54 protein-coding genes are annotated in these 56214 nt (G+C 71.3%); 23 read left to right on the top strand and 31 right to left on the bottom strand.

All coding sequences use genetic code 11. The features are described from left to right. Nucleotides 1–86: 86 nt before the first annotated feature. The 4 genes from ACRX5W_RS09175 to fabG form a co-directional block, all read right to left on the bottom strand. Nucleotides 87–2405 (bottom strand): MMPL family transporter, encoded by a 2319-nt coding sequence (locus tag ACRX5W_RS09175; RefSeq protein WP_436787457.1) that lies wholly within the window; start codon nucleotides 2403–2405, stop codon nucleotides 87–89. Nucleotides 2406–3260: 855 nt separating this feature from the next. Then, nucleotides 3261–3575: a hypothetical protein gene (locus ACRX5W_RS09170; RefSeq protein ID WP_436787456.1), complete on the bottom strand. Its 315-nt coding sequence runs from the start codon at nucleotides 3573–3575 to the stop codon at nucleotides 3261–3263. Nucleotides 3576–3839: 264 nt separating this feature from the next. Further along, the gene (gene fabI, locus ACRX5W_RS09165) at nucleotides 3840–4613 is read right to left on the bottom strand and encodes an enoyl-ACP reductase FabI (protein ID WP_436787455.1); all 774 of its coding nucleotides are present in this window, start codon (nucleotides 4611–4613) and stop codon (nucleotides 3840–3842) included. 3 nt (nucleotides 4614–4616) lie between these two features. Beyond that, nucleotides 4617–5321: a 3-oxoacyl-[acyl-carrier-protein] reductase gene (gene fabG, locus ACRX5W_RS09160; RefSeq protein WP_436787454.1), complete on the bottom strand. Its 705-nt coding sequence runs from the start codon at nucleotides 5319–5321 to the stop codon at nucleotides 4617–4619. A 332-nt stretch (nucleotides 5322–5653) separates the two neighbouring features. Here fabG and ACRX5W_RS09155 point away from each other — a divergent pair, with 332 nt between their 5' ends. From ACRX5W_RS09155 to ACRX5W_RS09135, 5 genes are all read left to right on the top strand, one after another. Continuing rightward, nucleotides 5654–7171, top strand: a complete 1518-nt coding sequence (locus tag ACRX5W_RS09155) for a TldD/PmbA family protein (RefSeq protein WP_436787453.1) — start codon at nucleotides 5654–5656, stop codon at nucleotides 7169–7171. Continuing rightward, on the top strand, nucleotides 7168–8571 hold the full coding sequence (locus ACRX5W_RS09150; protein WP_436787452.1) for a metallopeptidase TldD-related protein: 1404 nt from the start codon (nucleotides 7168–7170) through the stop codon (nucleotides 8569–8571). The genes ACRX5W_RS09155 and ACRX5W_RS09150 overlap by 4 nt, the downstream gene beginning before the upstream one ends. Nucleotides 8572–8630: 59 nt before the next feature. Beyond that, on the top strand, nucleotides 8631–9179 hold the full coding sequence (locus ACRX5W_RS09145) for an RNA 2'-phosphotransferase (protein WP_436787451.1): 549 nt from the start codon (nucleotides 8631–8633) through the stop codon (nucleotides 9177–9179). 252 nt (nucleotides 9180–9431) lie between these two features. Further along, nucleotides 9432–9938, top strand: a complete 507-nt coding sequence (locus ACRX5W_RS09140) for a DUF3099 domain-containing protein (protein WP_436787450.1) — start codon at nucleotides 9432–9434, stop codon at nucleotides 9936–9938. A 320-nt stretch (nucleotides 9939–10258) separates the two neighbouring features. Beyond that, nucleotides 10259–10543, top strand: coding sequence for a hypothetical protein (locus ACRX5W_RS09135; protein WP_436787449.1), 285 nt, complete (start codon nucleotides 10259–10261; stop codon nucleotides 10541–10543). Nucleotides 10544–10856: 313 nt separating this feature from the next. On the opposite strand, the gene moaA is transcribed toward ACRX5W_RS09135, so the two are convergent. Beyond that, the gene (moaA, locus tag ACRX5W_RS09130) at nucleotides 10857–11897 is read right to left on the bottom strand and encodes a GTP 3',8-cyclase MoaA (protein WP_436787448.1); all 1041 of its coding nucleotides are present in this window, start codon (nucleotides 11895–11897) and stop codon (nucleotides 10857–10859) included. A 237-nt stretch (nucleotides 11898–12134) separates the two neighbouring features. On the opposite strand from moaA, the gene ACRX5W_RS09125 reads away from it, so the two are divergent. After that, a complete protein-coding gene (locus tag ACRX5W_RS09125; RefSeq protein ID WP_436787447.1) occupies nucleotides 12135–13364 on the top strand; it encodes a D-alanyl-D-alanine carboxypeptidase family protein in 1230 nt (409 codons plus the stop codon). A gap of 71 nt (nucleotides 13365–13435) precedes the next feature. Here ACRX5W_RS09125 and ACRX5W_RS09120 read toward each other — a convergent pair whose 3' ends face one another. Together ACRX5W_RS09120 and ACRX5W_RS09115 are read right to left on the bottom strand one after the other, a co-directional pair. Further along, nucleotides 13436–14815, bottom strand: coding sequence for an ABC transporter substrate-binding protein (locus tag ACRX5W_RS09120; RefSeq protein ID WP_436787446.1), 1380 nt, complete (start codon nucleotides 14813–14815; stop codon nucleotides 13436–13438). A gap of 315 nt (nucleotides 14816–15130) precedes the next feature. Further along, nucleotides 15131–15697: a hypothetical protein gene (locus ACRX5W_RS09115; protein ID WP_436787445.1), complete on the bottom strand. Its 567-nt coding sequence runs from the start codon at nucleotides 15695–15697 to the stop codon at nucleotides 15131–15133. A 387-nt stretch (nucleotides 15698–16084) separates the two neighbouring features. Between ACRX5W_RS09115 and ACRX5W_RS09110 the strand changes: the two genes are divergently transcribed. The 4 genes from ACRX5W_RS09110 to ACRX5W_RS09095 all read left to right on the top strand — a co-directional run bounded on the left by ACRX5W_RS09110 (nucleotide 16085) and on the right by ACRX5W_RS09095 (nucleotide 20140). Further along, complete coding sequence (locus ACRX5W_RS09110; RefSeq protein WP_436787444.1) at nucleotides 16085–16627, top strand: hypothetical protein; 543 nt, start codon at nucleotides 16085–16087, stop codon at nucleotides 16625–16627. Nucleotides 16628–16704: 77 nt separating this feature from the next. Further along, entirely contained in the window at nucleotides 16705–18657 is a 1953-nt protein-coding gene (locus tag ACRX5W_RS09105) for an ABC transporter permease (protein ID WP_436787443.1), read from the top strand. Then, complete coding sequence (locus ACRX5W_RS09100; RefSeq protein ID WP_436787442.1) at nucleotides 18654–19460, top strand: ABC transporter ATP-binding protein; 807 nt, start codon at nucleotides 18654–18656, stop codon at nucleotides 19458–19460. Before ACRX5W_RS09105 ends, ACRX5W_RS09100 begins: the two co-directional genes overlap by 4 nt. Beyond that, a complete protein-coding gene (locus ACRX5W_RS09095; protein WP_436787441.1) occupies nucleotides 19460–20140 on the top strand; it encodes an ABC transporter ATP-binding protein in 681 nt (226 codons plus the stop codon). Before ACRX5W_RS09100 ends, ACRX5W_RS09095 begins: the two co-directional genes overlap by 1 nt. A 9-nt stretch (nucleotides 20141–20149) precedes the next feature. Here ACRX5W_RS09095 and ACRX5W_RS09090 read toward each other — a convergent pair whose 3' ends face one another. Both ACRX5W_RS09090 and ACRX5W_RS09085 read right to left on the bottom strand, forming a co-directional pair. Then, nucleotides 20150–21268, bottom strand: a complete 1119-nt coding sequence (locus tag ACRX5W_RS09090) for an amidohydrolase family protein (protein ID WP_436787440.1) — start codon at nucleotides 21266–21268, stop codon at nucleotides 20150–20152. Next, a complete protein-coding gene (locus ACRX5W_RS09085) occupies nucleotides 21265–22131 on the bottom strand; it encodes an exonuclease domain-containing protein (RefSeq protein ID WP_436787439.1) in 867 nt (288 codons plus the stop codon). Before ACRX5W_RS09085 ends, ACRX5W_RS09090 begins: the two co-directional genes overlap by 4 nt. A 311-nt stretch (nucleotides 22132–22442) precedes the next feature. Between ACRX5W_RS09085 and ACRX5W_RS09080 the strand changes: the two genes are divergently transcribed. The 3 genes from ACRX5W_RS09080 (at nucleotide 22443) to ACRX5W_RS09070 (ending at nucleotide 25808) form a co-directional block, all read left to right on the top strand. Then, nucleotides 22443–23642 carry a hypothetical protein gene (locus tag ACRX5W_RS09080; protein WP_436787438.1) on the top strand — a complete coding sequence of 400 codons (1200 nt, stop codon included), beginning with the start codon at nucleotides 22443–22445 and terminating at the stop codon, nucleotides 23640–23642. A 356-nt stretch (nucleotides 23643–23998) separates the two neighbouring features. Beyond that, entirely contained in the window at nucleotides 23999–25318 is a 1320-nt protein-coding gene (locus ACRX5W_RS09075; protein ID WP_436787437.1) for an MFS transporter, read from the top strand. A 49-nt stretch (nucleotides 25319–25367) separates the two neighbouring features. Next, nucleotides 25368–25808 carry a nuclear transport factor 2 family protein gene (locus tag ACRX5W_RS09070; protein WP_436787534.1) on the top strand — a complete coding sequence of 147 codons (441 nt, stop codon included), beginning with the start codon at nucleotides 25368–25370 and terminating at the stop codon, nucleotides 25806–25808. A 27-nt stretch (nucleotides 25809–25835) separates the two neighbouring features. Here the strand turns inward: ACRX5W_RS09070 and ACRX5W_RS09065 are convergent, their stop codons facing one another. The 6 genes from ACRX5W_RS09065 to ACRX5W_RS09040 all read right to left on the bottom strand — a co-directional run bounded on the left by ACRX5W_RS09065 (nucleotide 25836) and on the right by ACRX5W_RS09040 (nucleotide 31980). Further along, on the bottom strand, nucleotides 25836–26762 hold the full coding sequence (locus ACRX5W_RS09065) for a carbohydrate kinase family protein (protein WP_436787436.1): 927 nt from the start codon (nucleotides 26760–26762) through the stop codon (nucleotides 25836–25838). Nucleotides 26763–26830: 68 nt separating this feature from the next. Beyond that, nucleotides 26831–27409, bottom strand: coding sequence for a hypothetical protein (locus ACRX5W_RS09060; protein ID WP_436787435.1), 579 nt, complete (start codon nucleotides 27407–27409; stop codon nucleotides 26831–26833). A 198-nt stretch (nucleotides 27410–27607) separates the two neighbouring features. Next, nucleotides 27608–28891: an amidohydrolase family protein gene (locus ACRX5W_RS09055; RefSeq protein WP_436787434.1), complete on the bottom strand. Its 1284-nt coding sequence runs from the start codon at nucleotides 28889–28891 to the stop codon at nucleotides 27608–27610. A 5-nt stretch (nucleotides 28892–28896) separates the two neighbouring features. Next, nucleotides 28897–30207 carry an amidohydrolase family protein gene (locus tag ACRX5W_RS09050; RefSeq protein WP_436787433.1) on the bottom strand — a complete coding sequence of 437 codons (1311 nt, stop codon included), beginning with the start codon at nucleotides 30205–30207 and terminating at the stop codon, nucleotides 28897–28899. Between the two features lie 8 nt (nucleotides 30208–30215). After that, entirely contained in the window at nucleotides 30216–31115 is a 900-nt protein-coding gene (locus tag ACRX5W_RS09045; protein WP_436787432.1) for an SDR family NAD(P)-dependent oxidoreductase, read from the bottom strand. Between the two features lie 61 nt (nucleotides 31116–31176). Further along, on the bottom strand, nucleotides 31177–31980 hold the full coding sequence (locus tag ACRX5W_RS09040) for an acetoacetate decarboxylase family protein (protein WP_436787431.1): 804 nt from the start codon (nucleotides 31978–31980) through the stop codon (nucleotides 31177–31179). A 145-nt stretch (nucleotides 31981–32125) separates the two neighbouring features. On the opposite strand from ACRX5W_RS09040, the gene ACRX5W_RS09035 reads away from it, so the two are divergent. Beyond that, nucleotides 32126–32854, top strand: coding sequence for a TetR/AcrR family transcriptional regulator (locus tag ACRX5W_RS09035; protein ID WP_436787430.1), 729 nt, complete (start codon nucleotides 32126–32128; stop codon nucleotides 32852–32854). A gap of 96 nt (nucleotides 32855–32950) precedes the next feature. Here the strand turns inward: ACRX5W_RS09035 and ACRX5W_RS09030 are convergent, their stop codons facing one another. Then, nucleotides 32951–33865 (bottom strand): PRC and DUF2382 domain-containing protein, encoded by a 915-nt coding sequence (locus tag ACRX5W_RS09030; RefSeq protein WP_436787429.1) that lies wholly within the window; start codon nucleotides 33863–33865, stop codon nucleotides 32951–32953. Between the two features lie 340 nt (nucleotides 33866–34205). Between ACRX5W_RS09030 and ACRX5W_RS09025 the strand changes: the two genes are divergently transcribed. The 3 genes from ACRX5W_RS09025 to ACRX5W_RS09015 all read left to right on the top strand — a co-directional run bounded on the left by ACRX5W_RS09025 (nucleotide 34206) and on the right by ACRX5W_RS09015 (nucleotide 36488). Beyond that, nucleotides 34206–34457 carry a hypothetical protein gene (locus ACRX5W_RS09025; protein ID WP_436787533.1) on the top strand — a complete coding sequence of 84 codons (252 nt, stop codon included), beginning with the start codon at nucleotides 34206–34208 and terminating at the stop codon, nucleotides 34455–34457. A 172-nt stretch (nucleotides 34458–34629) separates the two neighbouring features. Beyond that, nucleotides 34630–35583, top strand: a complete 954-nt coding sequence (locus ACRX5W_RS09020) for a metallophosphoesterase family protein (protein WP_436787428.1) — start codon at nucleotides 34630–34632, stop codon at nucleotides 35581–35583. A gap of 62 nt (nucleotides 35584–35645) precedes the next feature. Next, nucleotides 35646–36488, top strand: a complete 843-nt coding sequence (locus tag ACRX5W_RS09015) for an SURF1 family cytochrome oxidase biogenesis protein (protein ID WP_436787427.1) — start codon at nucleotides 35646–35648, stop codon at nucleotides 36486–36488. Here ACRX5W_RS09015 and ACRX5W_RS09010 read toward each other — a convergent pair. Then, entirely contained in the window at nucleotides 36472–37230 is a 759-nt protein-coding gene (locus ACRX5W_RS09010; RefSeq protein WP_436787426.1) for an SIR2 family NAD-dependent protein deacylase, read from the bottom strand. The two genes, ACRX5W_RS09015 and ACRX5W_RS09010, sit on opposite strands and share 17 nt — an antisense overlap. Nucleotides 37231–37288: 58 nt before the next feature. On the opposite strand from ACRX5W_RS09010, the gene ACRX5W_RS09005 reads away from it, so the two are divergent. Together ACRX5W_RS09005 and ACRX5W_RS09000 are read left to right on the top strand one after the other, a co-directional pair. Continuing rightward, nucleotides 37289–38374: a Zn-dependent alcohol dehydrogenase gene (locus tag ACRX5W_RS09005; protein WP_436787425.1), complete on the top strand. Its 1086-nt coding sequence runs from the start codon at nucleotides 37289–37291 to the stop codon at nucleotides 38372–38374. A 102-nt stretch (nucleotides 38375–38476) separates the two neighbouring features. Continuing rightward, on the top strand, nucleotides 38477–39262 hold the full coding sequence (locus tag ACRX5W_RS09000; protein WP_436787424.1) for an SDR family oxidoreductase: 786 nt from the start codon (nucleotides 38477–38479) through the stop codon (nucleotides 39260–39262). 65 nt (nucleotides 39263–39327) lie between these two features. On the opposite strand, the gene ACRX5W_RS08995 is transcribed toward ACRX5W_RS09000, so the two are convergent. The 6 genes from ACRX5W_RS08995 to ACRX5W_RS08970 all read right to left on the bottom strand — a co-directional run bounded on the left by ACRX5W_RS08995 (nucleotide 39328) and on the right by ACRX5W_RS08970 (nucleotide 42035). Next, a complete protein-coding gene (locus ACRX5W_RS08995) occupies nucleotides 39328–39972 on the bottom strand; it encodes a hypothetical protein (protein ID WP_436787423.1) in 645 nt (214 codons plus the stop codon). Nucleotides 39973–39979: 7 nt separating this feature from the next. After that, the gene (locus ACRX5W_RS08990; protein WP_436787422.1) at nucleotides 39980–40594 is read right to left on the bottom strand and encodes a DUF6286 domain-containing protein; all 615 of its coding nucleotides are present in this window, start codon (nucleotides 40592–40594) and stop codon (nucleotides 39980–39982) included. Then, a complete protein-coding gene (locus tag ACRX5W_RS08985; protein WP_436787421.1) occupies nucleotides 40591–40971 on the bottom strand; it encodes an Asp23/Gls24 family envelope stress response protein in 381 nt (126 codons plus the stop codon). Before ACRX5W_RS08985 ends, ACRX5W_RS08990 begins: the two co-directional genes overlap by 4 nt. Beyond that, on the bottom strand, nucleotides 40971–41153 hold the full coding sequence (locus tag ACRX5W_RS08980; RefSeq protein WP_436787420.1) for a DUF2273 domain-containing protein: 183 nt from the start codon (nucleotides 41151–41153) through the stop codon (nucleotides 40971–40973). Before ACRX5W_RS08980 ends, ACRX5W_RS08985 begins: the two co-directional genes overlap by 1 nt. A gap of 74 nt (nucleotides 41154–41227) precedes the next feature. Continuing rightward, a complete protein-coding gene (locus ACRX5W_RS08975) occupies nucleotides 41228–41512 on the bottom strand; it encodes a hypothetical protein (RefSeq protein WP_436787419.1) in 285 nt (94 codons plus the stop codon). A 16-nt stretch (nucleotides 41513–41528) separates the two neighbouring features. Continuing rightward, nucleotides 41529–42035 (bottom strand): Asp23/Gls24 family envelope stress response protein, encoded by a 507-nt coding sequence (locus ACRX5W_RS08970; protein WP_436787418.1) that lies wholly within the window; start codon nucleotides 42033–42035, stop codon nucleotides 41529–41531. 195 nt (nucleotides 42036–42230) lie between these two features. Between ACRX5W_RS08970 and ACRX5W_RS08965 the strand changes: the two genes are divergently transcribed. Next, nucleotides 42231–42659, top strand: coding sequence for a hypothetical protein (locus ACRX5W_RS08965; protein WP_436787417.1), 429 nt, complete (start codon nucleotides 42231–42233; stop codon nucleotides 42657–42659). Between the two features lie 581 nt (nucleotides 42660–43240). On the opposite strand, the gene ACRX5W_RS08960 is transcribed toward ACRX5W_RS08965, so the two are convergent. From ACRX5W_RS08960 to ACRX5W_RS08945, 4 genes are all read right to left on the bottom strand, one after another. Continuing rightward, on the bottom strand, nucleotides 43241–44011 hold the full coding sequence (locus ACRX5W_RS08960) for an enoyl-CoA hydratase/isomerase family protein (RefSeq protein ID WP_436787416.1): 771 nt from the start codon (nucleotides 44009–44011) through the stop codon (nucleotides 43241–43243). Nucleotides 44012–44278: 267 nt separating this feature from the next. Next, nucleotides 44279–44503: a helix-turn-helix domain-containing protein gene (locus tag ACRX5W_RS08955; protein ID WP_436787415.1), complete on the bottom strand. Its 225-nt coding sequence runs from the start codon at nucleotides 44501–44503 to the stop codon at nucleotides 44279–44281. Between the two features lie 380 nt (nucleotides 44504–44883). Further along, nucleotides 44884–46482, bottom strand: a complete 1599-nt coding sequence (locus ACRX5W_RS08950; protein ID WP_436787414.1) for an ABC-F family ATP-binding cassette domain-containing protein — start codon at nucleotides 46480–46482, stop codon at nucleotides 44884–44886. Between the two features lie 619 nt (nucleotides 46483–47101). Then, a complete protein-coding gene (locus ACRX5W_RS08945) occupies nucleotides 47102–47557 on the bottom strand; it encodes an ATP-binding protein (protein ID WP_436787413.1) in 456 nt (151 codons plus the stop codon). Between the two features lie 439 nt (nucleotides 47558–47996). Between ACRX5W_RS08945 and ACRX5W_RS08940 the strand changes: the two genes are divergently transcribed. The 3 genes from ACRX5W_RS08940 (at nucleotide 47997) to ACRX5W_RS08930 (ending at nucleotide 52280) form a co-directional block, all read left to right on the top strand. Continuing rightward, on the top strand, nucleotides 47997–48236 hold the full coding sequence (locus ACRX5W_RS08940; RefSeq protein WP_436787412.1) for a DUF6191 domain-containing protein: 240 nt from the start codon (nucleotides 47997–47999) through the stop codon (nucleotides 48234–48236). 207 nt (nucleotides 48237–48443) lie between these two features. Then, nucleotides 48444–51596: a hypothetical protein gene (locus ACRX5W_RS08935; RefSeq protein WP_436787411.1), complete on the top strand. Its 3153-nt coding sequence runs from the start codon at nucleotides 48444–48446 to the stop codon at nucleotides 51594–51596. A gap of 132 nt (nucleotides 51597–51728) precedes the next feature. Continuing rightward, on the top strand, nucleotides 51729–52280 hold the full coding sequence (locus ACRX5W_RS08930) for an LppU/SCO3897 family protein (RefSeq protein WP_436787410.1): 552 nt from the start codon (nucleotides 51729–51731) through the stop codon (nucleotides 52278–52280). A 64-nt stretch (nucleotides 52281–52344) separates the two neighbouring features. Here ACRX5W_RS08930 and pgl read toward each other — a convergent pair whose 3' ends face one another. From pgl to ACRX5W_RS08910, 4 genes are read right to left on the bottom strand one after another with little or no spacing between them, the layout of a single operon-like run. Continuing rightward, a complete protein-coding gene (pgl, locus tag ACRX5W_RS08925; RefSeq protein WP_436787409.1) occupies nucleotides 52345–53145 on the bottom strand; it encodes a 6-phosphogluconolactonase in 801 nt (266 codons plus the stop codon). Then, nucleotides 53142–54356 carry a glucose-6-phosphate dehydrogenase assembly protein OpcA gene (gene opcA, locus ACRX5W_RS08920; RefSeq protein WP_436787408.1) on the bottom strand — a complete coding sequence of 405 codons (1215 nt, stop codon included), beginning with the start codon at nucleotides 54354–54356 and terminating at the stop codon, nucleotides 53142–53144. The genes pgl and opcA overlap by 4 nt, the downstream gene beginning before the upstream one ends. Then, on the bottom strand, nucleotides 54353–55897 hold the full coding sequence (gene zwf / locus ACRX5W_RS08915; protein WP_436787407.1) for a glucose-6-phosphate dehydrogenase: 1545 nt from the start codon (nucleotides 55895–55897) through the stop codon (nucleotides 54353–54355). Before zwf ends, opcA begins: the two co-directional genes overlap by 4 nt. Further along, the gene (locus ACRX5W_RS08910) at nucleotides 55894–56115 is read right to left on the bottom strand and encodes a hypothetical protein (protein WP_436787406.1); all 222 of its coding nucleotides are present in this window, start codon (nucleotides 56113–56115) and stop codon (nucleotides 55894–55896) included. The genes zwf and ACRX5W_RS08910 overlap by 4 nt, the downstream gene beginning before the upstream one ends. Between the last annotated feature and the right edge of the window lie 99 nt (nucleotides 56116–56214).

Here is a 56214-nt window from a genome sequence, read left to right as displayed (position 1 = left end):
CATTGGCGACCGGGACCCGCTGGGTTGCGTCATGTGTTCGATTGTCGGTCGGCCGGGGCTACTCCGCTCCGGCCGACCGGTCCGCGTCAGCCGACGGGCGGCCTCGGGATGCGGCCCGAGCCGGACACGTCCCCGTCGCCGTAGCCGGGTCCGCCGTATGGCGCCGTGTGCTGTCCGGCCATCACCGGCTCGCGGGCCGGGGCATCGGTCCGGTCGCCTTCGACGGCCTCGGCCCCGTGGTCCATCTGCGGCAGCCAACCAAGCCACTTCGGCAGGTACCAGTTGCGCTCGTCGAGCAGGCCCATGACGGCCGGGAGCAGGATCGCGCGGATGATCGTGGCGTCCAGCAGGACCGCGACCGCGAGGCCGACGCCCATCTGCTTCATCTGCTGCATCGACAGCGTTCCGAAGACCGCGAAGACCGCGACCATGATCACCGCGGCGCTGGTGACGACGCCGGCCGTGCTGCGCACGCCGTGCGCCACCGCGGACTTGGTGTCCATGCCGTTGTCGTACGCCTCGCGGATTCGGCTGACGACGAACACGTGGTAGTCCATCGAGAGGCCGAAGAGCACCACGAAGAGGAACAGCGGCAGCCACGAGGTGATCGAGCCCGGCGCCTCGGTGTCGATCAGGAAGTCGCCGTAGCCGTGCTGGAAGACCAGCGTGAGCACACCGTACGCGGCACCCACCGAGAGCAGGTTGAGCACGATCGCGGTGATCGCGACGGCCAGCGAGCGGAAGGACGCGAGCATCAGGAGGAAGGCGAACAGCAGCACGAACCCGAAGGCGATCGGCGTCGTCTTGTCGAGCTGCGCGTTGAAGTCCTCGGTGCCCGCAACGTCGCCGGTGACCGGGGCGTCCACGCCCGACACCTTCTCCAGCGTGGCCGGGATGATCTCGTCACGCAGCTTTTCGAGTGCGTCGACGTCGTCGGTGCCGGTGAACGGGACCTGGATGCTCACCAGGTCGCTGTGCCCCGGGTAGGTGCGGACGTCGATCTGGTCGGTGTAGTGGACCGTGTCCGCGGCGACCTGCTGCTTGAGCGCGCCCACGGCGTTCTGGAACTCGGGGGCGTTGACGTCGTCGGCCTTGGCGACGATCACGGCCGGCGAGGGACCGCCGGGGAACTTCGCGTTGATGTGCTGGTAGGTCTGGACGATCGAGACGTCCTTGGGGAGTTCCTTGTCGATCGGCAGCAGCGAGAGCTTCATGCCGATGGCCGGGATCGTCAGCGCGATGAGCGCGCCACCGGCGATGATCGTCCACGCCAGGGGACGGCGCAGCACGGTGCCGAGGATCGCCCCCCAGAACCTGCCGCCGTCCGGCGACGGGCGGCGCATGCGGCCGAGACCGGGGATCTTTCCGGCGTCGAGCTTGTCGCCGAGCATCGACAGCAGCGCGGGCAGCACGGTCACCGAGCCGAGCATCGCGGTGAAGACGACGAGGATCGTGCCGAGCGCCATGGACTGGAACTGCTGGAGACCGGTGAGCAGCATGCCGGCCATCGCGACCATGACGGTGACGCCGGAGATGAGGACCGAGCGGCCGGAGGTGGCGGCGGCGATCTCCAGGGCGCGCTCGGGCGAACGGCCCTTGGCGCGCTCCTCGCGCTCGCGGCGGATGTAGAAGAGGCAGTAGTCGACACCGACGGCGAGGCCGATCAGCAGCATCACCGACATGGTGACCTCGCTGGTCGGGACGATGCGCGTGGCGATCGCCAGGAGGCCTATCCCGGCCGCGATGAAGGCGGTCAGGGCAAGGACGACCGGGAGCAGGGCCGCGACCACGGCGCCGAAGGCGATGAGCAGGATGCCGAGCGCGAGGGGGACGGCGGTCCACTCGGCGGTCTTGAAGTCTTTGTCGAAGGTCTCGCTGAAGTACTTGTCGGAGGTCGCGTCGCCGAGTTGTTCGACGTTGACCTGCGGGTGGGCGGCCTTCCCGGCGTCCACCGCGTCGAGGATCGGGTCAAGCTTGTCGACCGCGTCGTCCGGTGTGCCCTTGATGTCGAACTGGATCAGCGCCGACGTGCCGTCCGCGGAGATGGCGCCCTCCACGGCGGGGTCGTAGGGCGACCGGACGTTCTCCACCACGCCGCTGCCGTTGATCCGGGTGATCAGGTCGTCGACCGCGGCGCGGACCGTCGGGTCGGTGGCGGGTGCCGACACACCGGTGACCAGAACCATCTCGGCGGCGGGGTCCTCGACTCCGGCGTCTTCGATGATCTTCTCCGCGCGCCCGGCCTCACCGGGCGTCATGTCCCCCTCGGAGAGTTCCTTGGACCCGATCATGCTGCCGATGACGACGGAGAGGACGACGAAGAGAAGCCAGGCGGCAACGGCTGTCTTGCGGTTTCTTGCACTCCATCCGCCCATAGAGGCTGCGAGATTGCGCCTGCGTGCCATGGGTTCGATCTCCTTGTCGCGTGTGCGTACGCGGTGGAGGAACCGCCCCGAGTCGGAGGTTCCCGTGCTGTCGGTAAGACGCTACGAGCACAGGGCCCTGCTCCCCCATCCGGTGAACATCCGTATCCCCCGGGTGCGTACGCCCCGCTGCGAGGTAGGGCTAGCCCCACCCATGGGACACCGCTCGGATCGGAGGGAGAGTCGACTCATAGACGTAGCGGTCGGGAACCTACGCGGACGCGATCAGCCGGCGCACATCAATTGTCCACAATGCGCGGAATCCCAAGCGACGGCGACGAGTTCGGAGAAATTCGGACGTCGGGCCCGTGCGGCGGACCGTCACCGGCCGGCAACTCGGGGCGGCGGCAGCCCCGTTGACCATGGACGACACCGCCCCGGCCGGAGGCCACACGGGTCGGCACACAGACATTCCGGACGCCGCTGCCGAAGGACGACTCAACACGGACAGCCGGTTCGTCCGCCACGCACGAACGGACCACCACCGCCACCGCCGGGGGCACCGAACTGTCTTGCGTACGCGGACTGTTCAGACCGAAGCCGTGGCCTCCCGCGCTCCGACGCCTGCTCGATCGCCGGTACCACCGGCTTGGCCGGGAGCCACTTCCCGATGCTGAGATACTGGGCGGTTGCGGCTACAACCGCTTTCTCGGACCTCGCGCTATTTGCGCCGAACGTTGCGGTGACGCAACCACCGCCACCGCGAGTCGGTCCCGACTTGTGGTCGGCACATGGCCCACGTGCCGATTTGGCGAGGAAGCCGCGGAACCTCTCGGCGGCAGCGAGTGTCGCGACTCTCCGCCGCGCAACCGACAAACGGGGGCCGCTGCCTGTTCCTCAGCTCAACAGCGTCGCGAGGATCGCGATCAGGCCGGTGATCAGCGCCATCGCGCCGAGGATGCCGAGCATCGCCCGGCTTGCGGGCTTGTTCGGGTCCGGGGGAGCGAGGACCGGCGTCCAGGCCTCATCGCCCTGAGCGGCGAACGCGGCGGCCTCCGCTTCGGCGCGAGCTCTCCGGGCTTCCAGTTCCGCGGCGCGCTCATGATCCTCGCGGGCCTTGCGCGCCGCGACGGCACGGGCGTACCGCTCCTTGGACGACTCACCCTTGGCGGACCTCGGCTGGGGCGCGGGCTGCGGCGGTGATTCGGACATGCATCGAGTCTCGCAGACGCCCGGCTCACGAATCCGCCGGGGCCGCGCCGCGCAGCCGCCCCCGTCGTGTCCGAGGCGCGCCCGCCGATCATGACGAGCGGACGCCCATCGTCCGCAAGCCGACATCACACGCCCGGAGCGCGAGCGGCCACCATGCGCCGGCCCCTCACACAACCGGGCCCGGAGCACGTGACGGTGCTCCGGGCCCGGAAGCTGAAAATCGCGGCGGTCGGACTCGGCGGTGCCGTCCCGCCCGGCAGAGCTTTACGCGCCCATGGCGTGCAGGCCGCCGTCGACGTGCACGATCTCGCCGGTGGTCTTGGGGAACCAGTCGGAGAGCAGGGCGACGACACCGCGCGCAGCCGGCTCCGGGTCGTTGAGGTCCCAGCCGAGCGGTGCCTTCTCGTTCCACACGCCCTCGAACTGGTCGAAGCCGGGGATCGAGCGGGCCGCCATCGTCTTGATCGGCCCGGCGGAGACGAGGTTGACCCGGACGTTCTGGTCGCCGAGGTACTTCGCGAGGTAGCGCGACGTGGCCTCGAGACCGGCCTTCGCGACGCCCATCCAGTCGTAGCCGGGCCACGCCACCTGCGCGTCGAAGTCAAGGCCCACGACCGACAGCGAGCCGTCCGCCGGCTTGAGCGGCAACAGGGCCGTGGTCAGCGACTTGAGGGAGTACGCCGACACATGCACGGCGGTGGAGACGTCCTCGAACGTCGTGCCCAGGAAGTTGCCGCCGAGCGCGTCCTGCGGACCGAATGCGATCGAGTGCACGACACCGTCGAGCCCGCCGACGTGCTGGCGCACGTTCTCCGCGAGCGCGTCCAGGTGCTCTTGATTGGTGACGTCCAGCTCGATGACCGGCGCCGGCTTGGGCAGCCGGGTCGCGATGCGGTTGACGAGCGAGAGCCGGCCGAAGCCGGTGAGGACGACCTCGGCACCTTCCTCCTGCGCGAGCCGCGCGACGTGGAAGGCGATCGAGGCGTCCGTCAGGACGCCGGTGACGAGAATGCGCTTGCCGACCAGAAGGTCACCCATGCGTCAGTGCCCCATTCCAAGTCCGCCGTCCACAGGGATGACGGCTCCGGTGATGTACGACGCGGCGTCCGAGGCCAGGAAGCGGACGACGCCCGCGACCTCCTCGGTGCTCGCGTATCGGCCCAGCGGCACCTGGGCCAGGATCTCGGCCTTGCGGTCGTCGCCGAGCACCTCGGTCATGGCGGTGTCGACGAACCCGGGTGCCACCACGTTGGTGGTGATGTTGCGCGAGCCGAGCTCACGGGCGAGCGACCGCGCGAAACCCACGAGGCCGGCCTTGGAGGCGGCGTAGTTGGCCTGTCCGGCCGAACCGAGCAGCCCCACGACCGACGAGATGAGCACGATGCGGCCCTTCTTGGCCCGCAGCATGCCCTTGCTCGCGCGCTTGACCACGCGGAAGGTGCCGGTGAGGTTCGTGTCGATAACCTCGGTGAAGTCGTCCTCGGCCATGCGCAGGAGCAGCGTGTCCTTGGTGATGCCGGCGTTCGCGACGAGGACCTCGACCGGGCCCTGGCGCTCCTCGACCTCTTTGAAGGCCTGTTCGACCTGCTCGGGCTCCGTGACGTCGCAGCGGACCCCGAACAGGCCCTCGGGCGCCTTGCCGGAGCGGGATGTGACCGCGACGTTGTCGCCCTCCGCGGCGAAGGCCCGCGCGATCGCCAGGCCGATGCCTCGGTTGCCTCCGGTGACCAGTACGGACCGGCTCAACGGCTCACTCCTTACTCCGTGTCTGTGGGCGTCTGCCCGGTGCCTGCGGCGTCGGCCGCTCCGGGCCTCGGGCTCCGCCTCCGACGCGTGCCGCGCCATGGTTCACGACCGTATCGGTCCGCCGGGGATTTGGTGGAACCGCCATCCACAAGAAGACCGGCCCCGGCGCTGTGGGAACTCGCCAACCGGCCCGTGGCGCCGCCCCGCCCCCTGCCTCCCTCCCCTGTGGAAAACTTCCGGACCCCACCCCGTCCGCGTGATTGACTGCCCACGCAGAGCGTGCCCGGCCCCCCGGAGCACCCGACGCGACAGAAGGACAGGTGAGCAGACCGGTGCCAAACCCGATCGATCCGGCCTTCACGGCCTATCCGCTGCGCCGTCTTGCGGACGCCGCCCTCGGGCGCGCCCGCGAGCTGGGCGTCTCCCATGCGGACTTCCGCCTCGAACGGATCCGTGACGCGCACCTGCGGCTGCGCGACGGCCGCACCGAGATGTCGTTGGACGCGACCGATGTGGGTTTCGCGGTCCGTGTCGTGCACGAGGGCGCGTGGGGCTTCGCCGCGGGCGTGGACCTCACGGTCGACGCGGCGGTCCGCGTTGCCGAGGAGGCGGTCGCGGTGGCCCGCGTGTCGCGGGCGGTCGCCGAGGCGTCGGGTTCCGGCGACCGGGTCGAGTTGGCGCCCGAGCCGGTGTACGCGGACGCGGTATGGGTGTCGGCGTACGAAGTGAACCCGTTCGATGTGCCCGAGTCCGAGCGCATCGGACTGCTCGCCCAGTGGAGCCGCGACCTGCTCGCGGCGGACGGCGTGGACCACGTGGACGCGTCGCTCATGGCCGTGCAGGAGAACAAGTTCTACGCCGACACCGCGGGCACCATGACGACGCAGCAACGGGTACGCCTGCACCCGCAGTTGACGGCGGTCGCGGTGACCGGCGGCGCGTTCGAGTCGATGCGCACTTTGGCGCCTCCGGTCGGCCGCGGCTGGGAGTACTTGACCGGCACCGGGTGGGACTGGAAGGCCGAACTCGCCGAGTTGCCCTCGCTGCTGGCGGAGCGCGTGGCCGCGCCCTCGGTCGAGGCCGGCACCTACGACCTGGTGATCGACCCGGGCAACCTGTGGCTGACGATCCACGAGTCGATCGGGCACGCGACCGAGCTGGACCGCGCACTGGGCTACGAGGCCGCGTACGCGGGCACGTCGTTCGCGACGTTCGACAAGCTGGGCACGCTCAAGTACGGCTCGGAGATCATGCACGTGACCGGTGACCGGACCGCCGAACACGGGCTGGCGACGATCGGCTACGACGACGAGGGCGTGGCGACGCAGAGCTGGGACCTCGTCAAGAACGGCGTCCTGGTCGGGTACCAACATGACCGCAACATGGCCCGCATGCAGGGGTTCGAGCGTTCCAACGGCTGCGCGTTCGCCGATTCCCCGTCCCATGTGCCGGTACAGCGCATGGCGAACGTCTCGCTGCGGCCGGCGGAGGAGGAGCGGTCCACCGCCGACCTGATCGGCGGCGTCGAACGGGGCCTCTACATCGTCGGCGACAAGTCGTGGTCGATCGACATGCAGCGCTACAACTTCCAGTTCACCGGCCAGCGCGCCTACCGCATCGAGAGCGGCCGGCTCGCGGGCCAGGTCAAGGACTTCGCGTACCAGGCGACGACAACGGACTTCTGGGGTTCGCTGGAGGCCCTGGGCGGGCCGTCGACGTACCTGTTCGGAGGTGCTTTCAACTGCGGCAAGGCGCAGCCGGGCCAGGTGGCGGCGGTGGGCCACGGCTGCCCGTCCGCGATGTTCCGCGGTGTGCGGGTGCTCAACACGGTGCAGGAGGCCGGGCGATGACAGAGGCGATGACGGTGACCAAGCCGGGCGAGATCGTCGAGCGCGCACTCGAACTGTCGCGGGCCGACGGCTGCGTGGTGATCGTGCGCGAGTCGACCACCGCGAACCTTCGGTGGGCGGGCAACGCGTTGACCACGAACGGGCTGACGCAGGGCCGCCAGGTGACGGTGATCGCGACGGTCGACGGCGCGGAGGGGACGGCGGCGGGCGTGGTCTCGCGCAGCGGCGTGACCGTCGACGGCCTGGCGGACCTCGTCGCGGCGGCCGAGCGGGCGGCGCGCGACGCGGGCCCGGCCGAGGACGCCAAGCCGCTGGTCGGCGGTACGCGGTTCGGTGCGGGCTTCGACGACGCCCCGGCGCGCACGTCGATCGAGGTGTTCCGCGACTTCGCCCCCGCACTGGGTGAGGCGTTCGCGCGGGCCCGCGCGGGCGGCCGAAAGTTGTACGGGTTCGCGCAGCACGAGATGGCGACGACGTACGTCGGCAACTCGGCGGGCCTGCGGGCCCGGCACGACCAGCCCACCGGCACCTTCGAGTTGAACGCGAAGTCTGCCGACATGTCCCGCTCCGCGTGGGCCGGTGTGGCCACGCGCGACTTCACCGACGTCGACATCGCGGCCACCGAGGCCGAGTTGGAGCAGCGCGTGGGGTGGGCCGCACGCCGGATCGACCTGCCCGCGGGCAGGTACGAGACGCTGCTGCCGCCGAGCGCGGTCGCGGACCTGATGATCTACCTGGCGTGGTCGGCGGGCGCACGCGACGCGCACGAGGGCCGCACGGTCTTCAGCAAGCCGGGCGGCGGCACGCGCGTCGGCGAGAAGTTGTCGACGCTGCCGCTGACACTGTTGGGCGACCCGGCGTACCCGGGGCTGGCGTGCGCGCCGTTCTCGACCGCGGTGGCGTCGGGCGATGCGTCGTCGGTGTTCGACAACGGCCTCCCGCTGGAACCCACGTCGTGGATCGCGGACGGCGTCCTGTCGGCGTTGCCGGCCAGTCGCTTCTCGGCGGAGTTGGCCGGCGTGCCGGTCGCCCCGGAGGTCGACAACCTCGTCCTGAAAAGCACGGGCGCGGACCGCTCGCTCGCGGATATGGTCGCCTCGACCGAACGCGGCCTGCTGCTGACGTGCCTGTGGTACATCCGTGAGGTGGACCCGCAGACTCTGCTTCTGACGGGTCTGACGCGCGACGGGGTGTACCTGGTCGAGAACGGCGAGGTCGTGGGCGCGGTCAACAACTATCGCTTCAACGAGTCGCCCGTGGACCTTCTCGGCCGGGTGACCGAGGCGGGTCGCACCGAGCGGACCATGCCTCGCGAGTGGGGCGACTACTTCTCGCGGGCGGCCATGCCGCCGCTCCGCGTACCGGACTTCAACATGAGCTCGGTGAGCCAGGCGTCGTAGTCGGCCGGTCCCCGGCCCGCGGCGGTCCGGTTCCCGGGCCCCGAGCGCCGAGGAGGCGTGTGGACGAAAAACGCATCGTCAAGGTGTCGAAGTATCTGTCGCGAGCGCTCCGGCACCAGCCGGAGCGCATCGGCATCACCCTTGACTCCGCGGGCTGGGTGCCCGTCGACGAGTTGCTGGCGGCCTGTGCCGCGCGCAACTTCCGGATCACCCGCGCGGAACTCGACCTCGTGGTCGAGCAGAACGACAAGAAGCGGTTCGCTCTGTCGGAGGACGGCACGCGGATCCGCGCGAATCAGGGGCACACCGTCGCGGTGGAGCTGGGGCTTCCCGCGGCGGTGCCGCCGGACGAGCTCTTCCACGGGACGGTCGGCCGTGTCGTCGACGCGATCCTGTCGGAAGGGCTGCGGGCGATGGACCGGCACGACGTGCACCTTTCCCCCGACCTGGACACCGCCCTGCGCGTGGGCGCGCGGCGCGGGCGGCCGGTGGTCCTGGTGGTGGACGCGGCACGCATGCACCGGGACGGTCATGTCTTCCGGGTGTCGGACAACGGGGTGTGGCTGGTGTCGGCGGTTCCGCCCAAGTATCTGCGCCGGCACGCGTAGACCGGGCGGCCACCGGCCGGAGGCCGGTCCGCTCCGCGGCCTGCCCGGCCTGCGCCCTGCTTTCGGCACCGCTGCCGACGGCTGTCGGCGGCTGTGCCCGCCCGTGGTCCGCCGTGGTCGGGCCGGTCTTCGTTCACCGGGCCCGGCGGCGTACCGTGGAGACAGGAGGACCGGCTTCCGGGGTCGGCCCGGTCCGTGCGGCGTCAGGTGGGCACTGTGCTGGTCAATCGCGTGCGGAGCACAAAGGCACCCGTGTACCGGATCAGCGGTGCGCGCAAGGGGCTGTCCGAGGACATCCGCGGGCGCCAGCGGCGCTATGTGCTGTCGATGTCGATCCGCACGGTTTGCTTCCTGCTCGCGGTCGTGCTGAGCGGGCCTCTGCGCTGGGTGATGCTGGCCGCAGCGCTGTTCCTGCCGTACATCGCGGTGGTCGTCGCGAACGCCGGTCGCGAGCCGACGTCGGACCCGCCGCCGGACGCCGTGCCGCCGATGGAGCACAGGGCGATCGAGCCGCCGCCCGACGCGGTGGTGACCCACTCCGAGCGGCGCGATGTGAGCGTCGTTCCGGAGGACGCCTGGATCGTGCCCGACGACGGACCGGTCGGGCCGCGCGACGGGGACGCGGAGAACACCCCGGAAGACAGCCCCGAGAACGCCCCGCGGGACACAGCAGACACACCGGACAACCCGCCCGGCAGAGACACGGCCGGGGACGGCTCCCGGCCATCTGACGCAACGCCAAAAGGTAACCGACAGTAAGTTGTTGGGCCTTCCTCGCGGAGGCTGCGAACGTGCGTCGAACACCCGAAAGAGTGGCTCCGAAATTCGCTCGACACGCGTTGTCGGATGGGGCTTCACGTCGGCCGTGGACGTGCCATACTTCAAAACGTGCTCCGTATCCCCCGTCGGAGCGACCGACGCGATGCCGGGCGGCTCCCCCCGTGGCTGCCCGGCATCGCCCGTGTTCGGGGTCGAACACGAGGCCCGGGGGCCGGTCTGTTCATCACACAGAGCAGCGAAAACGGCCGCTCGCGGTTGGCGACTCCCGGGCCCCGAAACCGGGTTGCGATACTGGGCGCATGTTCCCCCTCGAAGAGCCGAAGCGGCCCATTTGTTCGGCCAAGGGATGCCGCGCCGACGCGCGGTGGGTGCTGGCTTGGAACAACCCCAAGCTGCACACCCCGGAACGCCGCAAGACGTGGCTCGCCTGCGACGAACACCGCGAGAGCCTGGGCCAGTTCCTGGCCGTGCGCGGTTTCCTGAAGGACACGGTCGCGTTCGACGTGTGGACCGCGGGGCAACAGCCGTCCGACGCGGCCGGAGGGGAATCCGAGGAGCCCGAGGAGTCCGAGGGGCAGACCTGACCGACGTTGGCCGGCGCGGACCGATCGACTCACGTCAGGCGCGGCGGCCCGGCCTGACGTCCGTCCGGCACGGCGGGCCCGACTCCGGCCGGACCGGCGTCGGTTGTCCGACCACACAGTTCGAGCACGCGGCTCCGTGCGCGAGACGGTCGTCGGGTCGTCCTGCGCCGGGCCGGAACCCGTACGGAACGGCTGACATCAGTGGCCCAGACGGTTTGCTCGTGGTCCGCTCTCGGCAGCAGCCGGTCCGGTCAGCGGACCAGGAGGCCGCGGATACCGGCCGCCGACGTCGACCCCCGCATCCGTCCGTACCTCAGCCGCCGATCGCGGACATCGGGCGGGCCGGCTGGAGAAACGTCGGGTCGTCGATCCCCGCACCCGCCTTCTTGACGGCCATCGCGGCGCGCCAGCGGTCGGCGAGTTCGTCGTCGTCGGCGCCGCCGCGCAGGGCGGCACGCAGGTCGGACTCCTCGCGCGCGAAGAGGCAGTTGCGGATCTGGCCGTCCGCGGTGAGGCGGGTGCGGTCGCAGGCTCCGCAGAACGGCCGGGTGACGGTGCCGATGACGCCGACGCGACCGGGGCCGCCGTCGACGAGCCAGCGCTCGGCGGGTGCGCTGCCGCGTGCGGCGTCGCCTTCGGGTTCCAGGCGGAAAGCGGCGGACAGGTCGCGCAGGATCTCCTCGGCGGTGACCATCTGGGCGCGGTCCCAGCCGTGTTGGGCGTCCAGGGGCATTTGTTCGATGAAGCGGAGCTCGTAGCCGCGTTCGAGGCACCAGGCGAGCAGTGCGGGAGCCTCGCTGTCGTTGACGCCCCGCATGAGGACCGCGTTGACCTTCACCGGTGTCAGCCCGGCGTCCGCCGCCGCGGCCATGCCCGCGAGGACGTCGTGGTGCCGGTCGCGGCGGGTGAGGGTGCGGAACCGCTCGGGGTCGAGCGTGTCGAGGGAGACGTTGACGCGGTCCAGGCCCGCGGCCTTGAGGGCGGGCGCCATCTTGGCCAGGGCGAGGCCGTTCGTGGTCACCGATTGCCTGGGGCGCGGCGTGAGTGCGGCGACCCGCTCGATGATGCCGGGGAGACCGCGCCGCAAAAGCGGCTCGCCGCCGGTGAAGCGCACCTCGGTGATGCCGAGACGCTCGACCCCGATCGTGATGAGCCGCACGATCTCGTCGTCGGTGAGCAGTTCCGGCTTCGGCAGCCAGTCCAGGCCCTCCGCGGGCATGCAGTACGTGCAGCGCAGGTTGCAGCGGTCGGTCAACGAAACCCGCAGGTCGGTCGCGACGCGGCCGAACCCGTCGACCAGGCCGCCGCGTTTCCCGGCGGCCGTGCTGGTCCCGGCGGTCGTTTCGGCGGTCATCGCTGTCTCCCCTCACCCCGGGGCACGTGTCTCGCGGCAGCCCGGGTCGGCGTTCGGCCCCCAGGGTACGCAGGCGGCGTCCGCACGTGATCGCCGCTGTCCTGTTTTCTCCGTACGCCTGGCAGCCGGGTCGTGGTTGCGTCCGGAAGGGGTGGCATATGCCATAGACCCCGGAAGAGCCTGGCGGCACGCCGTGTCCCCGTCATGCGTGATGATCCTGCGGGGAGGATTTCCACGTTGAATCAGTTTCCGCAAGACCAGGGCGGCTCAGGGCGCAGGGCGGGCAGCGGGCCGGTGAACGGTCCGGGCCACGAGTATTCGGAGGCCGCGCAGTATCTGGACAGTGCCTGGCAGGCGAGCAGCGACACGCCCGCGCCGGACCCGTCCATGGGACCGACACAGGTCGTCCCGATCCAGGAGATGCCGCCTTCGCAGCCGATACCGGCCGCTCCGGCCGCTCCGGCCGGTGCCGGTGCGCCCCCGGCGGAGCCGCGGCACGCCGAGCACGACCTGGGGGCGTATGCCATGTCCGCCGACGCCGGTCCGGGCACGGGAGGCGCCGTGCCGGGCGCGGGGGACGGGACAGGGCAGGCGGGCTCCGGCGCGGTGCCGGGCGGCGGCCAGGGCGGCGACGGCCCGGACGGCGGCCACGGAGGCGGTCAGGGGGGCGGCCAACGCCCGCACGGGCCCGGTGACGGCGACGAAGGACGCGGCCCGTCGCAGGGGCGGCGCCGGCGCAATCTGATCATCTGGAGCGTCGTCGGCGTGGTGGCGCTCGGCGGCGCGGGGCTGGTGGCGGCCAACACCCTCGGCGGCGACGACAATTCCTCATCGACGACGACGGCCGTGGGCTCCCCGACGCCCGGCCCGACGCTGCCGTCTCCTTCGGCCGCGCCCACCACGGTTCCGCCGGCGGTCACCAGCGCCCCGCCGGCGGCCTCGCCGACCGGCAGCGCGAGCCCCACCCGGACGAGCTCCGCGTCACCGTCCCCGACGAAGTCCACGACCGCGAGCGGCTCCGCGAGCCCGTCGGCGACCAGCTCGTCGACCAGGGTCGACAAGGACAACGACGGCATCACCGACGACCCGGCCGCGACCGACCCCAACGCGCTGGCGCCTGCCGCACGCACGGCGTACATGCAGGCGAAGAACGCGATGGCCGCCGAGGGCATCACGATGACGCTCACCTCGGGGAAGCGGTCGTACGAGCACCAGAAGGAGCTGTGGGAGCAGGAGGTCCGCGACACCGGCTCGGAGGAGGCGGCGCGCATGCGGGTGCTGCCGCCGGACGAGTCGACGCACGTCCACGGGACCGCCATCGACATCAACGTCGCCGCGCAGCCGTGGATGAAGGCGAAGGGGTCGCGGTACGGCTGGTGCCAGATCTACGCCAACGAGTCGTGGCATTTCGAGTACAGCGCGTCGTACAAGACCCAGGGCTGCCCGTCGCTCAAGCCGCACCCGTGACGAGGTGACGACGCTGTGAGCGGGGAGGAAAGGGGTTCCCTAAGGGGCCTGTTCCTCCCCGCTCCCCTGTCTCACGGCTTGTACGGCAGCGACGGCACCACGAAGCAGTTCGTGTCCATGTCGGGCACCTGGTCGACCCAGCCGCCCTTCCCGTCGTTCGCCGAGTCCTGCCAGCGCACCGCGTTGATGCACCACTTCGCGGGCTGCCGCACTTCCTCCGCGGTCAGGGGCCGGAAGTCGACGGGCACCAGGAGGCCGTGCGCGTCGTAGCCTTCCGGCCGGTTCACGAACGCCTCGACGCACTCGCGGGTCACGTCGGCCCCGCACGATGCGATGGCGTCGACGAGCCACTGTGCCGATGCCCAGCCCTCAAGCGTCCATTGGGACATCTTGTCCTCGCGGTCGGGGAAGTAGGTGCGCATCGCGTCGCGGAACTCGGCGACGGCCGGATGGCCCACGTCCTCGTACGAACGACTCGTGCCGGTCACGTGGATGCTGTTGCGGCAGGTCGGCGAATCCTTGAACTCGCTTTTCACCAGGGCGTTTTGGCTCTGCACCGTGGAGACCTTCGCCTGGACCCTCAGCCCGGCGCCGTCCATCGCCTTGCACAGCAGCGCGTTGCCGCGGGTGTCGATCGCGTCGAAGACGATGTCGACGCCGCGGTTGCGCATGTCGACCACGACGGCGTCGAAGTTGGCGAGGGCGAAGTCCACTTGCTTGTCGACGACGGTGTAGCCCTCGGCGCGCAGGCCGTCCTTGATGCTCTCGGCGTAGCGGGCGGAGTCGGCCTGGTTGTACGAGACGACCGCGGCGGTCCGCGCGCCCAGCTTCTCCTTGAAGTACCGGTAGATCGCGGTGTTCTGATACAGCGTCCCGTTCCAGCCGACCTCCCCGTTCCGTGGCGCGCCCGATCCGTAGAGGCTGTAGAGGTGCTGGTAGGTGTCGTACGCGTTCCCCACCGGGATGCCGCCCACGTCGGGCACGCCTTGCGAACTGACGTACTCCGCACCGTCGTACTTGTAGATGCTGTTGCCGGCGAACGCGAACACCTTGTCGTCGTCGATGAGTCGGCGTGCGCACTTCTGGTTGATGAAGCCCGCGCCCTCGTCGTCGCAGGCCACGACGGTGATCGTGCGGCCGTTGATGCCGCCCTTGGCGTTGAGCGCCTGGAAGAAGGCCTGCGCACCGTACATCGGTCCGGAGAAGGTCTCGCCGCCGAGGAGTCCCGACGCGGTGTCGATCATGCCGATCTTGATCTCGGTGGGCGTGACGCCGACGTCCGACGCGGTGTTCGCGTTCGGCGCGCCACCGGTGCCGGGGGCGGGCGCCGGCTGCTCGAAATCGCTCTCCGGAAGCCGCGACCCGCACGCCGCGAGCACGAGCATCAGCAGCACGGCGAGAACTGCGGCGGCCGAGGTCGGCCGTCGGGTACGGCGGGCGTTGCTGCGCATCGGGGCCTCCCGGCGCGGAGTGGACGGGGGACACGGCGCGGGGCCGCGGGCACGTGACCCGAGGGTACGTGCCCGCGGCCCCGCGAACGACGGTCGCGCGCCGTTCGGCGTCNCCCCCCCCCCCCCCCCCCCCCCCCCCCCCCCCCCCCCCCCCCCCCCCCCCCCCCCCCCCCCCCCCCCCCCCCCCCCCCCCCCCCCCCCCCCCCCCCCCCGCGAACGACGGTCGCGCGCCGTTCGGCGTCCGCCGCGATCCCGTCACGATCGCACGGTGATCACATGCGACGAGTCCGCGATCCGGCGCGAGATCGGGTGCGATCAGTACGCCGAGCACTCCGGCGCCGCCGGAATCTGCGCGTACGAGGCCAGGGTGCAGACGGTCTTGGCGCCGACCTTCCACTGGCCGTCCTGCTTGACCACCGTGCCGTCGGTGGCCGGCATGCCGACGGGGTTGCCGCCGACCAGTACCTCGAAGTTGACGGTTCCGGTGTCGCCGCTGAGCTTCACGTCGTTGGTCTTGATCGAGACCGTGCTGACGAAACTGCTCCCCAGCATCGCGTCGAGCATCGTGCTCAGCTTGGCGCTGTCCTGGATGAGGGCCTTGCGGTCGGCGGCCGGCGTCTTGGCGTCGAACACCTTCTGGTACGCCGCCGCGGCGGCCTTCTGGTCCGCGGTGAAGGTCGCGGGGTCGACCGCTCCGCCCGCCGGTGCGGACGTGCCCGGCGCAGCCGAGGTCGCCGGCGCGCCCGAGGTGGCCGGCGCGGACGCCGACGGCGTGCTCTGGGCGTCGTCGCCGTCGTCGTCGTCCCCGCAGCCGGCGAGCAGCAGCACTCCCGCGACGGGGAGAGCCGCCCACGCCATACGACGATTCCGCGTGTCCCGCATGTGGGTTCACCATCCGTTCCGCCGGGTTCGCGCCCGGCATAGATCCGCCGAAGTCAGGTCGGAGCGTACGGCACCGGTCCTGTTGGCACATGGCCACCGGTCGGGCCCGCCGAAGTCGTGACCGACCTGTACCCGCGGAGCCGGTGTGCGCAAAGGTCCGAAGCGAAGGTCCGCGCAAGGATCCGCACGACGGCCGGCGCACAGCGTTCGGCGCACAGCGTTCGGCCTGCCGTCGACATGCCGTCCGAACCGACTCTGTACCCAAGTGTTTCGCCCGCAACTAACCTGGACCGGACGTGGAGCGGACAGGCAGCAGGCGGCGACAGATGAGGCGGGCCGGTGGAGGGTTCGGAGAGACCGCGCCGGTACGGCGATGTGCGTGTCGCCGTGCGGGCTTACGGGGGGTGGGTCGTCGCGCTGGTCGGGGCGGTCCTGTGCGTCGTCGGGTGGTACGGCGTCTCGGGTGAGAAGCACGAGGGCCGGCAGATCCCCTACCTCGCCTCCGCGACGGTTCCGGGCGCCGCGCTGATCGTCGCGGGAGCCGTGCTGGTCGCCGGACGCCTGTACGGCGGGGGCGCGGACGAGTCCCTGCGCCGCCAAGTGGCCGAGTTGCACGCGCTCGTGGTCGAGCCCGTGGAACCCGGCGACGGAGCCGAGGCGGAGACGGTGCCGGTGCCGGCCACAGGGGAGGAACCGCTCGGCGGGGCGACGCGCGCGCCCGACACGCCGTTCGTGGCGCTCCCGGCCGGGGCGCGCTACCACCGGCCCGAATGCGCGCTGGTGGTCGGGAAGAAGGGGGTTCACCCGGTCGGTCCGGCCAGGGCGGCCGAGCTCGATCTGCGCCCGTGCGCGTTGTGCGATCCCGACGACACCGGCGACACGCCTGCCGCGCCGGGTGCGTCCGGCCCGCCGGACTTCGACGTCGACTGATCCGCCGGCGATCCGATGCGATCCGATGCGATCCAAAGTGAGCCGAGGTGAGCCGATGGTGATCAGGTGCTGATCCGATGTTGACCATCGACCTCGCTCTCGCCGGGCTGGCCGTCGGCTCGATCGCCGCGCTGGCCGCGGTCGGGCTGATCACGTCGTACCGGGCCACCGGCGTGTTCAATCTGGGCTTCGGGGCGCTGGCGATGCTCATCGCCTACCTGCTGTGGCAGCAGGTGCACGTCTGGGGATGGCCCGTGGTCCCGGCCGCGCTGTTCGATGTGCTGGTCGTCGCCCCGGCGTTCGGACTGCTGCTGGAGCGCTTCGTCTTCCGGGGCCTCGCCCGGCGCGGCGCCGGTCCCGCCGAGATGCTCGCCGCGTCGCTGGGCGTGCTGGTGCTGCTGCTCGGCATCGCGATCCTGGTGTGGGGCACCGAGTCGCGCCTCGACCCGCCGACCCTCTTCGACACCGGCACCGTCGAACTGTGGGGCGGGGCGACGGTTTCCGAGTCGGCGCTGATCGATCTCGGAGTCGTCGTCGGGATCGCGGCGATCGTCGCGGCGGTCACGCGTTTCACGCGCTTCGGCGCCGAACTGCGCGCGGTCGTGGACCGCCGCGAACTCGCCGAGTTGAGCGGTGTCGCGGCCGACCGGGTCTCTGCGGTCGGGTGGGCCTTCGGGTCGATGCTGGCCGGGCTGACCGGCATCCTGCTGGCCCCGTACCTGCGCCTCGATCCGTTCGGGCTCACGCTGCTGGTCCTGGAGACGATCGGGGTCGCGGTCGCCGCGCGCATGGCGAGTCTGCCGGTCGCGATCCTCGTCGCGGTCGCCGTCGGCGTCGGGCAAAGCGAACTCACGCGCGTGCAACTGGACGGCAGGGCGCAGAACATACTGCAGGCGTTGCAGTCGAACCTGTTCGTCGTGGTGCTCCTCGGGGCGCTGCTGTTGCTTCCGCGCATGGTCGAGGTGGGCTCGCGTGGGTCGTATACGCGGATCGAGACAGGTCCGGCGCCGCGGCTGCCCGCGCTGTGGTGGCTGCCGTACCCGATCGTCCTCGCGGTGCCGCTCGCGTTGGACACCGAACATCTGCGCTCGGCACAGCAGATCCCGGCCCTGGCCATCATCTTCGTGTCCTTGGTGATCGTCACCGGATACGCGGGGCAGGTGTCGCTCGGACAGGCCGGGTACGCGGGCCTCGGCGCGTTGTTCGCCGCGTCCCTGACGAGCGGGAAGTTCCTCGGTCTGCCCGAAGTTCCCGGGCTGCTCGCACTTTTGCCGGCCACACTGCTGGTCGTGCCGATCGGTCTGCTGACCGGGTGGCCGGCAATTCGTCGGCGGGGCCTGGCACTTGCCCTCACCACGTTCGCGGTGGCCGTCGTGGTGAGCCGGTTCGTGTTCGCGCAGCCGATCTTCACCTCGGGGCTGCGGCTGGATCACCCGTGGCCGTTCGAGGGTGAACGCTCCTTCTATGTGCTGGAGTTGGTGTGCCTCGGGCTGGCGTTGCTGGTGGTACGCCGACTGCGTGTCGGGCGTCTGGGGCGCATGCTGGTCGCGACCCGCGACAGTGAGGGCGGGGCGGCGGCGTCGGGTATCGACGTTCCCGGCCTGAAGGTCTTCGTGTTCGCGGTGAGCGCCGGTGTCGCGGCTCTGGGCGGGGTGCTGCTGGGCATGGGCGGACGCTCGTTCGACGCTCAGACGTTCGACCCGATCATGGGCCTGATCTGGTTCGCGGCGGTCGTGGTCTTCGGCGTCGACAGCGCGGCGGGGGCGGTACTGGCCGCGGCGCTGATCGTCGGCCTCGACAGCGGCACTCGGGCGGGTGTCTCGACGATCGTCATCGGCGCGGGGGCCGTGCTGCTGTCGCGGATGCCCGGAGGCGCGCTCGCCACCGCGCGGCGGACGTTCGCACCGATGCTCACCGGGGACGCCGCCGCACGCCCCGGTCCGGTCCGACTCACCCCTGCCGGCCGCGTCCTGCGGCAGCGCGTACAGGACCGGCGGGCAGCCGACTCCGGTGCCGGGGGCGATTCATGACGGCACCTCAGGAGAGCGGCCGAGTGCTGCGGGCGGACGGGCTGGTCCGTCACTTCGGCGGGCTGCGAGCCGTCGACGGCGTCGACATGGCCGTGCCGCCCGGCCAGGTCACCGCGGTCATCGGCCCGAACGGCGCGGGCAAGAGCACGCTGTTCCACTGCCTCGCGGGGGCGCAGCGGCCGGACGCGGGCCGCGTCAGGTTCGGCGACCGCGACATCACACGGCTCGCCGACCACCGCCGCGCCCGGCTCGGCATCGCACGCACGTTCCAGGTCGTGTCCGTATTCGCGAGTCTGTCGGTCGCCGACAACCTGCGGGTGGGTGCGGAGAACCGGGCAGGTGCGAGTGCGACAGCCCGGCTGTTCGGGCTACCCGACGCGGCGCGCGGACGCACCCGCGACGTCGTGGACGACGCGCTCGCACGCGTCGGCCTCACCGCGCTCCGCGACGTCCCGTGCGGCCGGCTCCCCACCGGCACACTGCGGTTGGTGGAGCTCGGGCGGGCACTGGCGTCGCGTCCGTCCGTGCTGTTGCTCGACGAACCGGCCAGCGGCCTCGACGACACCGAGACCGCGCGGCTGCGGGCCCTGTTGCGCACGCTGGCCGGCGAAGGACTGGCCGTGTTGCTGGTCGAGCACGACATGGAACTGGTTTTCAACGTGGCCGACATGGTGCACGTGATGGCCGCCGGGCGGATCGTCGCGTCCGGCCCGCCCGCCCGCGTACGCGACGACGCGGCGGCCCGTGCGGCCTATCTCGACCCGGCGGCGGGCGACGGCCACCGCGAGGACGGTGAGAGCTGATGCCCGTCGCGCTGGCCGTGCACGACGTGCGCGTGCGCTACGGCCCGGTGGAGGCGCTGCACGGCGTCAGCCTCGCGTTCCCGGCACGGGCGGTCACCGCCCTCCTCGGCCGCAACGGCGCGGGGCGTTCGACGCTGTTGCGCACGATCGCGGGCGTGCTGGCGCCGTCGTCGGGCCGCATCGAGTGGGACGGCCGCGACATCACGCGCCGCACCGCGTCCGAACGCGCCCGCGACGGCCTCGCGTTGATCCCGGACGCCCATGGTGTCTTCACCGGCCTGCCGGTCCGTGACAATCTGCGCGTCTTCGCGGGCGGCGACGCCGTCGAGCCGGCGCTCGACGCGTTCCCGGTGCTGCGTTCGCGTCTGGGACAGCGGGCCGGGACCCTGTCCGGCGGCGAACAGCAGATGCTCGCGGTCTCCCGCGCCCTGCTGCGCCCATCAAGGGTCCTGCTCCTCGACGAGCTCAGCCAGGGCCTCGCACCGCGTGTGGTGGCCCGGTTGTACGAGGTCGTCACCGAACTCGCGGCGGGTGACCGGACCGTCGTACTGGTGGAGCAGTACGCCGGGGAGGCCCTGCGCCGGGCGGATGTGGCGTATGTGCTGCGCCGCGGCCGGGTGGCGTTCGCCGGGGAACCCGGCGAACTCCTCACCGGCGCGGACGCGTCGCTGTTCGAGTGAACGGCCGGGTCACCTCGCGGCGCCGCGCAGCACGACCGACTTGGGGTGCAGCAGTACGGCCGCGTCCTCGCGCGGGTCCGCGTCGTAGACCACGAAGTCGGCGGACGCTCCCTCCTCCATGCCGGGACGGCCGAGCCAGCGGCGCGCGGACCATGTCGCGGCGGACAGCGCGGCCGTTGTCGGCAGTCCCGCGCGGACCAGCTCCACGACCTCGCTCCCGACCAGCCCGTGTGCCAGCGATCCGCCCGCGTCGGTGCCGGCGTGGATCGCGATTCCCGCGTCGTACGCCGCACGCACGGTCTCGTACCGGCGTGCGTGCAGCGCCCGCATGTGCGCGGCGTAGGCGGGGAACTTCTCGGCCGCGCCGTCGGCGATGCCGGGGAACGTCGCGATGTTGACGAGCGTCGGCACGATCGCGACACCGCGCGCGGCGAATTCGGGGATCATCGCCTCGGTCAGCCCGGTCGCGTGTTCGATGCAGTCGATGCCGGCCGCGATGAGGTCGGGCAGCGACTCCTCGGAGAAGCAGTGCGCGGTCACCCGGGCGCCGGCCTCGTGAGCGGCGGTGATGGCCTCCCGGAGGGCGCCCGGCGGCCAGCAGGGCGCCAGGTCGCCGCGGTCGCGGTCGATCCAGTCGCCGACCAACTTCACCCATCCGTCACCGCGCCGGGCCTCCTGGACGACGTACGCGGTCAGGTCGCCCGGTTCGATCTCGTGGGCGTAGTTGCGGATGTACCGCCGTGGTCGGGCCAGGTGGCGGCCGGCGCGGATGAGCCGGGGCAGGTCCTCGCGGCCGTCGATCCACCGCGTGTCGGCGGGCGATCCCGCGTCGCGCAGCAGCAGCGCCCCGGCGTCGCGGTCGGCGAGTGCCTGGCGTTCGGTGGTGTCGTGGTCGACGGCACCGTGCGCGTCGAGGCCGACGTGGCAGTGGGCGTCGACCAGGCCCGGCAGCACCCAGCCGTGCACGGTGGCGGTTTCGGTGTGGCGTGGGCGTTCGAACGTGATCCGGCCGTCCAGCACCCACATCTCGTCGCGCGCGTCACCGGGGTCGGGGCCGGTGAGGATCGGGCCGATGACGTGCAACGCGGGCACGCTGTGGGGCGAAGCGGCGTTGTCTTCACGGCTCATGACGTTGCCTCCGGAGTCTCCGAAGCCGCGCGAGCCGGACGCGGAACCGCCACACGAGGCGCCTCAGCCCCTCCTTTGGCCGGCGCAGCCAACGGCGCCATCGGCCAGTCCCCTACGATGTGTTCGCCGTGTCCGGGCTTCGTGCGGTCGAGGTACGCCTGGAACGACGCTGCTTGTTCGGCCGCCCACGTGCGCTGCTCGTTGTGCAGGGTGCGTACGTCGAGTGCGGCCAACTTCGGGTAGCGCGCGCCGAGTTCGATGGCCAGCCGCAGGCATGCCTCGGCATCGGCGTCGGCGGTGTGCGCGTCCGCGAGGGCGATGCCGTAAAAGGTGCTGGTCACTTCCAGCGTCCGCTTCCCGCGGCGGAATCGGTCGAGTTGCTTGTCGATGACGAGCGGGTCGACGATCGGTCCGACGACGGGCACGCGCCGCGCGAGCGGAGTGCGGCCGTGGCGGCGCAACTCGGCCTCCAGGAGTGTCAGATCGAACACCGCGTTGTAGACGGCGACCGGCGTGTCACCGCGCAGGTATCCGGCGAGCGCGTCGGCGATTTCGTCGAGGCAGTCGACCGCGGGAAGCCCGTGTTCGCGCGCGTGCTCGGTGCTGACGCCGTGCACTGCCGTTGCCGCTTCGGGGATTTCGCGGTCGCCCGGGTGGACGAGCCAGGTGCGCCGGACGCCGTTCGTGTCACACACGGCCGCCGTGACGATGAAGTCGTTGTGCACGTCGACACCCGACGTCTCCAGGTCGAAGGCGGCCAACAGCCCTTGGTGCCACCCTTGGTGACCGCCCCGCGCGGGGGCGACGGGCCCCGGCTCACAGTCCTTGCAGTACGTCGTCCACTTCCCGTCGATGCGGGTCAAGACCCCTTCACCGGGCGGGACGTACGTCGAACAGGTGGCACAGGCAGCGCCATAACGGTTGGTTGCCACAGGCTGATGACCTCGCTCGATACGTAGTTTCACCTTGCGTCACGATGATCACCACGCTACGCGGTCAGGGTGACGCCGGACCTTTTGGCGCGCTTTCATGGCGATGTGCGAACACCCGTGCGGCGGAGGCCTCATGGCGCGTCGGCCGTCGTCGCGGCACCGGCTTCGCCGCCGACCGCACGCCGGGTCCGGCGCGGTGTCAGGATGTGCGCGTGCGCGTACTGCTCTCCGATGGTTTCGGTGTGACGTCCCGTCAAGTCGCTGTGCTGCTGGCCGAGGCCGGGCACGACGTCGACTTGCTCGCGCCTGCGGGCAGACCCCCGCTGCGTTATCCATCGTCGCTGCAACGGGCTTACGTCGTACCGGCGTTCGGCGCCGATCCGTGGGGGTGGTTGAACGCGGCCGAGAAGATCGTGCGCGAAGGCGGCCACGACGTCGTGATCCCGACCGGCGACCAAGTGGCGGTCTTCTCCCGGACGGACGTGGCTCTCACCTGGCTCGCCGGGCGTGTGGCGGTGCCGCGTTTCCCGGCTCTGGAACGCGTCCAGGACAAAATCTCCGCCGCCGTCACCCTCACCGAGATCGGACTCCCGCAACCCGAGTCGTTCGTCGTCCGCTCCGCCGAGGCCCTGCGCCAGATATCCGACCCACCCCTGTACGTCAAACTGCCCATCGGCAGCGCGTCCACCGGCGTGCACCACGTCACGCGCCGCGAAGAGCTGCTGCGATTGGCCGACCGGCTCGACACCGAAGGCGCGTTCGCCACCGACGGCGGCCTCCTGGTGCAACAGCCGGTACAGGGCCCGGTGATCAGCGCCCAGTCGGTGTTCGACAACGGCCGCCTCGTCGCCGCACACTCCTACCTGCACACCCGCCCCGGCAGCCGAGGCGGCGCCGCCGGCAAACGCGGGGTCGACCTGCCCTCGGTCAGCGAGCACATCACCTTGCTCGGCGCACACATCGGCTGGCACGGCGCGTTGTCGATGGACGGCATCCTGACCGACGACGGCCCGGTATGGATCGACGTGAACCCGCGCCTGGTCGAGCCGGCGAACGCCGCCCGCTCCGGCGTCGACCTGCTCGGCGCGCTGATCGCCGTGTCCCTCGGGCAGTCCCCGTCCTCCCTCCCCGTGGGCGAACCGGACGTCGTGACACACCAGTTCGTGCAGGCGCTGTGGGCGGCAGGCGAACAGAGCCGACGCGCGGTCTGGCGCGAACTCTGGCACGCGGCCACCCGCACGGGCCCGTACCGCGACAGCACCGAGGAACTTCTCGCCCCGCTTCGCGAACCGAAGGCGATTGCGGGCCTGTTCGGCCTGTGCGCCGCCCTGGTCACCGCACCCGCCGGGACACTCCGCCGCGCGGTGCGCAACGCGGACCGCAACGCGATGACCGCCCACACCTGGCAGCGAATCATCGCGGGCGCCCCGCCGGCACCGTGAGCGGGACCGGCTCAAGCCGCATGCCCTCGCGCGCGGACGCCCCCACGCTCTCCCCGGCCCGGTAGCCGCCTGCGACCGCACGCCTCGCACGCGGACTCCCTCCGGGCGGCCCAGGGCCGCGTCGTCCGAACCAGAGCACGTCGTGCGGCCCGCCGCCGGACGGGTGACCTTCGACCCACCGAGTCGTTGCCTGGTGTGTGACGGAATCGACAGATACGCGGCACAGTGCGAACAGCGGCAGCGCGCCGACCCCGTCGGTCCCGGCCGCCACCGGGCCGGGCGCCCCGCAGCCACGGACCCCACCGGACTCGGCCTCCCCCGCCGAACCGTCGGCCCCCTCCGGCCCGCCGGCCTCCATGGCACGCATCGCCATCGCGTCGTTCTCCGGCACGGCGATCGAGTTCTACGACTTCTTCGTCTACGGCACCGCCGCGGCACTGGTTCTCGGCGAGCTCTTCTTCCCCTCGTTCTCCCCGGTCGCCGGAACGCTCGCGGCGTTCGCGACCTACGCGGTCGGGTTCGTGGCCCGGCCCCTCGGCTCACTGTTGTTCGGCCACATCGGCGACCGGCTGGGCCGGCGTCCGGTGCTGGTCGTATCACTCCTCCTGACCGGTCTGGCGACCGTACTCGTCGGGGTGTTGCCGACGTACGACCACATCGGCGTCGCCGCGCCCGTACTGCTCGTGGTGCTCCGCTTCCTCCAAGGGCTCGGGCTGGGCGGCGAATGGGGCGGTGCGGTCCTGCTCGCCACCGAGCACGCGCCGGCGCGGCGCCGCGGCCTGTGGGCGAGCTTTCCGCAGACGGGCCCCTCCGTCGGGTTCCTGTTGGCCAACGGGGTCATGCTGGCGCTGTCCGCGAGCCTGTCGGACGCTCAGTTCGAGTCTTGGGGCTGGCGTATCCCCTTCCTGGGGGCGGGAGTTCTCGTCGCCGTGGGGCTGATCCTGCGTACCTCGATGGAGGAGACGCCCGCCTTTCGCGAGCTGACGGCTCATCAAGAGACCGCACGGGTGCCGCTGATCGAGGTCTTCCGCGACCACTGGCGGGTGGTGCTGCTCGCGTCCGGCGGCCTGGCGATCGGGTACGCGGTCTTCTACACCGTCACCACGTGGGCGCTCCACCACGGAACGCACGAACTCGACGTCAGCCGAACGACGATGCTCGCGTGCATCATGGTCGCGGTCGCCGTCAAAGGCGTGTGCACCCCGATCGCGGCGGTGCTGGGCGACCGCTTCGGCCGCAAGCCGCTGTGTGTGGCCGGCACCGTGGCCGTCCTGGTGTGGACGTTCCCGTTGATCGCGCTGTTGGAAACCGGCCACCCCGTCGCCATGACCGTCGGCTTCGCGGTCGCGCTGCTCGGCTTCATCACGATGTTCGCCGTGCTCGGCGCGTACCTGCCCGAGTTGTTCGAACCGCGCGTCCGCTGCACGGGCGCGTCGACGGCGTACAACCTGGGCGGTGTCCTCGGCGGCGCGCTCACGCCCATCGCCGCCACGGAGCTCTCGCGAGGCGACGGGACGCCCTGGCCCGTCGGCGCGTACCTCACCGTGATCGCCTGTGCGAGCCTGCTGTGTTTCCTGGCCCTGCCCGAAACCCGCCCGGAGCCGGAGCAGGCCGACTCGGCGAACAGGGCCGACCCCACCGAGAACGCCCTTCCCCCGGCAACCGCGTCGGCATGACCCCGGGTGGCCCGGTACGCCTCGCCGGCTCGGACTCCCCCGCACGGGGCTGGAGTTCTTCACCCGGAACGCCCACGATCAGCCCATGACCACCGCCGCGGAAATCCGCGCCCGCAACATCGCCACGCTGCGCCGCGCGCTGGCCGCCGTGGGGAACGTGGCTGCGCAGACAGCCGAGTACACCGAGGACGCGTTCCTCGAATTCCCCTACGCGTCCCCGCCCGTGCGCGTCGACGGCCGCCGACGGATCTGCGAATACCTCACCGCCGCACTCACCGTCTTCGAGATGCGGCTGACCGTCACCCGGATCCACGAGACAACCGAACCCGACACGCTGATCGCGGAGTTCACCAGCGAGGGCCGGGTCACGACGACCGGGAAACCGTACGCGAACACCTACATCAGCGTCGTGACCTTCCGGGACGGACTGATCGCCGGTCAAAGGGAGTTCTACAACCCCACGGTCGCGGCCGAGGCGCTCGCGCCGTGAGCGGAGCCCCACAAGGCGACCGCGCCGTCAAGCGCCCCCGCCTGAGGCCGTCTCGCCGCGCAGGTGCCGACGTGCCACTGCCAGACCGGCCACGACAGCGTCGTGGACATCGTCGGGGCGGTCAGCCGACACCGCCAGGAAACCGGCCGCGAAGGCGTCACCCGCGCCGGTGGGGCAGTGGATCTCGTCCGGCCCCAGCAGCCGGTGCCTCACGTACCGCCAGTTTCGCGCGCCGGCCTGCCGCACCCGAACCCCCTCCGGCGTCTTGACGAGCACATGTGTCGCGGCCGGGTCCACGTGACCGCGCACCGAGGCGAACTCCCGCCGGTTGAGGAACACCACATCCGCCGCCGCCAGCAAACCCCGCACCGCGGCCGTCGGCGCGGCGCACCACACGTCCCCCGGGTCCAGGCTGATCCGCGTCCCCGGAGCGTTCCGGCGCAGCACGCGAATCAGGCGCAGCAGCGCGCCCGGAGTGGCGTCGTCCAGAAAGGACGTGACGTGCACGGTGCCGAACCGGCTCAGGTACGCGACGATCTCCGCACGGCGTTCGTCCAGGTGGTCCGCCATGGACGTATTGGCCCCCGGATCGATGCGGAGTGCGCGGTTCCCGGCGTGTTCGACCGCGAGGCACACTCCCGCACGTGCCGCAGTGTCGTGGAGTGCCCCGACGTCGACTCCCAGTGCGGTCAGGTATTCGACGAACTGCGTGGCCGAGAAGGGGGCTTGCCCGGCCACGCCGACGAACCCCAGCCCCACGTCAGGGCGTACGCGGGCGATCCCGGTGACGGTGTTGAACGCGGATCCGCCGAGCGTGACGCGTCGCGGCAAGGACGCGACGGCGCACAGGAGTTCCTGCATCCGCGCGGCATCCACCCGCGACTCGGAGTCGGCGTCGGCGCCGTCGACCGTGGCCGGCGCCCGCACGATGATGTCGACGTTGAGCGCCCCCACACCCGCGACCGCGCGGCCCGGCCGCGGCCCGGGCCCGCCGCCGGAGGCGCCGCTGTCACCCCCGGCGGTCAGACGGCGACTCCCACCAATCGCAGACACCCGCCCGGGCATTCCGGCGACGGCGGCAGGGGTTCCACGCGGGTGTTCTGCGGCCAGCGCCACGGGCCCCGGTTGCCGACCAGGGGGTGGCCGACCTCAAGGGCCTGGACCACGGTCCCGTCGTGCACGAAGAACAGCACCGATCCGAGGCCGAAATCCGCCCGGTAGGGGAGCGTCGCCTGACAGCCGACCAGTTCGTCGACGTCCACCCCGAGGCTGCCGGGATCACCCGGTCGGGCGGCCACCACCGATGCCGGGAAGGCGTACACGACATCCCACTTCACCGGCGCCAGGTCGGCCAGCGCCTGGCCCGCTCCCACGCTGCGCACACCCGTCAGCGCGTCCCGGAGGCGTGCCGCGTCGCCGCCGTCGTGCGCGTACGCGACGGTGCAGGTCGTGTCGCGGTCGGCGTCGGCTTGGTCGGCGGCGCTGGTCACGTTGATCACGGCGTACACCAGATACGCGAGGAGCAGGGCAAGCACGCCGCGCGTCAGCCAACGCACCAAACGCCGTTTTGGGGCGGTGGCTTGTTCGAGCGATGACGTCACGTCAACGTTTCTACAGGACGGTTGCGTACCCCCGCGTCCGCCCTGGGGACCATCTGCGGCATTCGAGCGCACCTTTCCGGCCGGAAATATCCATGCGAACAGTGCAAAACGCTCCTGGTTCGTGACCTTGGCCACCACGCGCACCACGCGGGCGTGGCGCCATCGCCGAACGACAACAAAAAGAACAAAAACGAGCAATCAGGGCTTGAATCCGGCGACTCCCACGAAAGCCGGGCATTTGTCGGCGCCGACCGGAATGTCCTCGGCGGCGAGCGGCCGGTACACCTCGGCGACGAGCGGTCCGACCTCCGCCGCGACGGGGGCCAGCGCATCCAGGTCGAAGCCGTACAGTTCGGCCGCGTTGCCGCCGACCATCGCGGCGACCTCGTGCGGGTCGATGCCGCTGTAGGTGAGCCGGAGCGCCTCGCGGCTGAAAGGCGTGCTCGCCTCCTTGTGCGGATAGTCGCAGCCCCACATGATGCGGTCCACGCCGACCTGGTGGCGCATCGCAGCCTCGGCCCGGCGCTGGAAGCTTGCCCCGACGTGGCATTGGCGGGCCCAATACTCGCTCGGGGTGAGCGACATCGAGCCGACGAGCCCGTGGCCCCACTCGTACTCCTGCGACCCGACCGCGTGGCCCATGCGCTTCCAGTAGTAGTCGAGGCGGCGGCATTCCTCGGGGATCCAGGCGGTCCCCTGCTCGGTGAAGACGAACTGGAGTCCGGGGTGGCGGTCCATCGTGCCGGACACGATCAGGTGGGTGAACGCGCGGTGCGCCCACCACGAGACCTCGGTGAGGAAGACCACCTTGTCGGTGGGCGTGTCGCCGAACGGCGGAGCGGCCGAACCGGTGTGGTGGTTGACCGGGACGCCCAGTTCCTCGCAGGTACGCCACAGCGGCGCGTAGTGGTCGTACTCCCAGAGCGGGACCAGGCCCGATCCCGGCGGCGTGCCCGGCAGCAGCAGGCCTCCGGTCAGGCCCGCGCCCACGGACCACTCCACCTCGGCGATCGCCGCCTCCAGGTCGTGCAGCAGCACCTGGGCGATGCCGGCCCGACGGCCGGGGGCCGCCGCGCAGAAGTCGACCATCCAGCGGTTGTGCGCCTTGAGGCCTTCCCAGCGCAGCGCGAGGTCTCCCGCGTTGGCGGCCGGCGGCTGGTCGGTCAGCGACGGTTTGGGGAAGAACGGCGGGACGGTGTTCGGGTAGATCACCTCGGCCACCACGCCGTCGTCCTCCAGGTCGCGCAGGCGGCGGGCGGAGTCCCAGTTGCGGGTGCCCGAATCGCCGAGGAGGTCGTCGTACGGAACCACGTAGTCCCGTACCCAGGCGTCGAATTCGTCGTGCAGCCGGGCGGGCAGGTAGTCGCGGTACTCGTGGATGTCGCCACCGCCATGGCAGTCGGCCGAGATCACGGTGTAGCGCTCGGGACCGTCCCATACGGGGGTGTCGGTCGGGTCGTTCCGCACAGGGGCGTCGCTCATCGCGGCTACACCTCCAGGGCTTCCGCGTTCGGGTTGATCGCGGGTGCGGTGTCGTGGCCGGTGATCCAGTGCCGTCCGATCTCGCGGGCCGCCGCCCACTTCGTCTCCAGGTCGCGCACCGTGCCGTCCGGGCCGGTCTGGCCGAGGGTTTCGGGGGTGACGCCGATCCGCCGAGCGTGCGGGGCGAGGGCGGCCAGGTCGAACCCGTAGACGTCCGCGACCGCTTCGCCGAGCATGACGCGGGTCTCCTCGACCGGTACGTCCGCGAAGTTCTTGCGCAGGATGCGGTGCGTTTCGGGCCAAGTGCCCTCGGGGTGGGGGAAGTCGTTGCCCCAGCAGATGTTGCCGACGCCGATCTCGTAGCGCATCCCGATCTCGCGGCGCTTGGTGTTGGACGAGCCGATGAAGCAGTTGCGGTCGAAGTACTCGCTCGGCAGCAGCTTCACCTCGTCGAATCCGGCGAGTTTCGCGGCGCCGCGCGAGCCGAGCAGCAGCCGGTCCATGAACCAGAGCAGGTTCCCGACCCACCAGCAACCGGCCTCCGTCACACCGAACTTCAGGCGCGGGAAGCGCTCGAAGACGCCGGACCACAGCAGGAACCACAGGGGCCGGGCGGGCCACCACGTCACTTCGGTCACGTAGATGCCCAGGTGGTTGCCGTACGCGTCGCGGTCGGCGGGCCCGGAGTGGGTGACGACCGGCAGTTCGAGCTCTTCGCACAGTGCCCACACCGGGTCGTATTTGCGGTCGTGGTACGGCGCTTGGTTCATCCACATCGCCGGGATCATGACGCCGCCGAGCCCGTCCGCCTTGATGCGCCGGATCTCCGCGAGCACCTCGGGGAGATCGGCGGTGATCGGGATCAGCGCGACGCCGCGCCGACGTTCGGGCGACGTGCGGCACAGCTCGGCGAGCCAGCGGTTGTGCGCCTGTGCTCCCGCGAGCCCCAGCTCCGGGTCCGTGTCGCCGGACAGCCCCAGGCCGGCACCGAACGGCACACACGTGCGCGACTCGACGGCGTCCGCGTCCGGGAAGACGACCTCTGCGGTCACGCCGTCCTTGTCGAGTTCGGTGTCCCGCCGGTCGACTTCCCAGCCGCTGCGCAGCACGTCCTCGTTGGATTCGAACCAGTTCGCGGCGAAGTCCTCGTCGCGCACGCCGAGTTCGGTGATCGCCCGCAGCTGCTCCTCGCGTTCGGCAAGAAACCGGTCGAACGCGGCGTGGTGCCGGCGTGCGAGGTAGTCGCGGTAAAGCTCGGTCGGCAGTCCGGCGTGGGTGTCGGAAGAGATGATGGTGTAGGGGTCGAACTGGCTCATCGCGGCCCTCACTTGGTGTCGCTGTCGAGGACGAAGGTCTCCAAATACGTCGGGTTCGACCGTGCGAGCATGCTGCCCGACCGCGCGGTGATCTGGCGGTCGCTGTGCTCGCCGGGCGGCAGGATCCAGAAGCGGTTGGCGCGGATCCCCGCCACGACGTCGGCGGCGACCGCTTCGACGGGCGTGTACTCGACTTCCTCCCCGGCCTCGCGCATCGCCTTCTCCCACGCGTCGAGCGTGTTGTACGGGGTCTTGCGCGGCCGGGACTTCGCGAAGCGCTCGGGGCGGTTGCGGTACGACTCCCACAGTCCGGTGCGCAGCATCCTCGGCCCGGGGAACAGCACGGACGCGCCCAACTTGGCCTTCACCTGGTGGAGTTGGGCGTACAGCGCCTCGGTCATGGTCACCACCGCGGCCTTGGTGGTCGCGTACACCGACGCGTTCGGCAGCGGCGCGATGCCGCCGTCGCCGGACGAGGTGTTGACGACGTGGCCGTCGGTGCCCTGGGCGAGCATGCGCGGCACGAACGCCTGGATGCCGTGGAAGACCCCGAAGACGTTGACGGCGAAACACCAGTCCCAGTCGCGGGGATCGTGCTCCCACATGCGCCCCTCCGAGCCGGAGCCGATGCCGGCGTTGTTGCACAGCACGTGCACTTCGCCGTGGCGGTCGAAGGCGGCGTCGGCGAGCGCGAGCACCGAATCGCGGTCGGAGACGTCGGTGAGGTGGCCCATGACGTCGCCGCCGGAGTCGGTGAGGCGGGCAACCGCCTTGTGCAGCGCGCCTTCTTCGATGTCTGCCAGCACGACCTTCATGCCCTCGGCGACGAAGCGCTCGGCCATCGCGTATCCGATGCCGCTCGCGGCTCCGGTCACGACGGCGACCTTGCCGGTGAAGTCCTTCAGCATGGACGGGAGTTCCTTCGGTTCGCGGCCACGGCCGGGCGGACGGAGAAGAACTGATGTGACGTCAGACCAGGTCGCCCGGCGCGGGCGGGTCGTCGGCGATCTGCGCGATGTCGTCGTACCGCTGGTGGATGTAGGGCAGCACCAGGTCCGGCTTGACGTGCTCGGCGACGAATCCCCGCTGGTCGCTGGTGCGTTCGCCGATGGTGATGGACACCAGCCGGCGTACCGGCAGGTCGGCGACCGGGTCCGCGGCCGAGTCGCGCAGGATCACATCGCCGTCGACGCGCGCGGCCCACCGGTGCTTCTCGTGCCGGATGACGTGCACGAGCATCGGGTCGGCGTCGAAGCCGTCACCGTCCACGGCAGGCAGGAACTTGTAGTAGAAGCTCGTGGTCCGGCGCGGTTCGGGCAGCGGCAGGTCCTCGGTGACACGGCCTCGGATCTCGACGTAGGTCACACCGAGCCGGGTGACTCTCGCGACCACATCCGCCCCGTCGCGGTCGACGGTGACCTCTGCGAGCTTCTTGGGTTCACCGAAAACCTCGCGCCCCCCGATGACCGCGCGTTCGGTGGTCATCGGCATCGTCAACGTGTAGTCGCCCTCGACGTCGCCGTGTCGGCAGCGCACCGCGATCGCGCCGGCGCCGAGCGGACGGCCGTTGATGTCGCAGGAGGCGATGTTGGCCCGCACCAGCGGGACGTCGGCCGGGACGAGCGGCGGAGGCAGCACGGCGGCGACCGCCTCCGGGTCGGTCTCCCACAGCGCGACCACGCCGGTGGACCAGATCTGAGGCAAAACGCTGCGGTCCTTCCCCGCTTTGTCCAGGCTTTCGGGGGAACGCGCGCCGTAGCGGACTCGTGCCATGGGACCCCACCTCTTCCGCGTCTGCCCTGCAACCCTGTAACACTGTTACAGCCAGACGGCCGCGAGGTAAAGAGAGACAGCGAGTTGGCCGTACATCGCGCCCCGGGCGATCGCCGCACCGGCGCCGGACGCCACAATGAGCGCAATGGACGGAACCGGAGCCACCCCCAAGGGCACCGCCGCGCGGCCGACCCCCTCCCCGACCGGAACACCACCGACCCGGACACCGGCGGCCGGGGCATCACCGGCCGGCACGCCCCGCGTCACACGCGACGCCGTGCTCGACACGGCCATGCGCCTCGTGCGTGAGTCGGGGGCGCAGGGCCTGAGCATGCGCAAGCTCGCGGCGGAGCTCGGCGTCGCGGTGACGTCGATCTACTGGCACGTCGGCAATCGGGAGGCGCTGCTCGACGAACTCGTCGAGCGCGTCCTGCGCGACATGGGCGCGATCCGCGTACGCGGGCGCACGCCGGCGGCCCGCATCACATCGATCGCCCGCGCGAGCCGCCGCATGATCCTCGAACGCCCGCACCTGATCAGCCTGGTCCGCGAGCGCGGCCTCGACTCCCTGATGATGCTGCCCGCACGCAAGGCGCTCGTACGCGAGTTCGCCGCCGCGGGAGTACACGGCCGACGGGCGGCGCTCGCCGTACAGGCGGTGCAGTACCAGGTGGCGGGCTTTGTCCTGCTGGAGCGCAACCTCACCGGCGAACCTCCGGCGCTCGCGCAGGTGCAGGCGTGGGTCGACGAAGTCTCGGCCAAGGACCCGGAGTTGGGCCGCGCGCTGACCAGTCCCCCCGACGCCGACACCCTTTTCGACCTGGCCGTGCACGCGATCGTCGAGTCACTTCTGGGACCGGAACCGGGAAGCTGACGCCCTTCTTCGCGACCGGCCGTTCCGGTCTGCGCGTTCGAACACGCCTGCGGGACGGCACCTCACGATGCCGCCCCGCACATTGTCGTTCCCGCGTCAGCGGCTTCCGCCGCGTCCGCCGCGGTCACCCCGCTCGCGCATGCCGGTCGTCCGCTGCTCCTCCGGCAGTTCGGCCTCGATGCGTTCCTTGCGCACCGTGCCGCGCACTGTCTCCTGGTCGACGTGCTCCTCGGTCGTCAGCCGGATCCGCTCGACCGGTTCCGCGCGGGTCTCGATCACCGGCCGGTCCGCGTACAGCGTCACTTCCTGCTGCTCGTCGGCCATTTCGGCACGCATGGCCTCGGCACGGTTGGCGTCGGTGATGGGTTCGCGTTCGATGTGCACCTCGGTGTGGCGCACCGGAACGGTCTGCTGCTCCTCTTCCGTGACGACGAACTTCCGCAGCCGGGCGCGACCCACCTCGTGGCGCTCCACGCCGACGTGCAAGTGCTCCTCGAAGCGCGTCATCGACAGGCTTTCCCGGCCGGTGTCGGCGGTGGTGCCCTTCGCCTTCGCGGTCCCGGCGGTTCCTGTCGCGCCTGGCTTGGTGACACTCGGCCCGGTGCCCGTCCCGGCCTCGGCTTCGCCTGCCTTGCCGCCCGAACGCGCCCACCCGCGCTCGCCGGGCTGGTTGGCCTCACGCCACGCCGAGTCCCAGGCGAGGCCGTAGTACTCGTACAGGCGGTGTTCTTCCTGCGCGGACAGGTGCCCGCCTGCGTCCACATCGACGTTCGGGGCGTCCTTGACCTTGTTCTTGGGGTACGGAACCTCCAGATGGTCTTCCGTCACCGTGGCTTCGGCGATGGGAATGAACGTCTCGTTCGACCCGAACATCCCGGTCTTGACCGTCACCCATTCCGGCTGGCCGGTGTCGTCGTCGAGGAAGACGTGCCCGGCCTCCCCGATCTTCTTGCCGTCGGCGTCGAAGACGGGATGGCCCAGCACAGCGGGTATCTGATCGCGAGTGATCATTTTCTGCCTCCTGCTTGTCGGGGACAGCACCAACGGGACCCCGCACCTGCGGAAACCCGTCCGAACTGCGTGGAACGACGGGGCTGCTGCTGCCCCTGGGGCCGAAGTCCTCAGGCACTCTTGCGAGTCCGACTCCGAGCGGCCGTCTCGCGGTCCCCTCCAAACAGCGGGTATCCCCAGGCCTTCATCAGAAACGAGAAGATGACGAAATCTCACAAATTATGTGGTTAACACGGTCATTCCAACGGTCCATCATGATTTGCCGGAAATTACATCGAGCCCCATGGTGGTCGCGAGCGGGCCGCCCGGCCCGCCGGTCCCCCGGTACTGGAGGCTCCTCATGGCCCGCTGCGAAGTCTGCGGCAACGACTACTACGCAACGTTCGAGGTACGCGCGGGCGATGCCGTACACGTGTTCGACAGTTTCGAGTGCGCGATCACCCGCATGGCACCGATCTGCGAACACTGCCGGTGCCGCATCATCGGCCACGGCGTCGAGGCCGACGGACGCTACTTCTGCTGCGCGCACTGCGCAAAAGCGGAAGGTGCCGCCGGCATCAAGGACAACGCTTCGGTGGGCTCGGCCATGTGACCGACGCGGCCCGGGAACCAAGCCCCGCGCGTCGGCGTTCGAACAACCGAACAACACGAACAACACGCCTGACTCGAACAACTCGAACACGACGGCGGCGCCGCGATCCCGACAGCACATCGGGCCGTGGCGCCGCCGTCGCCCATCCCGCCGCAGGTTGTTGGAGGCACCCGTGCCCGCCCGTGACCCCGCCCGCCTGCCGTACGGCCTCGCCGTCGACTCCGACACCGCCCCGGCCCCCTACTCGGGCCCCGCGTCACCGCCCGCGCCGGACGACCGCTTCACGTTCGCCCTGATCTCCGACCGCACGGGTGCCGCACGGCCGGGGGTCTTCGAACGCGGCATCGCCGCCCTCAACCTCCTCGCCCCGACGTTCGCCTTCCAGATGGGCGACCTGGTCGAGGGCTACACCGAGGACACCGCGACCCTCGACGCCGAGTGGGCCGAGGTCGACGCGATACTCGCGCCGCTGCGGGTGCCGCTGTTCCACGTGCCCGGCAACCACGACGTGGCCAACGCCGTCATGCGGGAGCGCTGGCTGTCCCGATACGGCGCACTGCATTACCACGTGCGCTACCGGGACACGTTTTTCCTGGTCCTGGACACGCAGGATCCCGAGCAGCCGATGCCGCCCGAGGACGCGGCTCGGCTGCGCGCGCGACTGGCCGCGGCCGACGGCGATCCGGAACTGACCCGGCAGGCGTACGAAGCCGCGGTCGACTGGAACGGCGTACCGCGCGCAGCCGGCCTGTCGGAGCAGCAACTTGCTTATGCAGAACAGGTTTTGCGCGACAACACCGATGTGCGCTGGACGTTCGTGATCATGCACATGCCGCTGTGGCAAGGCGAAGGGCACCCGGCGTACCACCGCATCCGCGCCGCGCTCGGCGACCGCCCGCACACGATGTTCGCGGGCCACGTGCACAACTACCGTGTCACCGAGATCGACGGAAACCGCTGCATCCGGCTCGGCCCCACCGGCGGCGTCTGGGTCTTCGGCGACGGCCACCCCGGCAACATCGACCACGTCACCCTCGTGACCGTCGGCGCACCGGGGACGGACGAGCCGGTCATCGCCAACCTCACCCTCGACGGCATCCTCGGCCCGGAGGGCAGCCCCGTGTAGCCGGGGGCCGCGCCGGGGGCCACGGTCCGCGCGGTGCCCGGCGCGGAGTACCGTTCTGTAGCGTGTACCGCTTCCTGCTGACGCCGCGCTGGCTGGCTCTCAACCTGCTGGTCGTGCTGCTGATCCCGGTCATGGTCAAGCTCGGGTTCTGGCAGTTGCACCGCTACGAGGCCAAGGCCGAGCGCAACGAAAGAGTCAGCGAGAACCGCGGGCGCGACGCCGTCCCCGCCGGTGACCTGTTCGCTGTCGGACGCGACCTCCCGTCCGCCGACCAGTGGCGCAAGGCGACGGCGACCGGCCGGTACGACCAGGCACACGAGTTCCTGGTCCGGCACCGCCAGCTCGACAACGAGCTCGGCTTCTTCGTGGTGACTCCCCTGGTCACCCAGAACGGCACGGTGCTCCTGGTCAACCGCGGCTGGGTGGCCAACCCGGACAGCGCGACCGCGCAGCCCGAGGTGCCGCCCGCGCCCGGCGGCCAGGTCACCGTGACGGTACGCGCGAGGCCGTCCGAAACCCACGAGCGCACCGGCATCAAGGACCGCGACGGGCTGCCCGCCGGCCAGGTCATGCGCATCGACACCGCGCAACTGGCCGGCCTGCTCGGCGCGACCGCGGTGTACGGAGGCTACGGTCAACTCGCCGAGCAGGACCCGCAGCCGGCGAAGGCCCCCGCGCTCCTGCCGCTGCCGGAGGCCGAGGACACCGGGCTGAACCTGGCGTACGCCGTCCAGTGGTGGATTTTCGGGGTCGCGCTGATCGCGATGTGGATCAAGGTCATCCGCCGAGAGGCCGCCGACCTCGAAGCCGAGATCGCCGCACTGGACGCCGACGAGACCGCGCCCGGCACGCCGGAGGACAGCACAGCGGACGCGCCGCCCCCCAGCGTCACCCGGTCGGCGTGAGCCCGTCGACCAGCGCCGGCAGGACCTCGCCGATCGGCTCGCGCACGACGGCGTGGGCCGCCCCGTCGTACGGCGTCTCGCCCGCGTTCACCACGACCAACTTCGCGCCCGCCTCCAACGCCACCCCGCACAGCGACGCTGCCGGTTCGACCTGCAACGAGGTGCCGACGGCGAGGAACACGTCACAGACCTGTGCGGCGATGGCCGCGCGTTCGAGCACGCGCCGGTCGAGCGCCTGGCCGAACATGACCGTCGCGGTCTTCTGGATCCCGCCGCACGCCACACAACGCGGGTCGTCCTCCCCCACCGCGATCCGCGCAAGGGTCTCGTCGAGCGTGGTCCGCGCGTCGCAGTCGGTGCACAGCACCTCGAACATGGTGCCGTGCAGCTCCATGACCTTGTCCGGTGAGTTGCCCGCCCGCACGTGCAGCCCGTCGACGTTCTGCGTGATCACGCCGAGCAGGCGCCCGGACCGCTCCAGGTCGACCAGGGCGCGGTGGCCCGCGTTGGGTCGGGCCAGGAGCGCGGGGTTGTCGCGGCGGGCGAGCCACGAGCGGCGGCGGATCTCGGGGTCGGCCATGTACGTGTCGTACCGCACGAGCTTTTCGGCGTCGGGGTCCTTGGTCCACACGCCCTGCGGCCCCCGGTAGTCGGGGATTCCCGAGTCGGTGGAGATGCCGGCGCCGGTGAGCACCGTGATGGAATCGGAGGTCCGGATCCACTCGCGGACAGCGGTGTTCATGGCGCCGAGCGTAGCCACCGACCGGATCTGACAGCACGTCATTAACCAGGGAGGGGTCATGGTTCGCGCGGCGGTACTGCACGAAGTCGGAAAGGACCTGCGGGTCGAGGAGATCGACCTCCCCGCGCCGGGCCCGGGGCGGGTGAGGGTCCGCATCGCGGCCGCGGGGGTCTGCCACTCCGACCTGTCGCTGGGCGACGGGGTACTGCCGCAGGCGTTCCCGGTCGTCCTGGGGCACGAGGGCGCGGGGACGGTCGTCTCGGTCGGCGAGGGTGTCACACACGTCGCCGAAGGAGACCCGGTCCTGCTGATCTGGGCACCCGCGTGCGGCGCCTGCTGGTGGTGCGAGAACGCGGAGCCGCACCTGTGCGCCCGGGCCATGGACGCGGCGGCCGTGCCGTACGCGAGGCTCGCCGACGGCACCGACGTGCTGCCGGGGCTCGGCACCGGGGCCTTCGCCGAGGAGACGGTGGTCCCGGCGGCCGGTGTCGTACGTCTTCCGTCCGGTGCCGGGCTGGAGGAGGCCGCGCTGCTCGGCTGCGCGGTGACCACGGGAACCGGCGCGGTGTGGAACACCGCCCAGGTCGCGCCGGGCACGTCAGTCGCGGTCGTCGGGCTCGGCGGCGTCGGGCTGTCCGCCGTGCAGGGCGCCCGGGTGGCACGGGCCGCAACGATCGTCGCGATCGACCCCGACGAGGACAAACGCAAACTCGCACTGGCCATCGGCGCGACCCACGCGCTCGAACCGGGCCCGGACCTGGCCAAGCGGGTCCGGGCGCTGACGGGCGGGCGCGGTGTCGACCACGCCTTCGAATGCGTCGGGCGCGCCGCCACGATCCGCGCGGCGTGGGGGCTCACCCGCAGGGGCGGCATGACGACGGTCGTCGGCGTCGGCGCCAAGGACGACATGGTCGGCTTCAGCGCCCTTGAGCTGTTCCACTTCGCCCGGACCCTGACGGGTTGCGTGTACGGCTCGATCGATCCCGCACGGGACATCCCCCGGCTCGTCGGGCACGTGGCCGCCGGCCGCATCGACCTCGGGTCGCTGGTCACCGCGCGGATCGGCCTCGACGGTGTCAACGACGCGTTCGCGGCGATGCGCTCCGGCCGGGGCGCGCGCGCTCTCGTGCTCCCCGGCGCCTGACCGGCACCGACCGTGCCCCTGGCCGGCACGCAACCGAGACCGGCCGCGCGACACCGGCGCGGGTCAGTGACGCACCGCGCCCCGCGACGGAAAGATGAGCCCATGGATCTTGGACTACGTGAACGCGTCTACCTCGTCACCGGCGCCACCCGCGGGCTCGGCTTCGCCTCGGCCAAGGCGCTCGTCGACGACGGCGCCCGGGTCGTGCTCACCGGCCGCAGCGAGGAGAGCGTCGGCAAGGCCGCGGCCGAGCTCGGCGGCCTGCCGCACGCCCTCGGCATCGCCGCCGACAACGCCGACTCGGGCAGCGCGGAACGCCTCGTCGCCGCGACCGTCAGCCGCTTCGGCCGACTGGACGGCGTGCTCGTGAGCGTCGGCGGGCCGCCGGCGGGAGCGGTCATGACGGCCGACGACGACCAGTGGCGGGACGCGTTCGAATCCGTGTTCCTCGGCGCGGTGCGCCTCGCCCGCGCCGCGGCCCGGGCGATGGGCGACCGCTCCGGCGACAGCCCGCACGGCGAGGGCGTCATCGGTTTCGTGCTCTCCGCGTCGGTCGCGCAGCCGATCCCGGGGCTCGGCATCTCCAACGGCCTGCGCCCGGGGCTGGCGATGGCCGCCAAGACGCTCGCGGACGAACTGGGCCCGCGCGGGATCCGGGTGCTCGGGCTGCTGCCCTCCCGCATCGACACCGATCGCGTCCGCGAGCTCGACGCGCTGTCCGGCGACGCCGCCGCGGCCCGCGCGCAACAGGAGCGCTCGATCCCGCTCGGCCGGTACGGCACTCCGGAGGAGTTCGGGCGCGTCGCGGCGTTCCTGCTGTCGCCCGCAGCCTCGTACCTCACCGGCATCATGGTCCCGGTCGACGGCGGAGCGCTGCGCGGCCTGTGACGCGATCGGCGCCGCTCCGGCCCGCTGCGGGTCGGGGCGGCGCCGTTGCCGTCGGCGGACCGGCGTCACTCCAGGCGGCGCTTCGGCAGGCCTTTCGCGCTGCGCAGTTCGACGGTCACCGGAAGGCGTTCCAACTCGACCGCGTCACGGCCGTGTGCGAGGACGTCCTCACGGATCGCCTCCAGCACCGCCCGCGGTTCGACACCGGCTTCGGTACGAACGGAGAGCTTGAGCCGCGGCCCGCGGTGGCGGCGGACCAGACGCGCGTGGGCGTCGGCGACGTCGGGCACGCGTTCGAGGTCGTCGGCGATCGCGTCGGCCAGCGCGTAGCCGTTGACGGTGATGGTGTCGGCGTCGTCGCCGACGAGTCCGAACCCGGTGCCGAGCCCCGAGGGGCCGCCGCCCGCGTCCTCGGACACGTCGGTGACCCGGATCAGGCGGACCGGACGCCGCCGGAACTGCGCGAGGAACCACCACAGGCACAGCACCAGCACGACACCGGGCACGCCGAAGGCGACCCACCACCACCAGTCGCGGTCGACCAGCCGCTCGGTCTGGCTCGGGGTGATGATCGGCTTGTACGGGTTGCGCAGCACGTCGCCGAGCGAGTCTCGGAACCACCCGCGCGAGCGGGCGATCACTCCCAGGCCGCCGACGAGCAGGCCGAGTCCGACGAGGCTCAGCAGGATCCGGTTCACGACACGGCGCACGGACCCGTCACCTCCCACTCGCGGGTTGCAGGCGTACGTCGACAACCGGCACACGGGCCAGGAGAAGCGACTGGGCCCGGTCGCGCAGCGCCTCTTCGAGCTCTTCGTGCAGCTCGTCGGGGTCGCGGAAGTGGTAGTCGACGCGGAGCACGGCCTTGCGCCGGGTCACGCGCACCCGCGCGTCCAGCACGCCCGTCGACGTGAGGGCGGTGTGCCGCAGCAGGTTGCCTGCGGTCCGGCGGGTCATGTACGCCGACATGTCGGGCGCGACCGGCCGCAGCGGCAGCAGATGGCGTCGCCCCGGAGTCCACGCCAGAAGCAGCAGCCACGCGCCGACCACGGCGGCGACGATGCCGCCGATCCACACCCACCGCTCGGTCCACTCGTGGGTCTGCACCCAGTCGAGTAGGTCGTACGCCCACTCGGGCGTGTGCTCAAGCCGGGCTGCGACGCCGAAGAACAAGGCGGTGCCGGCGAGACCTCCGATGCCGAGCGCGGTGAGCGCCGCCACGAAACCGCGCGGCGACCAGGCACGGCGCGGCTTGCGGAACTCCTCGGATTCCGGAGTGCCGGGGCCGGGCGGCTCGGAGGACTTGTCGAGCGGCGCGTCGAGCACACTCACTGCACGCGCCTCCTGCCTTTGCCGATACGGGTCATGCGCGCCACGATCACGTCGATGCGGACGACCGGCATGCCGGTGAGGCGCTCCACGTCGGACCGCACGCGGCGGCGCACGACACCCGCCATCTCCTTCACCTGGCCCGGATACGGCACGTCCAGATCCAGGCGCACGGTCGCGTGGTCGTTGCGGAGCTTCACCCCGGCCTTGGGGTCACGCAACTTGGTGTCGGGCGCGGCCGCTCCGGTGGCGTCGCGGGCGGCTTTCGCGGCGATTTTCTCGACCACCCGCTCGCCGATGCGCAAGGTCCCCCGGTAAGCGGGCGGTTCCAGGTGCGACGGGCCTGCGGTCGACAGGCCCGCGCTGCGCGGCTGCGCCATCAGCGGCGCCGGCCGCGCGACGAGAACAGCTCGCTCAGGTCGAGGTCGCCGTCGAAGTAGCGCCCGGCGAGGAAGCCCACCGCGCCGAGCGCGGCGACCAGCAGGAAGGCCCCGAACCCTCCGATCGCCGCGGCCAGGCCGAGGGCCATGCCGGCCAGGAGGCCCACGATGGGTGTGCTCATGACTACCTACTCCTCGGTCCCGTCCAAGTGGCGTCCGCCGTCTGCCGCTCGCACCGTCTCACCGCCGCGCCGCCTTACTGTACGCGCGGGTTTTGGCTGCGCCGGCGTCGTTCCATGATCGCCCGCCACACCTGCACGGGCAGTGACCCACGCCGGTAGACGGTCGTCTCGGACGCCGTGGGAGGGGTCTTTGCGGGTCCGGGCTCCGCCCGTCCGGAGGAGAGCAGAGCCCGGTAACGCACCAGCCCGGCGACGAACTCCGCAGGGTCACCGCCCCGGTCGGGATGACGCGTCTTGATGAACTCACGGTACTCGCGCAGGAGTTCACGCCGATCAACGTCATCCGCGTCCGTCGTCATCGCCGGCCCGTCCGTTTCACTGAAGCTGGCGTTCCTTTTCGTCCTCGTGCTCGATGTGGATGTCGTCGACGGCGATGTTCACCTCGACCACCTCCAGCGCGGTCATGCGCTCGACCGACGAGATGACGTTCTCCCGCACAGCCGCCGCGAGTTCGGCGATCGGCACACCGTATTCGACGACGATGGCCAGATCGACGGCGCACTGCTTCTCGCCGACCTCGACGCTCACGCCCTGGGCGACGTTCGGCTTGCCGCCCGGAACGCGCTGACGCACCGCGGCGAACGCCCGCGCCGCACCGCTCCCGAGCGCGTACACGCCCGAGATGTCGCGGGCGGCGATGCCGGCGATCTTCGCGACGACGCCGTCGGCGATGGAGGTGCGGCCCCGGTCGGAACTCAGCCTTGCCACCTCGGTTCCGCCGGAGCGCTGCTGCCCGGGCACGCGCTCCCCTTCTTTCTCGGCCGACTGTGTTCCGCCTCGTCCGACTGTCGTGTCCGCCATCGCCGCACTTCCCTTCGCCATAGGATTCTCCCCCGGTGTCGCGATCCTGCACATGCCCTGTCATCGGGTCGCCACACCTGCACCAAGGGTATGCGCGGATCGCGGTCGTCACGGGGACGAACCGCCGTTCCCGCAACGCTTCCAGGACCATGTCCATGGTTTCCGGCGGCGGTTGACAGCGGCAGGGGCAGACAGTGTGAACAAGGCGGCGGTCCAATGAACACACAGGACGACAATGCGTCGAAGCCCGCGGTGCCCACGGCGGCGGAATTGCTCGCGGCCACCGCGCCGACGGCGCGGGGCGGCCAGGCGGTACCCCCCGGTGCGAGTCCGAGCACGCTCGAGGACACGTTGGGCATCACCGAATCTCCGTCCGCGCGCACGCTTCGTGCCGCAGCGGACGCCGAGCCTGGTGTGCGGTCCCGCAGTTGCCTCATCCGGACCGACGAAACGCCGGGTGGCGTACGGGTGATCGTGTCGATCGCGGTGGCCTACGGTCTCGCGGTCCACGAGGTCGCACACCGCGTTCGCCGGCGGGTCGCCGCTGCCGCGGTCGACCTGTTCGGCACGGCGCCGGAGTCGGTCACGGTGGACGTCAAGGTGGTCTGGCTCGACGAGCCCGCAGACCGGCCCGCATCGCACTGACACGACGATCGTTGCAGTCGTCTACGGCCTGAGCGAGGCCGACGGGCGGGGCTCGACGACTCGGTGAGCAAGCCGCGCGTCCATCGAAACACCGTATGCGCACGCCGTGTTCACCATTTTGCAGGGGCAACTGCCGTGGGCCCGGCACGGGGCTTGCCGACAGGCGCCGCGTGCTTGCCGGACGGTCTCCCGCCGGAGTGCCGGCGGATGCCCGGGCTCGTGCGGGCCGGGCGGACTCGCAGACTCCGCGATGTCGTCGAGGGGCGGCAATCCGATGCCGGTGATCGGCGGTCCGGGCGTGTCGCTCCGATGGATCGCCGAATGCGCGGCGGGACACGCTCACGGACCGTCGGCGGGACCCGGCACCCGCCCCGGCGGCCTCCGCATTCGGCGATCAGGTCCGGTCACCGCATCGTTCCGGGCCGGGGCCGCCGGCCGGACGCGCCCTGCGCAGCATGGAATCGGCCCAAAAAGCGCCGCTCATGGCTGTTGCCCGTGCGGATCGCGCCGACCGACCGCGCGCCGGATGTGGGGACGCGGCACCACCACGGTGGCCCGACGCCCCGCACCCGTCCGGCGCCCTACTCCCCCGCGCCCAGAAGATCCCTGAGTCGGCGGCCCTGCGCCTCCCGTTCCGCGGCGCGCTGTTCGTCGTAGGACCGCGTCGCCGCGCCGAGGAGCAGGGCCTTGGTCTCGACGACCGCGTCGCGCGGCGCCCGGATGAGTGCCTCGGCGGTTTCGAGGGCCGCCTTGTCGAGGTCCGCGTGAGGGACCACGGAGGTGGCGAGGCCGAGGGCGAGGGCTTCCTGCGCGCCGATGCGGCGGCCGGTGACGCAGATGTCGAGCGCGCGCGCATAGCCGACGAGGTCGACGAGAGGCTTCGTGCCCGCCAGGTCCGGGACCAGCCCGAGCGAGGTCTCCAGCATGGAGAACTGCACATCGTCGGCGCATACCCGCAGGTCGCAGGCCAGGGCAAGCTGGAACCCGGCCCCCACCGCGTGGCCCTGCACCGCCGCGATGGAGACCAGGTCCGGCCGACGCCACCAGGTGAACGCCTCCTGGAACGCCGCGATGGCCGCGTCCAGGGCCGCCTCGTCGAGTTCGGCGAGGTCGGTGAGCGCGGCCTCGCCCGGAACGCCGCCTCCGCCGGGGAAGAGCCGACGGTCGAGCCCGGCCGAGAAGGACGTGCCCTCGCCCCGGAGCACGACCGCGCGGACGTCACCGGGCAACGAGCGCCCGATCCCGGCGAGCTCCCGCCACAGGGCGGGCGTCTGCGCGTTGCGCCGGTCCGGATTGGCCAGGGTCACCACGGCGATCGGGCCCGTGCGTTCCAGACGGACGTACTCCGACATGCTCCACCTCCATGTGGGACGGGCCCGGGCCGGTGTGGTCCGGTGCACCGAGAATCGACCACCCGGCCCCGGGGGGGGTCGGGTGGTCGCACAGGAGAAAGTTGTACCAGGTGGTAACTTGACGAGCCGTCGGTCAGTGCAGTTTGTACGGTGACGCCGCTGTCGCCTCAACGGCGGCGGCGGCGCTGGTGCAGTTCGTACCGTTTCGGACAACGCGCCATTCCGAAAACAGGGCAGGGCAACGCAGATGGAACGCGCGGGGAGGGCTCAGGAAGCCGCCGCCCTGGTCTTGCCGCGCGTGGCCCCACCTCTTCCGCGCAGGGTCACGCCCGATTCGCTCAGCATGCGGTGCACGAAGCCGTAGGAACGGCCCGTCTCCTCCGCGAGTGCGCGGATGCTGGCGCCGGAGTCGTACTTTTTCTTGAGGTCCGCCGCGAGCTTTTCGCGCGCGGCACCGGTCACCCGGCTGCCCTTCTTCAGAGTCTCGGCCACACGTGCCTCCTCATGGGAAGTGCGCTCTGGGTTCCCATGATCACCCCTGTCGCGCGGCAACACCAGCGATTCCGGGGAGCCGGGGGCCACCCAAACGGGGCCGGTCGGGCGCCGACAGGCATGATCCACGGACCGGAACCGCCGATTCCCCGGCGTTTTCCCGGAAACCATCCGTCGCTCCGCCGCAAAGCCGCTGGTCACCCACGACGTTTGTGAGCTCGCACAGCGTGGCTGAGTGTTTGGTTGGACCGGCCCGGAGACCGAACGGAGCAGGCCGTTCCTCTTGTGAGGATTTTGTGTGGGAATCCCGAGCGGGCCGAAAAGCCCGCCGGAACGGGCCCGCCCGGCCTGCGGGCGCTCGGGATCGTCGCGCACCGGCCTCAGGCGAGCGCCACCAGGTCCGCGTAGTCCGCGTTCCACAGGTCCTCGACGCCGTCGGGGAGCAGAATGATCCGCTCCGGCTGGAGGGCCTCGACCGCGCCCTCGTCGTGCGTCACCAGCACGACGGCACCGGCGTACGACCGCAGGGCGGACAGGACTTCCTCACGGCTCGCGGGGTCGAGGTTGTTGGTCGGCTCGTCGAGCAGCAGCACGTTGGCCGCCGACACGACCAGCGTCGCGAGCGCGAGCCGCGTCTTCTCGCCGCCGGAGAGCACCCCTGCCGGCTTGTCGACGTCGTCGCCGGAGAACAGGAACGAGCCGAGCACCTTGCGCACCTCGACGAGATCCATGTCCGGAGCCGACGAACGCATGTTCTCCAGAACCGTGCGGTCCGGGTCGAGCGTTTCGTGCTCCTGCGCGTAGTAGCCGAGCTTGAGCCCGTGGCCCGGCTCGACCCGCCCGGTGTCGGGCGTCTCGACACCCGCGAGCAGCCGCAGCAACGTGGTCTTGCCGGCGCCGTTGAGCCCGAGGATGACCACGCGGGAGCCCTTGTCGATCGCGAGGTCGACGTCGGTGAAGATCTCCAGCGAGCCGTACGACTTCGACAACTCGGACGCCATCAGCGGCGTCTTGCCGCACGGAGCGGGCTCGGGGAAACGCAGCTTGGCCACCCTGTCGGCCTGCCGCACCCCCTCCAGCCCGGACAGCAGGCGCTCGGCGCGGCGTGCCATGTTCTGCGCGGCCACCGTCTTGGTCGCCTTGGCCCGCATCTTGTCGGCCTGCGACATCAGCGCCGCGGCCTTCTTCTCCGCGTTGTCGCGCTCGCGCTTGCGGCGGCGCTCGTCCGTCTCGCGCTGCGTGAGGTACGCCTTCCACCCCACGTTGTAGATGTCGAGCGCGGTGCGGTTGGCGTCGAGGTGGAAGACCTTGTTGACACAAGCCTCGACGAGGTTCACGTCGTGGCTGATGACGATGAACCCGCCCTTGTACGTCTTCAGGAAGTCGCGCAGCCACACGATCGAGTCGGCGTCCAGGTGGTTCGTCGGCTCGTCGAGCAGCAGGGTGTCGGCATCCGAGAACAGGATCCGCGCGAGTTCGACACGACGCCGCTGGCCACCGGAGAGGGTGCGCAGCGGCTGGGCGAGGATCCTGTCGGGGAGCCCGAGGCTCGCCGCGATCGTGGCGGCCTCGGCCTCCGCCGCGTAGCCGCCCTTGGTGAGGAATTCGGTCTCCAGCCTCGCGTACCTGCGCATCGCCTTGTCCCGGACCTCGCCGGTCGTGCTCGACATCGTCTGCTCGGCGGCGCGCATGCCGTTGATCGCCGCGTCGAGGCCACGCGCGGACAGGATTCGGTCGGACGCGAGGACGTCGAGGTCTCCGGTTCGCGGATCCTGCGGCAGGTAGCCGACCTCGCCGGAGTTGGTGATGGTGCCGGCGGCCGGCTGTGTCTCGCCCGCGAGCGTCTTGGTCAGCGTGGTCTTGCCGGCGCCGTTGCGGCCGACCAGGCCGATGCGGTCGCCGGGTGCGACGCGGAAGCTCGCGGATTCGAGCAGGACGCGGGCGCCCGCGCGCAGTTCGACGGCGGTGGCAGTGATCATCGGGAACCTCCGTGGAAACCCCGGCCTTCAGGCCCCCAGGGGCGGATCGCAGTGCCGCGATCTGTTGATTCGGCCGACATAGGCGTGTTGGTGGCTTGTTTCCGGCCGCCGGGTCGGCGGTGGCGGCTGTGGAGCCGGTGTGAGACCAGGGCGGAACCATTCCGGGCGGGCGGCGATGAAGCAGGAAACCCGCGGCACGAGCTGCGGGAGCGCCCCTCCTTCACCAGGGGCGGGAAGTCACGTCGGGGCGTGACTCCCATCACGCCGCGGGACGTGGCTCCGGCGGCCAGGACGCCTGACTTCGTGTCAGGGGACCGGCCGGGGCTCCGGGGCGGCGAAAGACCGCCTCACCTCACGCGCCTCGCGGTCACAGAGCGGGGAAAAAGCCTCGACGACCATACGGCGCAGTCTAGCCGGACGGCGTACGCCGCCTGGCGCCGCGTCCGTCCAGCGGACGGCGTTCGTTCGAGGTGAGACGCATATCACGCAAGGGGCACACTGCGGGCATCGCCGGACTCACCGGTCTGCCCGCCCTCGACGCCCCGGTCGGCTCGTACGTCGAGGGGTGGCTCGGGCACCTGCGCGGAGACGATGATGACGTACCGTCAGATCCGATGTCTCACAGCGTCGGCACGTCGCACCACACGACCTTGCCGCCCGCGACCGGGTAACTGCCCCACGACTGCGCCAGCGCCTCGACCAGCAGCAGCCCGCGTCCGTTCTCGTCGCAGGTGCGGGCCTGGCGGCCCGGGCGCCGCAGCGGCCCGCCGGCGTCGGTCACGGCAAGACGGAAGGTGCTTTCGCCGCGCAGCAGTTGGACGGTGACCTCGGTCGACTGCGGCGCGTGCCGCACGGCGTTCGTGACGAGTTCGGAGACGAGGAGTTCGAGGATCTGCAAGCACTCGTCGGCGCCGCCGCCGGCGGCGACCGTGTCGCGCAGTGCGTGGCGGGCGCGCGGCACCGCGTCGACCGAGCCGGGCAGATGGAGCGTCAGAACAACCGCTGCTCCTGCGGGCCCGCGGCCGCTCGTTGCGCGCGGCCCGCCGTGCGCGGCCTGGGACGGCACCGACGCCACAGATCCGGCGGTCGCGGAAACGGACGAGTGGCCTGCCTTGCGGACCGGTGTCGGTGATTCGGACTCGGACTCCCCATGCTGTCGCAAGGGTGCGGTCTCGCCCACAGCTCCCCCTGATCGCCGGATCGTTGCGCCGCTCGTCGTGCTCTCGGATCGTGCCTCGGACGATTCCTCTGGCCCCCTCTAGTGAGATCGACTCGGCCGGGCCGCCCGAAACCTGGTTGGCCGCACCAGACACGGACGAGTGGCTTTCGACCGATGCGTGAACCCCGGCCCACCCGCGCGACGGCGCACGCCCGGCGCACAACGTTGACGACGGCGCGTACCGTGGGCGTGGGAATCCGATGCCGCCACCGATCGTTGACGGGGTCGTTGAAGTCCGTGTCACGACGACGCGCGGCATACCGGCCGGCGCGGAGACCGGCGGGAGGAGGCGACAGTGTTCGGCGGCGTTTTCGAAGAGCTGTTCAGCCCTGGGCGCAAGCACACCACCGATGAGCACAATCGGCTCACGCTCGCCCGTGACGACGACCACGAGGACGGCGGTCCGGGACCGATCGACCTGGACAAAGGCATAGTCGTCATCCGGCGGCCGGCACCGGCTGCCGCGCCCGCGGAAGCGACCACGGCGGAACCACCCTCCGGTGACGGCGCCGCCGCGGATCCGGCGGCGGACTAGGGCCGCCTTCGCCGCCGAATCCGTGCGCTGACCAGGCACGCCCCACCTCGGTACGAACTCGTCGCGGGAACCAACCGGGCCCACGGGGACGTCCCGCATGCACGGGTGGTCCGCACGATGCGGGGACCTGTGCCGACCGCAAGTGCGGGCGCTACCGTCGGCACCACCAGAGCGGCAACAGAAGCGTCCGCGTCACGGAGGATCCGCATGCAGCCACGGCTCGAGGCCACTCTGGCCGACTTCGTCCCGGCCCTGCGCTTCCTGTCTCCCGACCGCGTCGACCGCCATCTCGGCCACGAGAATCTGCCGCCCGCGTGGTGGACGAGCGTGCCGATCGCCCGCGCGGTCGACGTGATCGGTTCGACGGAGCTGCCCGACCGGCTCGCGGATCTCGCGTACACCGAATTGCGGCATCTGCGGCTCGGCGACCTGCTGCCCGCCGCGTGGTTGGCACGCAACGACTTCCGGCTCTCGCAGTGGCCGGACGGTGTACGCACGAACGTCCTTGTGCGCACGCCGGATTGGGCCGACCTGCTGGGCGCCACCGTGCAGGAGATCCGCGACTGGACGAACATCGGGACCACGACCGTGCGACCGGTGATCTCGCAGTTGTTCGCCGAGGTGCTGGGCTTGCTGCCCGCTGACCAGGCGACCGGCGAGGCAGCGGCGGTCGCCGCCCAGGGCACCGCGGAATCCGGCGAGGAGGAATCCGACGCCGAATCCGGTCGGTCCGCCGAGGCTCCCGAGGCCGCCGTCGAGACCGACGAGGCGGAGGAAGCGGACGAGGCCGCATCCGCACGTGCCGAAGCGCCTGCCGAACACATCGTTCCCGCGCCGCGCGGCATCCGGATCAGCAAGCGTCCGCCGATCGGTTCGGCCGATGACTCGGCCGGCGACTCGCTCGGCGGGGAGGCCGCCTCGGAACACCACGAGGACCACGCATCCGAAGACACGCCCGAAGACGCTTTTGACGGCTTCACCCCGACGGCATCCGACGCGCCGACGCAAGACCCGTCCCCGGAGGGCTTCGACGACCTGGTCGACGCGATCGAGGACGAGCTGCGGCCGGTCAGCATTCCCGCTCCGCCCACCGGCGACCTCAGCGTGGTCGTGCGCTGGCTCGCCGAGGAGGCACCGGACATCCCCCTCATCTCCGAACTCACGCGCATCACGCTGGAAACCGCGTCCGTGGTCGGCTTGGAGAGCGCGTCGCCTGAGGTCCGCACCGCGCTGCTCCGGCTGATGCCGCTGGTGCCGGGGAGCCTGCTGCCCGAAGGGCTCGACATCTCCGACGACTTCTTCGCCGACGCCTCCGCGGACGCCGAAGACCCCTACGACGCACCGGAGATGACGTCGATTCTGAGTGCCGCTCCGCCGGTGCCCGACCTGCCCGAGGCGCCCGAGTTCGGCGACGCCGACGAGCCGGAAACCGAGGCCGCACGCGCGGACGAGGCCCGTGCCGACAGTGGTGCCGGTGCCGACGATATGACCGTGCTCGCCGTCCCCGGCACTCCTCCCCCGCCGCCCGCCTGGGCTGCGGACGCGGACGACCTGACCGTGCTCGCGATGCCCCCGGTGCCGTCGGACGACGACGCCCCCGATTCCTCCGCGTCCGCGGCGGATTCCGACGCGGACGAGGCGTCCGACGCCGACGACTCCGTCGACGCCTTCGGCGAGGTCCCGCCGATGACACGCGACGACTTCCCGGCCCAATCGGCGTCGTCCGCCCCCGCCGCGGATCCCGGACAGGCAGACGGCGAGGAATCCGTCGACGCCTTCGGGGAGATCCCGCCGTCGACCCGCGACGACCTCCCGATCCAGCCCACACCGGGCCGCCTGCCGGCCGACGACGCGACCGCGCTCCGCAAAAGCCCGCTGCCAGGCACCCACAAGTCCGGCGACGCCCCCGGGGTGGAACCGTCCGCCGCACCCGGCGCCCAGGGCTTCGTCATCCCGCCCAAACCCACCGCCCCGCCGCCGATTCCGCCGCGCCCGGCGGGCACTGCGCCGACGGCCGACGACACGCCGCCCGCCCACGGGCGCGCCGAGTCGCCCGCGGAACCTCTCGCCGAGGTCGGCGACGCAACCTCGAATGCCGAGGATCCGGAGACCGGCCCCGTACCGGCGCCCGGCAACATCGTCCTGGTCCTGGCCGCATGGTTCACCGGCCGCGAACCGCGCTGGCGCACTCTCGCCCGGGACCGCCTGTTCACCGACTCACCGCGTGAACTAACCTCCCTCGCAGGCGAGTTCGGCAAGGACTCGGTCGAGGTGGAGGCGCTGGAACGCGCCCTGCGGCGACACCTCGCGGACCAACTCGACCAGCCGGGGGGCGCCGCGATACGCGAACACCTCAACCGCGTGGAGACCGACCTCGGCCCCGTCGCCACCGTCGCGGAGCTGCGCGACCTCGACCGGCGGCACACCGCGACCATCCCGGGTCTGGGCGTGCAACTGTGGCAGGTGGTCCGCGGGTTGCTCAGCCTCAACACCTCGGTGGACGGCTGGCTGACCGCCGGCGCGCCGGGTGAACTGGAGTCGCGTACCGCGGAGATCGTTCGTGCGGCCTGCGAACGCAGCGGCTCGGTGCCCTTCGCGGCACTCGAACCGCCCTTGTCGGCGCTGGGAATTCGCGCCGAGGTCCGCGAGGCGTGGATCGCCCGCCTCGACGGCTTCGACCTGGAGGACGGCGTCGTCCGTCCGTGGCCCGCCGACGAATCCGGGCCGGTTCCCGCCGCACCCACCGTTGTGGCCGACCGGCCGCCGGCCCTGTCGCCCCACCAGGCGGCAGGCGAACCTGCGGCCTCCGCAGCCGAACCGGGTGACGCAGGCGACGCGGGCCACCCCGGCGACGCGGCGCGTTGCTTCCGCGACGACCAAGGCGTGTGGTGGTACCGCGTCGACGTGGAGGCCCCTCTCCTCGACGGCGAACGCCTGCCGTTGCCACCCCAGTTCGTGCACGCCCTGGGCTTGCGGCCGGGCGGCAGCGTACGGCTGCACCACGCCGCCGGTCCTGCCGCGCTGCGCTGGGAGCGCGAGCCGTACTGCGTCTCTCTGCGCGCGATCCTCGCCGGACTCGGCGCCGAGATCGGCGACATGGTCTTCATCGGATCGGTGCGCCCCGGCCGACTGGAGACGCGTCTGCTCGCCGGGGACGGCAAGTTGCGCCTGCCGCGGTGGGCTCGTGCGCTGCGGCACACAGGCGTCGACCCCGTCCCCGACCAGGTGAACCTGCCCGCCCTGCTGGGCGCGCGCCTGGGACTCGACGACGGCTGCGACCTGAAGGCCGTGCTGAAGCGCCTCCAGGATCGCGGCGACGGCGATGTGCTCGAACTCCTCGGGGTCGCCTCCACACGCTGAGGGACTCCCCTTGAATTCGCACGCCGAGGCGTAATCACGTTGCCACGCATTGTCCGCCGGGGCCATCGTTTGTCACCAGCGGCTGCGTGGTTCACGTGATTTTTCGCGAATTCCCCAGGGAGGTCCACTCGCATGTCCCCAGGTATGCACGTGTCCCGAAAGCGCTTGTGTGCCGTCGCGGTCGGCGTCACCGTCATGCTCGGCGGTCTGGTCGCCTGCGGAGACGACGACGACAAGGGCAACCCCTTTACGCCGCCGTCGATGCCGACTTTCCCCACGGCGACTCCGTCGCTGCCGACCGGGCTTCCCACCGCACTGCCGAGCGACCTGCCGACCACCCTGCCGACCGGCATTCCGACCGGCATTCCGACCGGCACGGGCCGCACCGGCACCCGGACCCCCACCTCCGACGAGCCGACCTCTCCCCGGCCCAAGACGAGCAACTTCGCCTCGGGCGAGTGCCTGGCTGGCAGCATCGAGACCACCGGGACCCAGGACGAGCTCACCGAAGTCCCGTGCTCCGACCCCGAGGCGACGTTCAAGGTGCTGCGGACGTTCCCGTACCAGATCGGTTCGCAGCAGTGCTCAAGCGTGTCCGGGACGGACTACTCGTACCACGAGTACATGACCCTCAACGGCGTCCCCACCGGCACCGGTACGACGTACTGCCTCCAGGAGCTGTGAGCACGGCCGTGGGGCGGCACCCGGACTCCGGTCACCGCCCCACGGATTCGCGACGGACGCGGCGTCAGGGCGACGCCGGCCGGTTCAGCCCCGGCGGCAGTTGCGCCGCGGCCGAGCGGTCCAGCAGCCACAGCGTGCTGCGGCGGCCGTAAGCACCGGCCGCCGGCACCTGCACCGAACCCCCGCCGGCCAGCCCGAGGCGCACGGCCGGGGCCTTGTCCGCACCGGCGGCCAGCAGCCACACGTCCTTCGCTGTACGAATCGCCGGAAACGTCAAGGTGATCCGCGTCGGCGGCGGTTTCGGCGCGCCGCGCACCGCGACGACGGTCCGCTCCCGCTCGTGTGTCGCGGGCAGTTCGGGAAACAGCGACGCCACGTGCGTGTCGGGGCCGACCCCGAAAAGCGCCACATCGAACGACGGGACATCCACGCCGCCCCGCTCGGCCGCGGTCTCCGGCCGGGCCGCGACCGCGAGTTCGCGGGCGTAGCGCGCGGCCGCCGCCTCCGGGTCGTTGCCGTCCGGTCCGTCCGACGCCGGCATGGGATGCACGAACGCCGGGTTCAGCGGCAGTTCGTCGAGCAGTTCGGCGCGGGCCTGCGTCTCGTTGCGGTCCGCGTCGCCGCTCGGCAGGAAGCGTTCGTCGCCCCACCACACGTGCACGTGCGCCCAGTCGACGGCGTCGCGTGCGGGGGACGCGGCGAGTTCGCGCAGAAGCGCGTTGCCGTTTCGGCCCCCCGTCAGCACGACGTGCGCGATGCCGCGCGCGGCCTGCGCGTCGACAAGGCGCGTGATGAACCGCGCCGCCGCCGCACGAGCCAGCAACGCCCCGTCCGCATGGATCAGAACGCCGGGCGGCCCGGTCACGACGACCCGCCACTGCGCTTTCGGGCCCGGGCGGCGCCGGACGATCCGGATGAGCCGGATGAGCCGGACGAGCCCGAGGACGACGGGTCCTTGGCGCGCGGCGACCGCGAACCGGTCGACTTCGCCGGGGACTTCCTCTCGGGCGCGGCCGACGCCGACTCCTCGTCGGAAGGACGCACGACATCCGCGGACTCGGCCATCGTCGAGGCCCCCGCGACCGCCCCGATCGCCACCGTGCCCTCTTCGTGCCCGGCCGCTTCGACGGCGGCCGGCGACGCGTCGGCCGATGCTCCGTTCGAGGCGACCTTGGCCTCTTCGGCGGCGTGCGCGAGCGTCGTCGCGTAGACGTCGTCGGGGTCGAGGCGACGCAGTTCCTCAGCGATGAGTTCGGCCGCGTCGCGACGCTTGAGTGCGACGTGCCGGTCGGGCTGGCCGGGCGTGGACAGCGTGGCGAGCACGCCGTCCGGGCGGGTGATGGAGATCTCGCCGCTCTCGGTGGCCAGCCGTACGGCGGTGATGCCCGGCCCTGCCGAGACCACGCGCTCGACCGGGACGCCGAGGCGGTCGGACAGCCACAGCGCGAGGAGTTCGGCGCTGGGGTTGCCGGCCTTGGCCTCGACCGTCGCGGCGGAGATCGGGTCGTACCGCTGGTCGAGCGCGGCGGCGAGGAGGCTGCGCCACGTCGTGGTGCGGGTCCACGCGAGGTCGGTGTCGCCTGGGGTGTAGCCGGACGCGCGGATCTCCAGCCAGTCCGAGCGGCGCGGCGCGGCGACGGCGTCGGTGATGCGGCGCTGGGCGAGCACGCCGAGGCGGTCCTTGCTCGCCGTCTCGGGCGCGCGGCCGGGCCACCACACCACGACGGGGGCGTCGGGCAGCAAAAGCGGCAGGACGACGGACTCGGCGTGGTCCGCGAGTTCTCCGTGCAGACGCAGCACGACGGTCTCGCCCGCGCCCGCGTCCCCGACGCGTACTTCGGCGTCCAGACGCGGTGTGATCTCCGCTCCGGGGCGACCGATGACGACGAGGATGCGCGAGGGGTGCTCGCGCGCGGCCTCGACGGCGGCCTTCATCGAGTCGTACTGGTTGCTCTCGTCGGTGACGATCACGAGTGTGAGCACCATGCCGAGCGCCGGTGAGCCGATGGCGTGCCGCGCCTCGACGAGGGCCGCGTTGACGGCGCTGGACTTCGTGTCGGTCAGGTCGATCATCATGGCCGGCGCCAGCTCCGTCCGTCGCGTGCGAGCATCTCGTCGGCGGAGTCCGGACCCCACGTGCCCGAGACATAAGTATCGGGTTTGCCGTGCTTTTCCCAGTAATGCTCGACGGGATCGAGAATCTTCCAGGACGCCTCGACCTCCTCCCAGCGCGGGAACAGCGGTGCGTCGCCGAGCAGGACGTCGAGGAGCAGCCGCTCGTACGCCTCGGGGCTCGACTCGGTGAAGGACTCGCCGTACGCGAAGTCCATGTTGACGTCGCGGACCTCCATCGCGGTCCCGGGAACCTTCGAACCGAACCGCACGGTCATGCCCTCGTCCGGCTGGACGCGGATGACCAGGGCGTTCTGCCCCAGCTCCTCGGTGGCGGTCTCGTCGAACGGCAGGTGCGGGGCGCGCTGGAAGACGACCGCGATCTCCGTGACACGGCGGCCGAGGCGCTTGCCGGTCCGCAGGTAGAACGGCACGCCCGCCCAGCGGCGGTTCGCGATCTCCAGCTTTATCGCGGCGTAGGTGTCGGTGCGCGAGGACTGCGAGATGCCCTCTTCCTCCAGGTAGCCGCACACCAGCTCGCCGCCCTGCCAGCCGCGCGTGTACTGCGCGCGGACCGAGTGCCTGCCCAGGTCGGCGGGCAGCTTGATCGAGTTGAGGACCTTCAGCTTCTCGGCGACGAGCGCGTCGGCCTCGAACGACAGCGGCTCCTCCATCGCGGTGAGCGCGAGAAGTTGCAGCAGGTGGTTCTGGATGACGTCGCGCGCGGCACCGATGCCGTCGTAGTAGCCGGCCCGGCCCTCGATGCCGATGTCCTCGGCCATCGTGATCTGCACGTGGTCGACGTACGAGCGGTTCCACAGCGGCTCGAACATCGTGTTCGCGAAGCGGAGCGCCAGGATGTTCTGGACGGTCTCCTTGCCCAGGTAGTGGTCGATGCGGAAGACCGACTCGGGCGGGAAGACCTCGTCGACGATCTTGTTGAGCTCGATCGCCGAGGGCAGGTCCCGGCCGAACGGCTTCTCGATCACCGCGCGGCGCCACGAGTCGGCGTGCGGCGGGTCGGCGAGGCCGTGCTTCTTGAGCTGCGCGACGACGAGCGGGAAGAACCTCGGCGGCACGGACAGGTAGAAGGCGTGGTTGCCGTGCGTACCCTGCTTCTCGTCGAGGTCGGTGATCGTCTGGCGGAGGTGGTCGAACGCCGCGTCGTCGTCGAAGTCGCCCTGCACGAAGCGGAACCCCTCGGAGAGCTGGCGCCAGACCTCCTCGCGGAAGGGGGTGCGCGCGTGCTGCTTGACGGCGTCGTAGACGACCTGGCCGAAGTCCTCGTCGGCCCAGTCGCGCCGGGCGAAGCCGGTGAGGGCGAAACCCGGGGGCAGCAGGCCGCGATTGGCCAGGTCGTAGATCGCCGGCATGAGCTTCTTGCGGCTCAGGTCACCCGTCACCCCGAAGATCACCAGGCCGGACGGGCCCGCGATGCGGGGCAGGCGGCGGTCCTGGGGGTCGCGCAGCGGATTCGTGGGCCAAACCGCCGGAACGTGGTTCATGCCGCACCCCCGCCGGTACGTGCGAGGTGCCGCCGCGCCGTGGGCGGCGGTGCCGACGCGGCGAGCGGGGCGGCGGTTCCCTGGTCCGGCGCGTGAGGCGCGGGGACTTCGGTGATCGACCATGCGACCGGTTCATCGGTCGCCGCAGCGCGGACGCTGTCACCCGGAACGGTGACGTCCACGCCGCCGGCGGTCACGCGTTCGAATGCGTGTTGCACGGGCGGTCAGCCCTCCTGTGGTGGGGGAGTCTGCTGAGAGCATGCCCTGATTGCGTGGATTTCCACGGGCCGTCGCGGCCGATCGGGTAACGACCGGCC

Origin of the sequence: Yinghuangia sp. YIM S10712 (genome assembly GCF_051388935.1) — a bacterium.
Classification (GTDB): Bacteria; Actinomycetota; Actinomycetes; order Streptomycetales; family Streptomycetaceae; genus Yinghuangia.
The sequence above is the reverse complement of the archived record's forward strand: the minus strand, read 5'-3'. Positions and strand labels throughout refer to the sequence as shown.

Coding starts and splice junctions, on each gene's coding strand:
- ACRX5W_RS09135 (WP_436787449.1), top strand. CDS start 10,259: ATGTTCCCCCTCGAAGAGCCGAAGCGGCCCATTTGTTCGGCCAAGGGA.
- ACRX5W_RS08950 (WP_436787414.1), bottom strand. CDS start 46,482: ATGATCACTGCCACCGCCGTCGAACTGCGCGCGGGCGCCCGCGTCCTG.
- ACRX5W_RS08960 (WP_436787416.1), bottom strand. CDS start 44,011: ATGTCGGAGTACGTCCGTCTGGAACGCACGGGCCCGATCGCCGTGGTG.
- ACRX5W_RS09055 (WP_436787434.1), bottom strand. CDS start 28,891: ATGAGCGACGCCCCTGTGCGGAACGACCCGACCGACACCCCCGTATGG.
- ACRX5W_RS09035 (WP_436787430.1), top strand. CDS start 32,126: ATGGACGGAACCGGAGCCACCCCCAAGGGCACCGCCGCGCGGCCGACC.
- ACRX5W_RS08970 (WP_436787418.1), bottom strand. CDS start 42,035: ATGGCGAAGGGAAGTGCGGCGATGGCGGACACGACAGTCGGACGAGGC.
- ACRX5W_RS08935 (WP_436787411.1), top strand. CDS start 48,444: ATGCAGCCACGGCTCGAGGCCACTCTGGCCGACTTCGTCCCGGCCCTG.
- ACRX5W_RS09115 (WP_436787445.1), bottom strand. CDS start 15,697: ATGCGGGACACGCGGAATCGTCGTATGGCGTGGGCGGCTCTCCCCGTC.
- ACRX5W_RS09010 (WP_436787426.1), bottom strand. CDS start 37,230: ATGAACACCGCTGTCCGCGAGTGGATCCGGACCTCCGATTCCATCACG.
- ACRX5W_RS09100 (WP_436787442.1), top strand. CDS start 18,654: ATGACGGCACCTCAGGAGAGCGGCCGAGTGCTGCGGGCGGACGGGCTG.
- ACRX5W_RS09150 (WP_436787452.1), top strand. CDS start 7,168: ATGACAGAGGCGATGACGGTGACCAAGCCGGGCGAGATCGTCGAGCGC.
- ACRX5W_RS09175 (WP_436787457.1), bottom strand. CDS start 2,405: ATGGCACGCAGGCGCAATCTCGCAGCCTCTATGGGCGGATGGAGTGCA.
- ACRX5W_RS09170 (WP_436787456.1), bottom strand. CDS start 3,575: ATGTCCGAATCACCGCCGCAGCCCGCGCCCCAGCCGAGGTCCGCCAAG.
- fabI (WP_436787455.1), bottom strand. CDS start 4,613: ATGGGTGACCTTCTGGTCGGCAAGCGCATTCTCGTCACCGGCGTCCTG.
- ACRX5W_RS09105 (WP_436787443.1), top strand. CDS start 16,705: ATGTTGACCATCGACCTCGCTCTCGCCGGGCTGGCCGTCGGCTCGATC.
- ACRX5W_RS08980 (WP_436787420.1), bottom strand. CDS start 41,153: ATGAGCACACCCATCGTGGGCCTCCTGGCCGGCATGGCCCTCGGCCTG.
- ACRX5W_RS09120 (WP_436787446.1), bottom strand. CDS start 14,815: ATGCGCAGCAACGCCCGCCGTACCCGACGGCCGACCTCGGCCGCCGCA.
- moaA (WP_436787448.1), bottom strand. CDS start 11,897: ATGACCGCCGAAACGACCGCCGGGACCAGCACGGCCGCCGGGAAACGC.
- ACRX5W_RS09050 (WP_436787433.1), bottom strand. CDS start 30,207: ATGAGCCAGTTCGACCCCTACACCATCATCTCTTCCGACACCCACGCC.
- ACRX5W_RS09025 (WP_436787533.1), top strand. CDS start 34,206: ATGGCCCGCTGCGAAGTCTGCGGCAACGACTACTACGCAACGTTCGAG.
- zwf (WP_436787407.1), bottom strand. CDS start 55,897: ATGAACCACGTTCCGGCGGTTTGGCCCACGAATCCGCTGCGCGACCCC.
- ACRX5W_RS09000 (WP_436787424.1), top strand. CDS start 38,477: ATGGATCTTGGACTACGTGAACGCGTCTACCTCGTCACCGGCGCCACC.
- ACRX5W_RS09090 (WP_436787440.1), bottom strand. CDS start 21,268: ATGAGCCGTGAAGACAACGCCGCTTCGCCCCACAGCGTGCCCGCGTTG.
- ACRX5W_RS09005 (WP_436787425.1), top strand. CDS start 37,289: ATGGTTCGCGCGGCGGTACTGCACGAAGTCGGAAAGGACCTGCGGGTC.
- ACRX5W_RS09095 (WP_436787441.1), top strand. CDS start 19,460: ATGCCCGTCGCGCTGGCCGTGCACGACGTGCGCGTGCGCTACGGCCCG.
- ACRX5W_RS08930 (WP_436787410.1), top strand. CDS start 51,729: ATGTCCCCAGGTATGCACGTGTCCCGAAAGCGCTTGTGTGCCGTCGCG.
- ACRX5W_RS09040 (WP_436787431.1), bottom strand. CDS start 31,980: ATGGCACGAGTCCGCTACGGCGCGCGTTCCCCCGAAAGCCTGGACAAA.
- ACRX5W_RS08985 (WP_436787421.1), bottom strand. CDS start 40,971: ATGGCGCAGCCGCGCAGCGCGGGCCTGTCGACCGCAGGCCCGTCGCAC.
- ACRX5W_RS09030 (WP_436787429.1), bottom strand. CDS start 33,865: ATGATCACTCGCGATCAGATACCCGCTGTGCTGGGCCATCCCGTCTTC.
- ACRX5W_RS09075 (WP_436787437.1), top strand. CDS start 23,999: ATGGCACGCATCGCCATCGCGTCGTTCTCCGGCACGGCGATCGAGTTC.
- ACRX5W_RS08965 (WP_436787417.1), top strand. CDS start 42,231: ATGAACACACAGGACGACAATGCGTCGAAGCCCGCGGTGCCCACGGCG.
- opcA (WP_436787408.1), bottom strand. CDS start 54,356: ATGATGATCGACCTGACCGACACGAAGTCCAGCGCCGTCAACGCGGCC.
- ACRX5W_RS08975 (WP_436787419.1), bottom strand. CDS start 41,512: ATGACGACGGACGCGGATGACGTTGATCGGCGTGAACTCCTGCGCGAG.
- ACRX5W_RS09045 (WP_436787432.1), bottom strand. CDS start 31,115: ATGCTGAAGGACTTCACCGGCAAGGTCGCCGTCGTGACCGGAGCCGCG.